Origin of the sequence: Pectinatus brassicae (genome assembly GCF_014201835.1) — a bacterium.
Classification (GTDB): Bacteria; Bacillota; Negativicutes; order Selenomonadales; family Selenomonadaceae; genus Pectinatus; species Pectinatus brassicae.
This window is the reverse complement of record NZ_JACHFH010000006.1, coordinates 57,672-100,539: the sequence shown is the minus strand read 5'-3', so window position 1 is coordinate 100,539 and position 42,868 is coordinate 57,672. Positions and strand designations below refer to the sequence as shown.

The window sequence follows — 42,868 nt, the reverse complement described above, 5'->3', positions numbered from 1 at the left end:
AGCCTTCAAATTTAGGATATATCCCAACAAAATACAGGAAATACTGATACAAAAAACATTTGGCTGTGTAAGATATGTCTTTAACCACTATCTCGACATGCGAATTAAAGCATATAAAGAAAATAACACAACACTTACCTATGCTAAATGTTCCAGTGATTTAACGCAGTTAAAAAAAGAGAACATCTGGCTGAGAGAGCCGGATAAATGTTCCTTACAAAACTCGTTAAAAGATCTCGATACGGCCTATCAGAATTTCTTTAAGCGTAAAAATGTTGGCTTTCCTAAATTCAAGTCAAAAAAGAACAGGCATAAATCCTACAAGACAAACTTTACCAATGGCAATATTGAATTTTTGGGAACAAGGATAAAACTTCCCAAGCTGGGTAAAGTAAAAATAAGAGACAAACAAATACCACAGGGCAGAATATTAAACGCTGTAATCTCACAAACGCCTGATGGTAAATACTTTGTATCTCTATGCTGCACCGAAGTAGAAAAACCTGTTTTTAAGCGAACTGACAACTATGTCGGTATCGACCTTGGCTTAAAAGAATTTGCAATTACCTCCGATGGCGACAAACATCCCCATCATAAATACCTCAAACAGTCACTACGAAAACTTGCTAAACTGCAAAGATGCTTGTCCCGAAAAACAAAGGGCAGTATAAACAGAAATAAAGCAAGAATCAAAGTGGCCAGACTACAGGCACGTATTGCAAATCAGCGAAAAGATATGCTGCATAAACTCTCGCTCAAACTTATAGAAAACTATGATGTTATCTGCTTAGAAGACTTACAAGTAAATAACATGCTGAAAAACCACAAACTTGCCCAAAGCATTATAGATGCCAGCTGGTCAGAATTTACCCGCCAGCTAAAATATAAAGCTCAGTGGTATGGCAAAGAAATAATGCAAATAGATAAATTCTATCCATCAAGTCAGCTTTGTCATAATTGTGGTTATCAAAACAAAGAAATAAAAGACCTTACTATAAGACAATGGGAATGTCCTGAATGCAAATCGCATCACGATAGAGACATAAATGCCGCCATAAACATTCGCAATGAAGGATTAAGAATTTTAAACACAGCAGTGTAATAACATATATAAGAACCGTAGGAACTACGGGGATAGCCTGTGGAGATAATGTAAGACGTGTTTTTTGCGCAACTATCTATGAAGCAGGAACCCCGCGACTTTAGTCGTGGGAGGTTCAGACGATAAGGCAGGTTTTCAGCCAGACGAGGGAAGCAAAAATACGCGGTTACAAGCCGGGACGATTTAGCTTTAATGTAAAAGGCGGCCGGTGTGAAGCTTGTCATGGTGATGGTATCATTAAGATTGAGATGCATTTTTTGCCGGATGTTTATGTGCCGTGTGAGGTTTGTAAAGGTGCCCGCTATAATAGGGAAACATTAGAAGTAAAATATAAAGGTAAAACAATATCAGATGTTTTGCATATGATTGTTGATGAGGCGGTGGAGTTTTTCCAAAATATTCCGCGTTTAGCCCGTCAACTGCAGACTTTGCAGGATGTTGGACTTGGTTATATGCAGCTGGGACAATCAGCTACTACCTTATCAGGTGGTGAGGCACAGCGTATAAAGCTGGCCACAGAGTTGTCCAAGCGTAGTACTGGTAAAACGCTGTATATATTGGACGAACCAACTACTGGTCTTCATACAGCTGATATCCATAAACTGATGGATGTTTTGCAACGACTGGTTGATAATGGGGATACGGTCGTAGTTATCGAGCATAATCTTGATGTAATAAAGACAGCCGATCATATTATTGACTTGGGACCGGAAGGCGGCGACAAAGGTGGTACGATTGTAGCGCAGGGAACACCTGAAGAAATCGTGAAAGTTAAAAAATCATATACAGGACAATTTTTGGCACCGGTTTTATTGGAAGGAACGGAACTTACTAAGAATAATAAAGAGTAAACGATAAAATAGCTGTTATCAAATAATATTGATAATGGCTATTTTTATTATTATAGAACAAAAAGAAAAAAGCATAGTAAAAATAAATATCTTTAACAATTGTTCTATATTCATAATATTGAAAATATAGTGAATATAACATATAATTATTATCAGAAAAATAAAATTAATACAAAAATATAAAATAATTAATCTCTTTGGCGGCGATTGAAATACTTCTAAGAAGTATTTTTATTTATAGTTATTATAATATTTATAGAAAAGAGGATTATTATGGAAATTATTGCAGCATTGGCAAATGGTTTTATTGAGTTGTTTAAGGCAGGGGCAGCAACTTTTGTAGCTTGGGTAACTGGTATTATTCCTTTAGTTATAGTCTTAATGACGGCAGTCAGCTCGGTTATTAAAATAATTGGGGAAGACAGAGTATATAGTTTAGCTCAAACGGCAACGAAATATACATTGACACGTTATACAATTGTTCCAATATTGGCTGTAATATTTTTAGTTAATCCGATGTGTTATACATTCGGCAGATTTGTCGAAGAAAAATATAAACCGGCGTTTTATGATGCGGCAGTAAGCTTTGTTCATCCGGTAACAGGGTTATTTCCTCATGCTAATGGCGGTGAATTGTTTGTATATATGGGGATTGCTGCCGGAATAAATCAACTGGGTTTGCCTTTAGGAGAATTAGCAATAAGATATTTTGCAGTAGGGATAATAGTGATACTAATGCGTGGTATAGTAACGGAAAAAATATATGCAATGATGAAAAAATAATTTGCTTTTTCTAAATAAGGGGGACTACATAAATGTATAAATCTATTTTAATAACTAAAGGCAAATCAGGCTGGGGCGGCCCGCTTACAATAACACCTACGGAAAAATGCCATAAAATACTATGTGTTACAGGTGGAGGGATTCATCCTGTAGCCCAAAAAATAGCAGAAATGACTGGCGGTGAGGCTGTTGATGGTTTCAGTACCGGAGCACCGGATGATGAAGTAATGGTAGCTGTTGTCGACTGTGGCGGTACAGCACGCTGTGGCGTATATCCGAAAAAAGGAATTTTTACAGTTAATTTGACACCGGTAGGAAAATCAGGACCTTTAGCCAATTTTATTACTGAAGATATTTATGTATCTGATGTTAAGGAAAGTTGTATCCAGTTTGCTGATGAAAGTGCAATCAATGCTAATCCCGCTCCAACGAAAAAAAGTCCTAGTGATACAGCTAAAACTAAAGCACAGGCCAGAGCCGAACTTGCAGCTATGAATAATGGCAGAAAGAAAAATATTGTCACGCGTCTTGGCATAGGTGTAGGCAGTGTTGTAAATAAATTTTATCAGGCAGGCCGTGAAACGATTGAAATGGTAATGAAAAATATCTTACCATTTATGGCATTTGTTAGTATGATTTTAGGTATTATCAGTGCATCAGGCATTGGTAATGTAATTGCTCATACTTTATCACCACTTGCCAGTACATTACCTGGTATGATTGGTATATCCATTGTCTGCGCCCTGCCATTTATTTCACCTGTTCTTGGGCCTGGTGCAGTAATTGCACAGGTTGTTGGCAGTTTGCTGGGGGTAGAAATTGGCCTTGGACATATTCCCCCGCAATATGCACTTCCGGCATTATTTGCTATAAATGCGCAGGTTGGTGCAGATTTTGTACCAGTAGGACTAAGCTTAGGTGAAGCTGAACCAGAAACTATTGAACTTGGCGTTCCAGCGGTGCTTTATTCCCGTCTTATTACGGGACCTGCTGCTGTAATTATTGCCTATTTATTTAGTATGGGATTATATTCTTAATAATGATAAAAAGAGGTTGACGCAGATTTTTAGCGTCAGCCTCTTTTGTTATGGGTAGGTTTTTATTTTTTTTCATTTTGCAGTTCAAAGATAACATCACGCAGTTCGGCGGCTTTTTCAAATTCCAGAGCCTTTGATGCTGTCTGCATTTCTTTAGTCAGTGTGGCAATGAGTTTTTGCTTTTCTTTAGCAGTCATTTTTAGTTTTTTCTTACCTGCTTTATATGCTGTTTTGTTTTCGGCAACCATAGTTGTTTCAATGAGATTTTTAACTTTTTTCTCAATGGTCTTAGGGGTGATGCCATGTTTTTTATTATAGTCATTTTGTATGATGCGGCGGCGTTCGGTTTCATCCATAGCACGCCGCATGGAATCGGTTATACGATCAGCATAAAGTATTACCGTACCATTGGCATTGCGGGCAGCACGACCAATGGTTTGAATGAGTGATGTTTCTGAGCGTAAAAAACCTTCTTTATCGGCATCAAGGATAGCGACGAGGGATACTTCCGGCATATCAAGACCTTCGCGCAATAGATTAATGCCAACAAGTACATCAAATACGCCCAAGCGCAGGTCCCTGATTATTTCAGCTCGTTCCATGGTGGCGATATCTGAATGGAGATATCGGACTTTTATGCCCATTTCAGTAAGGTAATCAGTCAGATTTTCAGCCATTTTTTTAGTAAGGGTGGTAACTAAAACACGTTCTTTTTTTGTCATGCGAATTTTGATTTCACTTAATAAATCATCCATTTGACCTGTAAGGGGACGGACTTCAATTTGTGGGTCAAGCAGACCGGTAGGACGTATTATCTGTTCAACAACCTGATTGGCTTGAGCAAGTTCATAAGCGGCAGGTGTTGCTGATACATAGATGATTTGATTGATGCGTTCAACAAATTCTTCAAAACGCAGGGGACGGTTGTCAAAGGCTGAGGGCAGACGAAAACCATTGTCAACTAATGATTCTTTGCGTGAACGGTCACCGGCATACATGGCGCGTACCTGAGGCATGGTAACATGTGATTCATCAATAACTATAAGAAAATCTTCGGGGAAATAATCCAAAAGAGTATAAGGAGAATCGCCTTTGTTGCGTCCGGTCAGATGGCGGGAATAGTTTTCAATGCCAGAGCAATAGCCCATTTCCTGCATTATTTCAAGGTCGTAATTAGTGCGCTGTTTAATGCGCTGAGCTTCGACCAGTTTATTATTATCCTCGAAATATTTTACCTGTTCATTTAATTCTTCTTCAATGGTTTTTACGGCACGCTCCATATTGTCAGGTGAGGTTACATAATGGGATGCCGGAAAAATAGTGATGCTTTTTCGTTCGCCTAATATTTCACCGGTTAATGGGTCGAATTCACTGATACGGTCAATTTCATCACCGAATAGTTCAATACGAACAGCTCGATCTTGATAGCCGGCTGGATATATTTCCACAATATCGCCATGGACACGAAATTTACCGCGGATAAAATTGATATCATTGCGTTCGTATTGGATTTGTACTAATTTATGCAAAATATTATCACGGGGATATTCCTCGCCACGGCGCACCGATAATACCAGTTCATAATAATCTTCTGGTGAGCCTAAGCCATATATACATGATACACTGGCTACAATAATTACATCGCGTCTTTCAAATAAAGAGCAGGTAGCAGAATGACGCAGCTTGTCTATTTCATCATTTATTGCTGAATCTTTGGCAATGTATGTATCTGTTTGCGCAATATAGGCCTCGGGTTGGTAATAATCATAATAACTGACAAAATACTCCACAGCATTATTAGGGAAAAATTCCTTAAATTCACTGGCTAGTTGAGCAGCCAATGTTTTATTATGGGCAATTACCAGAGTTGGTTTTTGAACTTTTTCTATCATCTTGGCAATAGTAAATGTTTTGCCGGTACCAGTAGCACCAAGTAGTACCTGTGCTGTTTGACCATTTTCTATTCCGGCAGCTAAATCCTTGATGGCCTCTTCCTGGTCACCCATTGGTTCAAATGGCGCAACTACTTTAAAGGGTGTTTTATCGACTAAGTGAAGTGTATTTAATTTTGGCACAGTAGCCATAATATCATCTCCTAAAAAAAACCTACTATTTAAGTATAACTTAATAGCAGGTTTTTTTGAATAAGTTTAATTATGGTTTTCGATTATTTTACTGCTGATTTTTTCCGGTACCTCTTCATAATGGGAAAATTCCAAGGTATAACTGCCGCGTCCCTGTGTCTGTGAACGCAGTTCAGTAGCATATTTTATCAGCTCAGCGTCGGGAACTTGTGCTTCTATAATGCTGGTGCTGTGTGATGGACTTAAGGTGTTGATAATTCGACCGCGATGAGTATTAAGACTGCCAATTACAGTTCCCATATAGTATTCAGGTACGGTTATTTTTATCAGGGAATATGGTTCCAGCACAACAGGCACGGCATCGGGAACAGCTTTCTTTAAGGCCATTCCTGCGGCTGTTTTGAAAGCCATTTCAGAAGAATCAACAGTATGGTAAGAACCGTCAGACAGGTTTACCTTTATATCTGTCATGGGAAAGCCGGCAATGAGACCTTTTTGCAATGTTTCAATAACGCCTTTTTCTACTGCGGGAATATATTGGCGCGGTACAGCGCCGCCAAATATTGTTTCAGTGAATTCTACACCGTTATCTCGTTCATTGGGAGCGATTTCCAGCCATACATCGCCATATTGACCATGACCGCCGCTTTGTTTTTTATATTTGCCTTCAGCTTTGGCATTTTTTTTGATTGTTTCCCTATAGGCAATAGCAGGTTCACTCAAAGCTGCCTGCACACCAAATTTTCGCTGGAGTTTTTCCAGTGCGATTTCTAAATGGGTTTCACCGATGCCGCTGATACATAAATCACCGGTGCTTTTATCTTTGTAAATTTCAATGACGGGATCTTCTTCCAATAAACGGCTGAGACCTGAACTCATTTTATCTTCATCGGCCTTGTTTACAGCAGTTATTGCCAGTTTATACATGGGCTGTGGATATTCAGGACATTCATAGATGATTGGTGTTTGCTCATAACATAAGGTATCATTTGTCTTGCTTAGAGCCAGTTTGTTTACAATGACAATATCACCGGCAGCGATACGTTTAACAGCCGTTTGCTTTTTGCCGCAGGCTGAATATAAAGAACCGATACGCTCAGTTTTTTGGGCGGAAGAATTATAAAGCATACTGTTTTCACGCATCGTGCCTGATACTGTTTTTATGTAGCTGGTTTTGCCGATAAATTGGTCAACCACTGTTTTAAAGATAAAAGCAGAAAAAGCGTCTTCGGATTGACGTTCTTCCATTTCATCAGTAAGCGGGTTTATGCCGAGTGATTTGCGAAAATATGGAGTGGGAAAATATTCAATAATGCTGTTTAGCAGTTGGCGGAAACCAATGCAATTTTCGGCTGAACCGCATAATACAGGAAATATTTTGGCGTTTACAATACCCTCAATCAAAGCAGCAGCAGCTTCGGTCTGGGTTATTTCTTTATCTTCAAGATATTTATCCATAAGCTCATCATTGAATTCGGCAATTGATTCGATAAGCATATGGCGTGCTTCTTTTATAGCAGCATTCATATAAGGCGGTATATCGTAAATCTGGGTTTTGTTTTTAATAAGGACTTGTGTATTCATGGTGATAAGGTCGGCAACGCCATGAAAACTATCAGCTTCGCCGATAGGCAGCTGAATGGGAACGACACCTTTGCCAAAGTGAGCCCGCAATTCATCAATAGTTTTATTGAAATCGACGTGTTCCCTATCTAGTTTATTTATAAAAATTGCACGTGGCAGGGAAAGCTTTTCAGCATAATGCCAAACTTTATCTGTTTCTACTTCTACGCCGGAAGCGGCAGAAACAACAATTAAGGCAGCTTCAGCAGCATTCATTGACGAGATAACTTCACTGGTAAAATCAGGATAGCCGGGAGTATCAAGAAAGTTAATTTTATAATTTTGCCATTCACAGGCAGCTAGCGTGGTATTAATTGTCATTTGGCGGTTTATTTCTTCTGGCGTATAATCGAGTACTGAAGTGCTATCGCTGGTTTTGCCAAGACGGTCGGTTTGTCCCGCTTTATATAAGCAGGCTTCAATAATGGATGTTTTACCGCATTTACTGTGTCCGGCAACCACTACATTTCTTAATTGTGTACTGTTATAATCTGTCATGAAAACTCCTCCTGTCAATATAGTATATAATAAAAGTTCTCTGAAAATTTGTAAATACCTGTCAATTTATTTGGGAAATTATAAATTATACACTAAGCTGGAAAATTTTATTATAGTAATATTTTTACTTTGGAAGTTTTATGTTGAAACAGTATAAAATGGGTATTTATAAATAGTATTAGGAATATAATCCCATACTAAATAAATAGGCAATAATTACAGCGGCAGGACCAGTAATAAGACGGGAATAAAGCACAGCAGGAATACCAAGCTCAATGGTTTCCGGTTCAGCTTCACCCAAGCTTAAACCTACCGGGACAAAATCAGCACCAACCTGGGCATTTATGGCAATGGAATGAATATCATAGCGATTTTTATCGATACCGCCCATTGTTGGAACAAAAGTACATTTTAATGGTTCTACCTGACATTTGTTTTTTATGAGATTTCGCAGTGTGCGTCCCATGCCAATACCAACATAGTCGTTCTCATTTAATATACGGGAGAGAAATTTAAAAACTTCATTTGCCATCGTTTCGTCAACATCATCGATTAAATTGGAATTTGTTGCCGGGGTAACAATGACCTCTTCTAAATTAAACTTTTTTTCTAAGGCTCTTTCTAAATTGCCAAAGAGAAGATTATTTGGATTAATGACTTCTATTTTGACAATCCCTTGCTGGTGACCATTTTTTATCATGCGGGCTACCGTGGGGCGGGAAATTTGTAATATATCCGATATTTCTTGTTGGCTGAGCCCATCTTGATAATAAAGGCTGCAGCATTTAAATATAAGTCTTATATCATCAATTATTTTTTTCATAATAATACCCTATAATTTACTTATTTATGACTTTTCGTCCTTTTCTGATAATTATAATACACTAAAAAGATTACTTTTACAATAATCATATAGTAGAACAATTGTAAAAATATAAAAGTGAAAAATAATACTTTAACATTTGTTCTGATAAATAAAAAATGTAAAAGTTTACTATAAATAAAAAGAAGAATGTCAATTGCTGGCATTCTTCTTTTTAGAAATTATTTATTTATTTTTTTGTTTAATGTATCAATAGCTGTTTCTAATTGATTATCAGTCTGACCATTTAAATTAAGTTCTACAGGCACATCAGGGGTGATACCGATACCATCTATCGAACGTCCGCTGGGCGTATAATATTTAGCAATGGTTATTTTTAAAGCACGTCCATCATCTAAGGGGATTATCTGCTGTACGGAGCCCTTGCCGTAGGACTGGGTGCCGACAAGCGTAGCTGCTTTTGTATCCTGCAGAGCACCTGATAATATTTCGGAGGCACTGGCACTGTTTTTGTTTATTAAAACAACTATAGGGTATTTTTCCTGAGCTAAGTCTGATTTAAAAACTTCTTTATTGTTATTGCGGTCAACTGTAGAAACAATAACACCTTTAGGAACAAGCTGCTTGGCAATTTCAACACAGCTTGTTAAGATCCCACCGGGATTAGAACGTAAATCAATGATCAGTCCCTTAATGTTTTTCTTTTGTAAATCGTTATAGGCATCGGTAAATTCCTTGCCGGTATTTTCCGAGAACATGCCAATACGGATATAACCAATATTATCTTTTAAGACCTCATGACTAACAGTGGCTGTTTTGATGGTAGCACGAGTAAGCTCGACATTATTGCTGCCGGAATTATTTTTAATGGTTAGGGTTACTTTACTGCCAATGGGGCCGCGGATATGAGAAGCGATCTGCTCAAAAGAATAATTATTGGTAGAGGCTCCATCTATAGCAGTTATTTGGTCACCTGGTTTAAGCCCGGATTTCGCACCTGGTGTATCTTTTAAAACAGAGATAATATTAACAGTCTTGTTTTCTTTATTGTACTGCATTACAACACCAATACCGCCAAAGGAACCTTCAGTTTGCTCTAATAAGCGTTTATAAAGTTTTTGGTCCAGATAAATAGAATGAGGATCGTCCAGTGAATTGACCATTCCGTTTATGGCCCCATCAATTAGTTTGCCTTCATTAACATCTTTAACATAGTAGGTCTGTACTAATCGTAAGGCGGTAAAAAAGCGAGCTGTATCGGTAAACTTATACTTGTTGAATCCGAATAAGAAGTACAAGCCGGTAATAGTCAGCAGTGATGATACAATAAAAACAACGATAATTATGGCTGCCAGAATTTTTTTATTTAATTTCATCGTGCTCACTCCAATAGTTTTTGTGTATTTGCTGATTATAGATAATTTAATGGATTTACTGGTTCGCCGTTTTTACGGACTTCAAAATGGCAATGCGGACCAGTGGAGTTACCAGTAGAGCCACAGTAGGAAATGACTTGCCCCTGACTGACATGCTGCCCTTCGCTGACATTAAGTGATTGGTTATGTCCATATAAAGTTTGCAAACCGCCGCCATGGCTGATAATAACAGCATTGCCATAGCCGGATATCCAGCCAGCATAAATTACTACACCGCTGGCTGCTGCCCTTATTGGCAGACCATAGTCACCACCAATATCAATACCACTGTGGAAGATACGGCGCCCATATATTGGATGGGTACGCCAACCAAATGGTGAAGTTATTGGACCGGATAAAGGCCAAATGAAGGTGCCGTTGCCAGCAGGAATATTGTCACTGTGGCTGCTGGTATAATTCATTATCATTTGTTCTACCTGACGGGATGCGGCCATTAATTCATCATAAGCCTGTTCCGCTGTTTTGCGGTCGTTTTGTACCTTGTACAATAAAGCTTGCTGTTGATGTTTTTTATCTTCAAGAATATTAGCTTTTTCTTTAGCAGCCTGGGCTAATTTTGAAATCTGCTGTTTATCTTTTTCTAATTCGGCTTTTGTCGCATCTATGGTTGCTTTTTCTTTTAATATATCATTTATAAGATTATAGTCATAACGGATAATGCGCTTAACTAATGAGAGCCTAGTCAAAAAATCAGAAAAATCATTAGCACCAACTAATACATCTATGTAACTTATTTGTCCATGAATATAAATATCACGGATACGTTTATAAAGTATTTTATGACGTTTTTCCAATGATTTTTCGGTTTTTGTTAAAAGAGCCTGATTAGCATCTATTTTTGCCTGGGTAGCATCTAAATCTTTTTTTATTTTATTGTATTCAGCGGTAGCGGTATCAACCTGGATGGAAATTTGATGCAGCTGTTCAGATACTGTTGTTTCTTTTTGTTTGGCGGAATTTATTTGTTCTTTTTTTACATCAGCCTGCTGCTTAAGATTGCTTAATTTATCCTGTAATGATTGGGCATATATGGGGGCAGATAATGCTGAAAAAAATGTTATCAGCATTAAAACAGCAGTCAATCGTTTATAGAAAATCATAAATAATTCTCCTAGACTTCCAAAAATCTTTTAATTGAGATAGTGCTGCCTAAAGCACCAATAAAAATTCCACTGCATATTATTATGATGCTGATATAGGTAAGAAATGGATGAATTGGTATTAATGGGAAAAATGCCATCATATCATATATTTTTGCGGTTAAAGTGGTATAGGCAAAACGCAAAAATATCGCAGACAAGGCACCGCCGATAAAGCCAAGAACAATACCTTCCAATAGGAAGGGCCAACGTATGAACCAATCAGTTGCTCCTACATATTTCATAATAGCTATTTCTTTGCGGCGGGCAAATACAGTCAGTCGTATTGTATTGGAAATAATAAAAATTGTAGCACCGGCAAGAAATATTATTATGGCAAGGCCGATATAACGAACCAGCTTAGTTAGTTCAAATAAATGTTCGACAACATCTTGGGCATATACGGCACTATCGACCCCTTTGAATTTTTCAATTGTTTTTGAGGCAGTTTTTACAATGTTGGGGTTTGATACGGTGACCTCAAAAGCATCGGGCAGAGGATTGGTATTATCAAGCGCAGTGAGAAGATATTCCTGATCACCCAGACGGGATTTAAAGCGTTTTATTGCTTCATCTTTGGAAACATATTTTACGGCTTCAACACCAGATAATTTTTTTAGGTCTTCTTCGATAGTCGTGCGTTGCTGCTTAGTTATATTATCTTGTAAATAAACACTGATTTGAACCTGCGATTCTAAGCTTGAAGCCATACGGTTAAGGTTGGCAACAATAATTATAAACAAGCCAAGAATAAATAGGGAAATGGTAACAGTGCCAATTGAGGCTAATGACATCCAATTATTACGTTTTAAGGATATAGCTACCTCTTTTATAAAATATTCGGAAGTTCTAAATTTCATAGCCGTAGCCTCCAATTGATTCGTCGCGGACAATATGACCATTTTCAATCGCAATAACACGTTTTTGCATGGTGTCAACGATGGTTTTATCATGGGTTGCCATTACAATAGTGGTTCCAGCAGCATTGATACGCTGGAATATATCCATGATTTCCCAGGAGGTTTCAGGATCAAGGTTGCCGGTAGGTTCATCGGCTATTACTATAGCTGGATTATTTACTATAGCACGGGCAATAGCTACGCGCTGCTGTTCACCACCGGATAATTGATTAGGAAAGCATTTATATTTTTCACGCAGGCCAACAACATCGAGAACACTATTAACACTGCGTAAAATAAGCCGCCTTGGTGATTCAATAACGCGCATGGCAAAAGCAACATTTTCGTAAACGGTTTTGTTGGGTAATAAGCGGTAATCTTGAAAGATAACACCTAAGCTGCGACGCAAATAGGGAATGTCGTGGTTATCCATGTTTTTAATATTATAGCCATTTATTGTTACTGTGCCGGCAGTAGGGGTGATTTCCCGCAGTAGTAGTTTTATAAATGATGATTTTCCTGCACCGCTGGTACCTACGATAAAAACAAATTCGCCGCGTTTAATGCTGATATTAATATTATCAAGAGCAACTGCGCCATTGTCATATACTTTAGAAACGTCTTTCATTTTTATGACATTTATTTCATGAGGTGAATTCATTAAAAATGTTCTCCTTAATTAAGATAAAGTAATCTTTATCTATTTTAGCACAAATACAGTTTGAGACGTTAGTATTTTAGAAAAGATAAAGCAAGAACTTTAGAAAAAGTCTTGCTTTACAATAACAATATATTTTTTACAAAAATCAATAAGCCAATATTTCTACGCCAGTTTCGGTGATTAGTATAGTTTTTTCCCATTGCGCGGAGAGTTTACTATCGCGTGTATATACTGTCCAGCCATCTTTTTCATCGGTATATACATCATAAGTGCCTTCATTTATCATTGGTTCGACGGTAAGAACCATACCAGGGACAAGCAGCATACCGGTATTTTTTTCACCAGAATGGTTTACAAATGGTTCTTCATGAAATTTTTTGCCGACGCCATGTCCGCCAAGTGCGGTAACTACAGAGTAATTATTGTTATGGGCATGTTTTTTTATTACATCACCAATATCACCAACAAAATGCCAAGGTTTGGCAGCCAAAATACCGAGCTCCATGCATTCTTTGGTAACTTCTACAAGTTTTTTGGCTTCAGGGCTGACTTCTCCAATCATGAACATGCGCGAGGCATCAGCAAAATAACCATCAAGAATTGTGGTAATATCAACATTGACAATATCACCGTCTTTTAGGATAGTTTTTTTTGAGGGAATGCCGTGACAGACAACATTGTTTATTGAAATACAGATGCTTTTAGGATAGCCGGCATAATCAAGACAAGCGGGAATACCACCATTATCAACGATGAATTTATGTGCCATATCATTGAGGGTAAGTGTATCCATCCCAGGTTTAATGTTGTCAGCAATTAAATCAAGGGCAGCATTGTTTATCAGACCGCTTTTACGAATCCCTTCAATATCTTTGTCATTTTTTATTATCTCATGCGGCGGTTTTATCTGACCTCTTTTAGGATTAAATTTCATAGCGGCAATGCGTTCATCAAAGTCAAGATGACAGCGTTTATATTTGAGACCGCTGCCGCACCAGCAAGGATCATTTCTATGCAAGGTTTATTCCTCCATTAATTATTGATTTGGGTATATATATATAGTATATTAAAATTGTTGTTTATACAACCGTGTTTTAATTTATAGAAGTTGAAAAGCTATTTCTAATTTGATGTGAAGTTTGGGAGATATTGTTTTAGCTAGTTGAATTTTAGATGTCTGAAAGGCTCCCCTTGAGGGGAGCTGGCAGCAAAGCTGCCTGAGGGGTTAACCCTTCCGACTTGACTTTGTCAAGCCACCTTCCCTACAGGGAAGGCTTAAAACCATACTATTTTGTTAACTAGCATAATGTGGAATAATTAAAAATTCAACTATAGGATAGGATTAATAATGAATGAAATAATAGAACAAAAATTACAGCAATTACCGGATAATCCCGGTGTATATATAATGAAGGATGCCCAGAAAAAGATTATTTATGTAGGTAAAGCAGTAGTATTAAAAAACAGGGTGCGGCAGTATTTTCAAAGCAATAAAAATCATTCGGCTAAAGTCATTGCCATGGTTAAAAAAATTGCTGATTTTGAGACGATAATTACCGGCTCGGAAATTGAAGCATTGATATTGGAATGCAATCTGATAAAGAAACATCAGCCGCGTTATAATATAAGTCTGCGTGATGATAAAACGTATCCTTATTTAAAAGTTACATTAGCGGATGACTTTCCACGGGTTCTTATTACCAGGCGGATACTAAAGGATGGCGCTCGTTACTTTGGACCATATACAAATGTGGGGGCAGTCAGGGAAAGTCTGCGATTGCTGCGGAAATCTTTTCCTCTGCGCACCTGCCGCAATATGAATGTTGACCGACCTTGTCTTGAATATCATATAAAAAGATGTTTGGCACCATGTGCAGGCAAAATTGGCAAACAGGCATATGGGGAAATGGTTAAGGCAATAATTTTATTTTTGGACGGGAAAAGTGATATTTTAGAAAAGAATTTGCAGCAGCGCATGGAAAAGGCAGCAGAAAATCTCCAATTTGAACTGGCAGCATCATTACGTGACCAATTGACTGCTGTACGCAAGACAACGGAAAAACAAAAAATAATGACTGATGGCGGTGACCAAGATGCTGTTGGGATGGCTCGCTCGTCATTTGGTGTTTGTATGCAGGTTTTTTATATACGTGGTGGCAAAATGACCGGACGCAGTCATTTTATCCTTAAAAACAGCGATGATGAAACTGATGCAGCGTTACTTAAAGCCTTTTTGCAGCAGTACTATAATCAGGCTTCATCAGTTCCCAAAGAAGTGTTATTGCCGCAAATGCCAGAAGAACAAGATTTGCTGGAAAACTGGCTGGCAGAGGTAAAGGGGAATAAAGTAGATATTATTGTGCCACAGCGCGGAATGAAAAAGGATCTTATAAAAATGGCTGAGGAAAATGCTGAAAAATTTCTTAAAGATGAAGAAGAAAGAAGTGTAAAAAAAGCTGCCCAAACCAGCGGAGCTGTTGCAGAATTGGGAAAATACCTAAAGCTTTCCCATTTGCCGCGCCGTATGGAGTGCTTTGATATTTCACATATACAAGGCTCTGAAACAGTGGCATCAATGGTAGTATTTGAAGATGGTGCTCCCAAAAAATCTGATTACCGTCGCTTTAAAATAAAATCAACAGAGGGTAAGCCGGATGATTTCCTATCAATGCGGGAAGTTACTAAAAGACGTTATGGAAAAATTGATTCAGCAGATATGCCGGACCTTATAATTATTGATGGTGGTAAAGGACAGCTAAGTTCAGCGTTAGAGATAATACGAGGTGCTGGACATTTAACTGTGCCGGTAGTAGGACTTGCTAAGCAGTTTGAATATATATTTATTGAAGGAGAAAGTGAGCCTGTTATTTTACCGCGTCATGGTGAAGCTTTATATATGGTGCAGAGAATTCGAGATGAGGCCCATCGTTTTGCCATTACTTATCATAGAAAATTACGCAGCAAACGTAATATGGTTTCCATATTGGACCATATTGATGGTATTGGTCCTAAAAGAAGAAAAATTTTGTGGGATCATTTTGCTAAATTAGATAATATAAAAAAAGCGACAGTTGATGAAATGGCAGCTGTTAAAGGTATGAATAAACCAGCAGCGCAGGCGGTATTTAATTTTTTTGCAGCGCAGGACTCATTTGTAAACAAAAAGGAATAAGCAGCATAGGTTGTTTTTAAATAAACTATGCTTTACAATGAAGATATATTTAACAAAGGCGGGATAAAATGAAATGTATTGACTTACACGTTCACTCTACTATGTCTGATGGCAGTTTTTCACCCAAACAGATAGTTGCATTGGCTAAGGAACGTGATTTAGCAGCGATTACTCTTACAGACCATGACACAATAGATGGTCTAAATATAGCGGCTCAGGCAGCACAAAAAGAACATATAGATTTTATAAATGGTATGGAAATATCAGTTGATTATGAAGATCGTAAATTGCACATTGTAGCGTTGGGGTTTGATCCAGAGCATTCAGAGTTTAAAAAGTTATATCAAAAAATAAGATATAATAAAGAAAACAAAATGGAAAAGGTAATTGATATTATTCAGGCCAGAGGTGTAGATATCAGCCTGGAAAAAGTTAAACCGTTTATAAAAGCCGGAAATTTAGAGCGATATGCAATTATGCGTTATCTTGTATCAATAAAGCTATATGATAATATTCAGGATATTTGGGATAATTACTTAAACCCGGCGGTTGATGAGCTGGGTCTTAATAAAAATGTCAATATGGCAGAGGTTGCGTCGGCAATTACCGCTGCCGGCGGCGTAACATCACTGGCCCATTTTCATAAATTAATAGGGCTTAAAGGTAAGTCTCGTCAGGAACAGGAAGATACTATTGCTAAATTGCATAAAATGGGTCTTGACGGTATGGAAAAATATTATACTAATTACAGTGACGATGATAAAAAATTTGCTGCAGCTATGATAGAAAAATATAATTTATTATCTACCGGCGGCAGTGATTTCCATGGGGGAAATCGTGTAGGAGTAGAACTGGGAACAGGCTGTAAAAATAATTTACAGATACCATATGCTTTTTATGAAGATATAATAAACAAGAATTAATAAAATAGTCAGTGTGGAAGTTTAATAAATGTAATTTTGGGGTAGATATATAATGGCTAAGGAAAGTTTACTGCAGCAGATTCAACCGATAGTACAAAAGACAGCGCAGGCGATAGCTGAGGTTATTGGACTTGAGGTTGAGGTGGCTGATAATAATTTTATTCGCATTGCCGGGACGGGAAAATATAGTGAAAATTGTGGTGAAATAATGAATGCCGGTTTTGTTTATAATCATGTTATGCAGACCGGCAAAATGATTATGATTGAACATCCAGGCTACCATATTTTGTGTAAGCCTTGTCCGAATTATAAAAACTGTCCGGAATACACAGAATTGGCAGCACCTATCATTTTTCGCAATGAGGTTGTCGGGGTTATTGGACTCGTAAGTTTTAATGAAGAACAAACCAACCGTTTTATGGAAAATAAGGAGTGGATGGTGCAGTTTATTGGTAAAATGGCAGAGTTAATAGTAAGCAACATAGAAGAAATTGCTGAAGAAGAGGAAAATGAGGATGGAAATTATACAGAGCTAAACCTTGTGGATTTAGAACGACGCACAATAAAAAGAGCTTTAGATGAAGTCGAGGGAGAAGTACGCAAAGCAGAAAAAGCTGCTAAAATGTTGGGAATAAGCAGGGCTACCCTATATCGAAAAATACAGGAATATAATTTGACCGAGAATAGTTGATAGTAAGCTGCAATTATATATTGACAATCATTTCAAAATGAGATAATATAATCTCATAACGAGATAACGATACACTGACGGCAAAGGCGCCTGGAAAAATTAAATATTTTCCGGGCGTTTTTGTTTGCCGTGTGTAGGGAGGAAATTTTAATAATGCAGCTTATATCATTTGCACAGGACAAAAAAAACATAAATAATATTGAATTTTTAAATTCAGAGCATGCTGAAAAGGTATTGAATTTTCATAAGTCATTTCCAATGTACGAAAAAACCCCATTGCGGGAATTAAAGAATTTGGCATCGCATTTAGGGGTGAAAAACTTTTTTGTTAAAGATGAATCATATCGGTTTGCTTTAAATGCTTTTAAGGTATTAGGCGGCAGCTTTGCTATAGGCAGTTATATAGCAAAAAAATTAAATATGGATATTTCAGAATTGCCATTTGAGAAAATGGTTTCTGATGAGATAAAGGAAAAGCTTGGTAATATTACTTTTGTTACAGCAACTGACGGCAATCATGGCCGCGGCGTAGCATGGACAGCTAAACAACTGGGGCAAAAGGCCATTGTATATATGCCTAAAGGCAGCAGCCTGGAACGGTTTAATAATATAAAAGCTGAAGGCGCTGAGGTTACAATTACTGATTTAAATTATGATGATGCCGTGCGCATGGCTAGCGAAAATGCTGAAAAATATGGCTGGGTTATGGTACAGGATACTTCCTGGGAAGGTTATCAGGACATTCCCCGCTGGATCATACAAGGGTATGGAACAATGGCATTAGAAGCTTATCAGCAGCTGTCGGAACAGCCAACACATATTTTTATCCAAGCCGGAGTAGGTGCACTGGCAGGAGCTGTTACGGGATTTTTTGCTAATGCCTATAAAGGAGAAGAAAAACCTAAAATTACCATAGTTGAACCGAATGCCGCTGATTGTATTTTCCGTACGGCTAAAGCGGCTGACGGCAGACTGCATTTTGTCGGCGGCGAAATGAATACAATGATGGCAGGACTTGCCTGTGGTGAACCATGCGATATTGGCTGGCGGGTACTGGAAAGTTATGCTGATTATGCAATATCCTGTGATGATAATATATCGGCAAAGGGAATGCGTGTTTTAGGCGCACCGATTGATAGTGATGAACGCATAATTTCAGGGGAAAGCGGTGCAGCACCAGTCGGTGCTGCTATTGAGATATTGGCAAATAATAAATACAAAGAACTGCGTGCAAAACTGGGACTTGATGAAAATTCAGTAGTATTGTGCTTTAGTACAGAAGGTGCAACTGATATAGAAAATTATCGGGCGATTACCTGGGATGGTAAAGAATGCAGCTGTGAAAATGCTTAAATAAATATTAAAGAAGGAATATATATGCTTAATGAACAACGTTCCCATGAAGTTATTGCTTTATGCCAGAAGCTTATACAAAATAAAAGCTATTCCGGTCAGGAAAATGAAGCAGCCGCTACTTTGGAAAGCTATATGAAGGAAAATGGTTTTGATGATGTAAAAATAGATGAATATGGCAATATCATAGGGCATATACAAGGAAGTCAAAAAGGCCCTAAAATATTATTTGACGGTCATATTGATACGGTTCCTGTGGAAGATGCAGGTAAATGGCAGTATCCGCCATTTGCGGCTGAGATTCATGATGGTAAAATCTATGGACGGGGTACTTCTGACATGAAGGGTGCCGTAGCAGCTATGGTCAGTGCGGCAGCTTTTTTCAGTAAAGATTTAAAGAAAAATTTTGCCGGGGATATTTATCTTGCCGGGGTAGTTCATGAAGAATGTTTTGAAGGTGTGGCAGCACGCTCTATAAGTGAATTAGTTAAGCCGGATTATGTAGTAATTGGTGAAGCCTCAAATCTTAACCTGAAAATAGGACAAAGAGGACGGGCTGAAATTGTATTGGAATCATTTGGTAAATCATGTCATTCTGCTAATCCGGATAAGGGGATAAATGCTGTTTACAAAATATGCCAGGCTGTTGAAAAAATAAAAAATATACAACCACCGCATCATGATGTATTAGGGGACGGGATTTTAGAATTGACGGATATAAAATCATCACCATATCCAGGAGCTTCAGTTGTGCCGGATTATTGTCGGGCAACATACGACAGACGGTTATTAACAGGAGAGACCAAAGATTCTGTTTTAGAACCAATACAAAATGTTATTGATGATATAATGAAAACTGATAATGATGCCAGCTATAAGGTATCCTATGCAGTTGGTAAAGAAAAATGTTATACCGGTAATATAATTGAAGGCGAAAGATTTTTTCCCGGCTGGCTGTACAAAAAAGATGATGATTTTGTCGAAAACATTATGGATGAATTAAATAAGGCAGGGTTTTCACCGGAGATTACCCAATATAATTTTTGTACTAATGGCAGCCATTATGCCGGTGAAGCTAATATAAAAACTATTGGTATGGGCCCATCAAAAGAAAATATTGCCCATACAGTTGATGAATATATTGAAATAGACCAATTAACAAAAGTTACACAGTGTTATATGGCAATAATGAAAGCTCTTTTAAAATAATTAATTGATCCGCTTTTAATTTCTTGGTAAAAAGAAAATTAAGAGCGGATTATTGTATATGTTGATAATAAAATTTTAGTTGGTGATTTTTGTGAAGATGATTATTAAAAATGGTACGATTGTAACGGCAAATGATAGTTATAAAGCCGATATTTTAATAGAAAATAGACAAATAAAGGCTATAGGAACAGATTTTGATACTGCGGATGCTCAGGTCATTAATGCTGCTGATAAATATGTAATGCCGGGAGCTGTTGATGTTCATACGCATATAGACTTGCAGGCTGGGCAATTTCATACCAGTGATGATTTTTTTACAGGAACAAGGGCAGCTGTTTGCGGTGGCACGACAAGTGTCATTGAGCATTTGGCATTTGGTCCGAAAAATTGCTCACTTCGTTATCAAATTGACAAATATAAAAAAAATGCTAATGAAAAAACAGTAATTGATTATGGACTGCATGGCGTAATACAGTATGTTGATGATAATGTGCTGAAAGAGATGGAACAGTTAACTGCAGAAGGTATCAGCAGTTTTAAAATATATATGACCTATAATTTTGCGCTTGATGATGCATCTATATTGCGTGTATTAAAAAAAGCACAAGAACTTAATGCAGTTATTGCAGTACATTGTGAAAATGATACCATGATAAATTATCTGCGGCAAAAATATGTCAGAGAGGGAAATATATCGCCATATTATCATGCGTTAAGTCGCTCTGATGACAGTGAAGCAGAGGCAGTGGAAAGAGTGCTTCATCTAGCCCATATAGCAGATGATGCTCCCATATATATTGTGCATCTGTCTACTAAAAAAGGACTTGATGTTATTCGGCAGGCACGCAGTAACGGTCAAAAAAATATTTATGCAGAAACATGTCCGCAATATTTAGTTTGTGATGCAGCATGCTATAAAAGGGCAGATGGATTGAAGTATGTTATGTCACCACCCCTGCGAAAAAAAGAAGATATAACAGCCTTATGGCGGGGATTGGCTGATGGCAGTATTGACGTCATAGCAACTGATCATTGTCCGTTTTACTGGAAAAGTGATAAACAGGCTGGGATAAATGATTTCACCAAATGTCCTAATGGCGCACCGGGAATAGAAGAACGTGCGATTATAATGTTTTCGGAAGGCGTTATGAAAGATAGAATCACACTTAATAAGTATGTAGAACTTTTATGTACAAAGCCAGCATGTATTTATGGTATGTATCCGCAAAAAGGGACATTACTGCCGGGAAGTGATGCCGATATTATGATAATTGATCCCAGTGAAAATCAAAAAATGAATATAAATAATTTACATGGAACTGTTGATTACACTTTATATGAAGGATTAAATGTAAAAGGGAAAATAATAAATGTTATAAGAGCCGGTGAAATTGTTTATGATGGCAATTTTACAGCTGATGCTGGGACGGGCAGTTTTATAGAAAGAAGAGTGCTGAAATGACAGTTTTACTAAAAAATTTGCAGATATTTACCGGAAGTGGAGAAGAGCCATTTAAAGGCAATATTCTTATAGAAAATGACCGCATAAAAAAAATTGGCAGTTTTATGATCAAGGCGGATGAAATTATTGATGGGCAGGGGCTTTGCGCTGCACCGGGATTTATAGATACACATAGCCATAGTGATTTAAATGTATTGATTAAGCCAGAACTTTTGCCTAAGGTAATGCAGGGGATTACAACAGAAGTTTTAGGGCAGGATGGTGTATCAATGGCACCGTTGCCGGAAAAATATATTATCCCCTGGCGTAAAAATCTAGCGGGTCTCGATGGTGATAGTGATGAGATAGACTGGCATTATAAAACCACGGAAAATTATTTAAAAATGATTGAAGATGCGAAGCCATCTATAAATGAATGTTATTTAGTGCCGCATGGCAATGTACGTATGGAAGCGATGGGCTTATCTGATAAGCAGCCAGACAGCTTTGAGCTGGAAAGAATGAAGAAAATATTGCAGCGGGAAATGCAAGCTGGAGCGTATGGTTTATCAACAGGGCTTATTTATATGCCGTGTGCTTATTCAGCAACTGAAGAAATCATCGAATTATGCAAAATAGTAGCTCAGTATGACGGTGTTTTTGTTATTCATCAGCGCAGTGAAGCTGATACTATTATAGATTCTATGCAGGAAGTTATAAGAATTGGACAGGAATCAGGCGTTAAAATCCATTATTCGCATTTTAAGGTTTGCGGCAAGAAAAATTGGAAATATATAGAAGATATGATAAATCTTTTGGATAAAGCACAGGCTCAGGGAATAAGGGTATCGTTTGACCAATATCCCTACGTTGCCGGCAGTACCATGCTGGGGGTGATTTTGCCGCCATGGGTACATGATGGTGGTACAGATAAAGTTTTAGAAAGATTGCACAATGAAAATGACCGTAAAAAAATGATCTATGATATAGAAAATGGTATTGATGGGTGGGATAATTTTATTGACTTTGCCGGGATGGATAATATTTATATAACTAGCGTTAAGACTGATAAAAATAAGGATGCTATTGGATTGTCATTAACTGAACTGGCCAAAAAATGTGAGAAAAATGCTTATGACGCGGTATTTGACTTATTATATGAAGAGGAAAATGCCGTAGGCATGGTTGATTTTTATGGAACGGAAGATCATGTGAAGTTATTTATGCAAAGACCGGAAATGAATGTGTGCACTGACGGTCTTTTGGGCGGAAAACCACATCCACGGGCGTTTGGGGCTTTCCCACGTGTACTGGGCAAATATGTGCGCGAAGAAAAAGTTTTAAGTTTGCAGCAGGCTGTATATAAAATGACGAAGAAACCGGCAGAAACATTGGGGATAAAAGAACGCGGGCAGTTAAAAGAAGGCTTTTTTGCGGATATTGTTGTTTTTGATGCTGAAAATGTAATTGATAAAGGAACATTTATTGAACCAATGCAATATCCAGCAGGAATAGAATATGTTTTTGTAAATGGACAAAAAACATTAGAAAAAGGAAAATATATTGCAAATAAAAACCGTTGTGGTAAAGTATTATATAAATAGACTTTAAAAATTTAAATATAGTAGGTAATATTATGGAATATCGTAAATATGTAGAGAAGGGATTAATGCCATCACGTCAGGCAATGAAAAAATTACTGCGTGATAGAGTGAGTTTTAAGTTTCAGGTCGAAGAAGTAGAACTTATGGAAGCATTAAACAGGATTGCAGCTGAGGATATTGCAACAAGACGAATGCTGCCTAATCTGCCCGTAGGTAAAATGGATGGAATCGGGGTACGGGCAAAAGATTTTGAAACAGGAATGCCTGATACATATTTATGGGAGAACGGCAGGGAATATGTATTTGTCAATACAGGCTGCAGTATTACAGCACCTTATGATACTTTGATATTAATTGAAGACATTGACTTTATAGAAGGTCATTTAGTAATAAAAAAAACACCTGAACCAGGACAACTGGTAGATCCGCCAGGCAGCAGTATAAATGATGCTGAAATAATATTACATAAATATCAGCAGATAACACCAGCAGCCATGGGAATATTAGCAGCTGGCGGAGTTAAACGTGTTGCTGTAATTAAAAAACCGAAAGTAGTTTTTATTCCTACTGGCGATGAACTGGCACAATGGTCAATCGATAATTTACCAGCAGGAACAAATATAGAATCGAATGGCATGATGATATATGCTTTTTTAAAACAGTATCAGGCTGATCCTGTAATTTTTCCGATAGTGCGTGATAATAAAGAAGCTTTATATGATGCTTTGCAGCAAGCTGCACAGCAGGCTGATCTGATATTAATTAATGCCGGATCCTCTAAAGGAACCAAGGATTATACTTTGGATATTTTGGAAAATAAAGGTCAGGTTGTAGTCTATGAATTAGGCTGCAGGCCGGGAAAACACTCCAGTTTTTCTTTTTTTGCGGGAAAGCCGGTATTAGGAATGGCAGGACCGCCCAATGGAGCGGAATTAGCAGCCAGATTTTATGTCAAAACATTGCTGGATAATTATTATCACCAGGCTGAACAGGAGGCAATTATAGTTGAGGCAGTGGCTGAGTTTTCTTTTAAGGCACCCGATAATTATGATTTTTGTATTCAGGCACATGTTTATTGCAAGGAAAATAGCTACTATGTACAACGAATAAATCCCAAAGCAGTGACACGTCCGCAATTATTGGAAAAATGCAATGCCTACATTTATTTGCCAGTGAGCAAAGAAGTACATTTGGGCGATAAATTAACAGCAGAACTAATAGTAGGAAAAGAAGTACTAGGGACAGAGTAATATATTAAAGGATGTTTTTTATGTTAGACAAATTGGGACGCAGTATAGATTATTTGCGTATATCCCTGACAAACGAATGTAATATGCGATGTATTTATTGTCGTCCAGATAAAGGTGCCTGTGAAGAAAAAATGATAATGCCCTATGAAGAGATAGTGCTTTTACTGGGGCTTTTTCTACAAAATGGGATAAAAAAAATCAGGCTGACTGGCGGCGAACCGTTGTTATATCCTAGGATAATTGAGTTGGTGGAAGCTATTAAGGATAATTTTTCAATTGAGAAATTGGTAATGACAACGAATGGGATTTTATTATCAGATAAGGCGGCACAATTGCTGGAAAATGGTTTAGATGGGGTTAATATAAGCATAGATGCATTAACACCAAAAGTTTTTAGACAAATTACACGAGGCAGCGATATACATAAAGTATTATTGGGAATAGAAGCTGTTCGTAAAAAAATACCAGTTAAGATAAATACTGTTATTATGAAGGGAATTAATGAACAGGAGATTATTCCGCTGGCTGAATTTTCCCGACAATATGATATTCCGGTGCGCTTTATTGAAATGATGCCTTTTTCCCAGACTAAAAATTATGAGGGGATAAAAGAAAATCAGATAAAGGATATAATTTCATCTAAGTATGGCAGTTTAATCGCCGATACGACTGCTACTGGTGTAGCTTCATATTATGATTTTGACGATAAATGTGGCAAAATAGGATTTATATCGGCACTCAGCCATAATTTTTGCCATGAATGCAATCGTATCAGATTAATGTCAAATGGTATTTTAAAGCCATGTTTGTATTCGGAAGAAGAATATGATTTAAAACAATTACTGTTGCAAAAGGCATCGGCAGAAGAAATAAAAAGTATCATCAATAAAGTGATTTATAATAAGCCAGCCCGGCATAAGATGCAGGAACGTGTTTTTTTTAATAATAAGCATAAATTTATGTCGGAAATTGGTGGATAGCAATTTATTGATTGACAACTGTCTCAAAATGAGCTATTATAGTCTCATAATAAAATAAAAAAGGCAAAGAAGCCTGTTGATAACTCGGGGAGAGTTGTCAACAGGCTCTTTTTTTAGTTTTGCTGGGGAAAATATTATGGAGGGAATATTATGAGAAAAGATATACATCCGGTTGATGAAAGACTGCCGTTGGGGCAAACATTTTTATATGGGTTACAGCATGTGTTGGCTATGTATGCCGGGGCGGTGGCTGTGCCGCTGATTTTAGCCAATGCTTTAGGCTTGGATACAAAACAACTTATCTATTTAATAAATGCTGATTTGTTTACTTGCGGAATTGCAACATTGATTCAGACTATGGGACCTTGTAAAATTGGCAGCAAACTGCCGATTATTCAAGGCGTAACTTTTGCAGCGGTAACGCCAATGATTATGATTGGCAAAAACGGCGGCTTAACTGATATTTATGGTGCTGTAATCGCAGCTGGGCTGGTAGTATTTTTAATAGCGCCATATTTCAGCAGATTGATTCGATTTTTTCCACCAGTTGTTACAGGCTCAGTTATTACAATAATCGGCATATCACTTTTACCGGTGGCTGTAAGATGGGCTGGCGGCGGCAATCCGGCAGCTAAGGATTTTGGTGATGTATCATCTTTGTTATTGGCATTATTAGTTTTAGCAATAGTAATTCTTTTTTATCGTTGTTTTACAGGATTTTTACGCAATATTTCTGTATTACTGGGATTAATCGTCGGAACAATAATTGCTGCGGCGTTAGGAGAAACAAATTTTTCTGCTATAGGTAATGCTGCATGGGTAGGTGTTACTACACCGTTTTCTTTTGGGTTTCCTACATTTAATGTATCAGCAGTAGCAGCAATGATATTAGTAATGTTGGTAGTTATGACTGAAACGACAGGAGATTTTATTGCTGTTGGTGAAATTGTAGATAAAGAGATTGATAAAGAAACATTGACACGCGGTCTCAGAGCTGATGGTTTTTCTACTTTTTTAGGCGGAATATTTAATGCTTTTCCGTATACGGCATTTGCACAAAATATAGGCTTGATAAGTCTGACCAATGTAAAAAGTCGCTTTGTGGTAGCTGCATCAGGATGTATATTAGTTGCCTTGGGGCTTTTTCCAAAATTGGCAGCACTTATTGCATCAATACCGGCACCGGTATTAGGTGGTGCCGGGCTGGCCATGTTTGGTATGGTAGCGGCAAACGGGATTAAAACTTTAAGTAAGGTTGATTTTAATGGTAATTATAATGTGCTTGTTGTAGGCATAAGTTTGGCAATGGGATTGATTCCGACAGCAATGCCAAATTTTTATTCTCATCTTACTGGAGCATTACAGGTTATTTTTGATAGTGGTATTACCGTGGGAAGTCTTACCGCAATAATATTAAATGCAATTTTAAATAACAATGCGGTAACGGAAAAAAAAGCTGATGTTAATGGTCAGCCACTGCCTACTAAGTAAATAGGAAATTTATCCACAGCAATAAAGTATATTTTGTGACAGTGGATAAATTAGATAGGGGTATATATGTTTATAATTGGTAATGGAACAATAGTAACACACGATGAAAATAATACGGTGTTAACTGACGGCGCGGTCGTAACATCGGGGAATAGAATCATTGACTATGGCCCATACAGTCAGATGAAAAGGATATATAATAAGGCCTCCTTTATTAATGCTAAAGGAGGCTTGATTCTACCTGGATTTATTGACGCGCATGAACATATATATAGTATGATGGCACGCGGAATGGCAGTTTCATTGCCGCAAAAAGCAGATTTAGTGCAGATACTGCAAAATTTGTGGTGGAAACTTGATAGTAAATTAACTAATGATATGACTTATAAAAGTGCAAGGATGGCATATCTGGAGTTAGTAAAAAATGGAGTGACAACGGTTTTTGACCATCATGCCAGCTATGGTGAAATAAGTAACAGTTTATCGGTGATTGCGCAGGCAGCAGAAGAATTTTCAGTGAAATCATGTCTTTGTTTTGAAGTATCTGATCGTGCCGGCAAAGATAAAATGAGGGAAGCCGTTCTAGAAAATGAACGTTTTATGAAAGACACAGCCAAATCACAAGTATTAACAGGAATAATGGGACTGCATGCATCGTTTACATTGTCTGATGAAACTTTGGAATATTGCCGGCAGCACAGCAATGGCAGTTATCATGTACATGTTGCTGAAGGTGTGATTGACCAAGCTGATTGCATCAGAAACTATCGTATGCGTGTAATGGAACGATTTAATAAATTTGGCATTTTAGGACCTGATACAATGGCGGCTCATTGTATTGATATAAGTGAAAATGAAATGGAAATTATAAGAAATACAGGAACAGCAGTAATACATAATCCACAGTCCAACATGAATAATGCAGCCGGCTGTGCACCAATATTACAGATGATACATAAAGGAATATTGGTAGGATTGGGAACGGACGGCTATACCCATGATATGCTGGAGTCTTATAAAACAGCAGGATTATTGCAGAAACATAATTTACAGGATGCAGCTGCCGGTTTTGCAGAAATAAATGAAGCTATGTTTGCAAATAATCGGCAGTTGGTTACCCGCCATTTTGGCATGAAAACAGGCATTATAAAGAACGGCTGTACTGCTGATATAATAATTGCTGATTATAATCCGCCAACACCGCTTACGGCAGCTAATATAAATGAACATATTTTATTTGGAATTAACGGAAATAATATAACGTTTACCATGGCGCAGGGGAATATAATTATGAAAGACAGAGAATTATTAAATATTGACGAAGAAAAAATAATAAAAGACTGCAGACAAGGAGCTAATAAGCTTTGGCAGAAGCTTATTTAAAAAAATATGAGTGATAAGATGATACCGACAGGATTTGCTGTATTATTGAAAAATATAATAGAAGAATATAAAGAAAACAGAACGGTTTATGAGGTACCAGTATATATAGCAGACAAAAGCAGTTCATATAAAAATGAATATATGAATATAGAAATGCCTTTTGGCCCTGCGGCAGGACCGCATACGCAGCTGGCACAAAATATTGCCGCCGGCTATGCAGCGGGAGCACGATTTTTTGAATTAAAAACGGTGCAGATAATTGACGGTGAGGCGATGCAGATAAATAAGCCCTGCATCGCTGTACCTGATGAATGCTATAACATTGAATGGTCAACAGAACTGAATATAGAACAAGCTTTGGCTGAATATGTAAAAGCTTATTTTTTATTAAAATTTATGGCGGTGGAATTTGGTTTAGGACGAAGTGACGGGTTTAGTTTTAATATGAGCGTTGGCTATGATTTGCAAGGTATAACAAGTACTAAGGTGGATTCTTTTATCAATGCGATGATAGATGCCGGACAAATGGAAATTTATCAGGAATGTTATGATGTGCTTGTCAATAATTTAGATACTTTTGATAATTTTTCACAGGATGATTTATTGCAGATAAAAACACAAATAGCGGATTCGATAACTGTATCAACTATGCATGGCTGCCCGGCAGAAGAAATTGAAAATATAGCACAATATCTTATAGTTGAAAAGAAAATACCTGTTTATATAAAATTAAATCCAACATTAAATGGCTGGACTCAGACTAAATCTATATTGAAAAGTAAAGGCTATGCTTATATTAACCTGATAAAAGAACAGTTTGATAATGATTTACAGCGGCCAGCAGCATTATTAATGCTTAAAAATTTATTACATATAGCTAAAAGTAATAATATTTTTTTTGGTGTAAAGCTTACGAACACATTACCGGTAATGGTTACGGATAATCAATTGCCGGATAAGCAAATGTATCTTTCCGGCAAGCCGTTGTTTTTATTGGCAATAGCAGTAGCTGAAAAGTTAGCAAATAATTTTGGAAGAGCATTGCCGATATCTTTTTCCGGTGGCATTGACAGTTATAATATAAAAGCTGTAAACAATGCCGGTATTTTTCCGATAACTATGGCCACAATATTACTGAAGGGGAAAGGTTATCGCTATTTAAGTGATTATGCAGATATTTTTAAAAACACTAAAGAAAATAGCTGTCGTCCGCAAAGTGAAGATTTAACAGCACTGCTGCAGGTTTCACTGCAGGATAGTTATTACAATAAAAAAACTGCAGCAAGGACTAAATATAAGGAAAAGCTGCCATTATTCAACTGCAAAAACTGTGGATTATGCATAAATGTTTGTCCTAATCGGGCTAATATTATGGTCAAGGCTGGAGAAAAAATACAAATTGTGCATATTGATGATTATTGCAATGAATGTGGTAATTGCGCAACTTTTTGTCCCTATGACGGAGCACCATATCGTGATAAATTTACTGTTTTTTATTCGTGTGACGAATATAAAAATAGTACCAACAAGGGATTATTAAAAACAATACAAGCAGTAGAAGTACGGATGAATGAGACTGAAAAAATTTGCTTGGAATATGAAGCGCTAATGACAGCAATACAAACAGATATGCGTTTAAATAGATAAAGAAGGTAATAATTGTGCTATATTCAGATATTGGAAAACCAATAAAAAAAGTTGATAATGATATAAAATTATCAGGTAAGGCAAAGTATGCTGCTGATTACAATATTTCTGAAATGCTGTATGCCAGAACAGTAAGGTCAAGCTGTTCGCGGGGACGTATAAAATCTATAAAAATTCCTGCTTTGCCAGAGGAATATTTTGTAATTACAGCCGCTGATGTTCCTGGTAAGAATCGCATAAAATTTTTGACTGATGACTGGCCGTTTTTGGCAGAAGATAAAATAAATTATTATGGTGAAGCAATATTACTATTAGTTGGAGCAGATAGAGCATTACTGAAAAAATTGGCTGATGAAGTAAAAATAGTATATGAAGAAATTCCTGCAATATTTACAATAGAAGAAGCATTAAATAATGTAAAGAAACCTATATATGGCACAGATAATAAATTTGCTGATTATAAATATGAAAAAGGTGACGTAAAAACAGCTTTTGCCAAAGCGGCAACAATTGTTGAAGAAAAATATTCTACTGGTTACCAAAAACAAGCTTATTTAGAAAATCAATCAATGATAGCTGTGCCCGGTAAAGCGGGAAAAATTACTATATATGGTTCAATGCAGTGTCCTTATTATGTAAAGAATGCTTTAATACAGGCAATCGGAATAGACAGTAGTAAAATTCAGGTAGTACAGACTGTTACAGGCGGAGCTTTTGGCGGTAAGGAGGATTATCCGTCCTTACTGGCTGGACATGCTGCTTTTGCTGCCTTAAAAACACAAAAACCAGTAGCAATTTTTTATGATCGCGAGGAAGATACTGCTTATACACCAAGACGTCATCCGGCAGAAATAATTTTTAAAACAGCATTGGATGGGGAAAATAATATTTTGGGAGTAAAGGCTGATGTAAAACTTGATGGCGGCGCTTATGCGGGAATTTCTGAAGTTGTTTTACAACGCAGTATATATAATATTTGCGGGGTATATAGTATTGCCAATTTACAGATAACAGGAGCTGTGATAGCGACAAATACCGTTCCTAATGGTGCTTTTCGCGGTTTTGGCGCACCGCAGTCCATTTTTGCCATTGAAATGCATATGGAAAGTTTGGCTCGCAAGGCAGGCGTATCTGCTATTGATTATAAAATGCGTTATATGGCAAAACAAGGAGATACAACTGCTACAGATGGGGTGTTTTATGATGAGATAAAGTTGCCGGAAATGCTAGCAAAGGTTGACCAGATTTCAGATTACAGCAAAAAGAAAAAAATGTATGGTGAGCAGCCGCAATTCCATAAAGGAATAGGAATATCCCTTTTTCTGCATGGCTGCGGTTTTACTGGCAGCGGAGAACAGGATATTATCAAGGCTAAATTAAAATTATGCAAGAAAAAAAATTCGCAGCGGGTAGAAATTTTTGCAGCTAATGTTGATATGGGGCAGGGGCTTCAGACCACTTTTAGAAAAATAGCGGCAAAAGCACTGGCTATTCCGCTGGAAAATATAGATTTTCCTTATCCAGATACAGATAAAGTTCCCGATTCTGGTCCTACAGTAGCATCACGCTCAATTATGATAGTAGGACGATTATTGCAAAAAGCAGCAGAAAAATTAAAACAAAGATGGCATGAAGACAATGACATAGAAATAATTCAGGATTATGAAGCACCAGCGAGAATAAAATGGGATGGCGGCAAATCATTAGGTGATGCTTATCCGGCTTATGCCTGGGGAGTAAATGTTGTAGAAACAAAAGTTGATCCGCTGACTTATGAAGTTACAGTAACTGGTATATGGACAGTGTTTGATGTAGGCCAGCCTATTGATGAACGGATAATTGAAGGGCAGATTCAAGGTGGTGTTGTTCAGGGGTTGGGTTATGCTGGAATGGAGGTTATGACTAACGATAGTAAAGGTCATTCCAGGCAAAATAATTTAACTAATTATACAATACCAACAGCAATGGATTTTGCGTCAATAAAAAATTGTTTAGTGGAATCGTCGTATGAAGATGGACCATATGGCGCCAAGGGAGCCGGTGAACTAACATTATTGGGAGCGGCTCCTGCCTATGCAGCGGCAGTTGGGCAGGCAATGCGGATTCATATAGATAGACTGCCGATAACCGCGGAATATATTTTAGATGAGGTAATTAAACATGGCTGATATTTCATTTATATTAAATGGGAAAAATGTGACAATAGATGCGGATGCGACCAAAAGACTGCTGGATGTTTTGCGGGAAGATATGGGATTTACCGGTCCTAAAGAAGGCTGTGGTGAAGGTGAATGCGGGGCCTGTTCAGTACTGATGGATCACGAGCTGGTAAGCAGCTGCCTGGTACCCGTGGGAAATGCTGCCGGGCATGAGATAATAACTATTGAGGGATTTTCAGAAGAGAAACGTTATGAAAAATTAGCGAATGCCTTTGCTGAGGCTGGTGCGGTACAGTGCGGCTTTTGTACCCCAGGCATGATTTTAGCCGCGGAAGCACTGCTGAATAAAATTCCTCATCCGACAGAAATGCAGATACGACAGGCAATATCAGGAAATCTTTGCCGCTGTACGGGCTATAATATGATTATTGAAGCTATACAGATGGCAGCTGATACGGGTGACGGGCTATGGTAAAATCATTTATGCCGAAAACGTTGGCTGAGGCTTTAAAAATTTGTGACGAACATGATGTTTGTCCAATTGCCGGGGGGACGGATTTAATGGTTCGTAATCATCAGTCAGCAGGAATACTGCCGACATTTACTAAGGATATGCTGTTTATAAAAAATATTGATGAATTAACAGTATTAGAAAAAAAAGATATGCATTTAATCATTGGAGCGAATATAACTTTAAACAGGCTGTTAAACTGGGAGAATACACCGCAAATACTGCACCTGGCATTGCAGGAAATGGCCGCACCAGCAATACGCAATATGGGGACAATTGCCGGGAATATCTGCAACGCATCACCTGCAGGTGATACTTTGCCGCCGTTATATGCTCTGGATGCGATAGTTTGCCTAAAATCAATTGCAGGAGAACGGGAACTACCTATCAGAGAATTTATTTTAGGACCGGGAAAAACGGCCTTGAAAGAAAATGAACTATTAACAGCTATAAAGATACCAATAGGTGATAATAATATAAATTTTTATAAAAAAGCAGCGATGCGCAAGGCTGCTGCAATTTCCAAGGTATCAATAGCGATGACTGCCAAAAAGGAAAAAGATAAAATTGTAAATATAGCAATAGCTATAGGGGCAGTAGGACCAACAGTTGTTCGACTCGCAGAAGCAGAAGATATGTTTATAAAAAATAATGAAAATACAGGAAAAGTCTTGCCGGATATTTATGATGTGTATGACAGACAGATAAAGCCAATCGATGATATAAGATCAACAGCAAAATACCGCAAACAGGTAGCGATGAATTTGCTGCACTATGTATATGAAAAATGTATTAAATAGGATGACCGAAGGAGTTTATGATGTTTTCTTTAAAAGTAAATGGCAGAGATGTCTCAGTGGCAGCAGATAAAAAATTAATCGATTTTTTGCGTGATGACTTACAGATAACTTCTGTGAAAAGTGGCTGTGATACAGGTGTATGCGGTACATGTACTATTTTATTAAATGGCAATAAAGTAAAATCATGTGTATTGAAATTATCTCAGCTAAAAAATGCTGAAATAATAACAGTAGAAGGGCTCAGTACGAGGGAAAAGGATGTTTATGCATATTGTTTTGCCCAGGCAGGGGCAGTGCAATGTGGCTTTTGTATCCCGGGCATGGTAATATCGGCTAAAAGTCTGCTCGATAAAAATTTAAATCCGACCACTACGGAAGTAAAAAAGGCAATTAACGGTAATATATGCAGATGCACAGGTTATATAAAAATTGAAAAAGCAATTTTAATGGCAGCACAGTATTTTCGGGAAAATAAAAGTATACCAGCAGATAATACAGAAGCATTTTTGAATACAGATTTTCAGCGGCCTGATGCTAAGGAAAAAGTTTTAGGTAAAGGTAAATTTACCGATGATGTAACAGTACCGGGGATGGTTTATGCTAAGGCGCTGCGTTCTAAATATCCACGGGCAGTTGTAAATAAAATAGATATATCCAAGGCACTTCAGCATAAAGACTGTATAAAAATTCTTACAGCAAAGGATGTGCCCAATAATAAGATTGGGCATTTAGTGCAGGACTGGGATGTTATGATCGCACAGGGCAATATTACCAGATATGTCGGAGATGTTTTGGCATTAGCAGCAGCTAATTCCAAAGAAGCACTTGATGAGATACTAGCTCTGATTGAAGTGGATTATACAGTACTGGAACCGGTTACGACGCCACAGGATGCATTACGGGCAGATGCACCTTTAATTCATTCTACTGGCAATATAATGAGTCGTGAACATTTAAAGCGTGGAGATGTAAATAAGGCTATAAAAGAGTCAAAATATGTAATAACCCATAAATATCATACGCCGTTTAATGATCATGCTTTCATGGAGCCGGAATGTGCTATTGCAATGCCGGAAGGTGAAGGTGGATTGTTATTGTATACTGGCGGGCAGTCAGTATACGATGAGCAAAGAGAAATTTCTAATATGCTTAATATTGCGCCGGAAAAAGTGCATTGCCATTCCATGTTGGTGGGCGGCGGCTTTGGCGGCAAGGAAGATATGAGTGTACAGCATCTTGCAGCATTGATGGCCTGGTATATAAAAACGCCGGTAAAAGTTAAATTTTCCCGCCAGGAAAGTCTTGATTATCATACAAAGCGTCATGCCATGGATATGGAATTTACTTTGGCTTGTGATGAAAATGGCAAATTTACGGCAATGAGGGCTTTTATAATTGCAGATACCGGAGCATATGCCTCTTTGGGGGGGCCAGTGTTACAGCGTGCCTGTACTCATGCTGGCGGGCCATATAATTATCAAAATATTGATATACTGGGGATGTCTGTTTATACCAATAATGTTGTAGGCGGAGCTTATCGCGGTTTTGGGGTTACACAGAGTTGTTTTGCCATAGAAAATAATATTAATCTTCTGGCAGAAAAAGTAGGTATATCAGCATGGGAAATACGCTGGCGCAATGCGATAAAAGCAGGTGAAGTTTTGCCGAATGGGCAGATAGCCGATGAAAACTGTGCTATGCGTGAAAGTTTAGCAGCTGTTAAAGAAATTTATGAAAAAAATCCTTATGCGGGCATTGCCTGTGCCTTTAAAAACAGCGGAACAGGAGTAGGATTAAAAGATATTGGCCGCTGCATATTGTCAGTTAAAGATAATAAGGTGTATATTCGTACTTCAGCTGCCTGTATGGGGCAGGGGATTGCGACAATGTGCGTTCAGATGGTTTATGAAACTACAGGTATTGCGCCGTCTTTATTGATACATGAAGATCCTGATACAGTACGCACACCAAATTCGGGAACGAGCACGGCTTCACGCCAGACTGTAGTTACTGGCGAAGCCGTACGGCGGGCAGCCGAAAAATTAAAAATTGAACTTGATAATGGTAAAATATTGAGAGACTTGGAAGGGCAGGACTTTTATGGTGAGTTTTCTGCCAAGACCGATCCAATGGGGTCTAAAAAAGAATTCCCAGTAAGCCATGTTAGCTATAGCTATGGTACGCAGGTAATAGTTTTAGACGAAGATGGGAAGTTAAAACAGGTTGAGGCGGCTTACGATGTAGGAACACCTGTCAATATACCTTCAGTTGAAGGCCAAATTGAAGGTGGAATCGTTATGGGACTGGGGTTTGCCTTAACGGAGGATTTTATAGTAGAAGGTGGTTATCCTAAGATGAAAATGGCATCATTAAATTTGATGCGGGCAACGATGGTTCCACCCATTACAATAAAACTTGTTCAGTCCAAAGGGGAAAAATCACCATATGCTTACGGGGCAAAAGGAGTAGGTGAACTTTGTCTGATACCAACTTCGCCGGCTTGTTCGCATGCCTATTACCGTCTCGATAAAAAATTTCGTACATCACTGCCGCTTAGACAGACATATTATAAGAAATAGGTGATATTATGTTGGGAGCAGTTGTGGCGGCAGCAGGATTGTCAAGCCGTATGGGAGATTTTAAGCCGTTGCTGCCATATAAAAAAAAGACAATATTGGCAGCAACTATTGATAAGCTTTCTACCAGTGGTGTTGAAGAAATAATCATAGTTGTCGGATATCGTCATAAGGATATTGAGCAGTATTTTTCTTCATATAGTAATGTGAAATTTATTTACAATCCTTATTATCGAGAAAAGGATATGCTATACTCCTTACAATGCGGTCTGAAAACAATAAACAATGTTGAGGCAGTATTGTTGTTGCCAGCAGATATGCCAGCAATTTCTCAGCAAACTTTTGTGGGATTAATTGATTGCTGGAAAAAGAGTAAATCAGGTATTGTTTTACCTGTACAAAATGGTCGGCAAAAACATCCGGCACTTATTAGTAATAAATATTTTGCCGATATATTGGCTTTTAGTGGTGATGGCGGTTTACGGAGCATATTGCAAGGGCTGGCAGCAGAAACATTTTATTTGGCAATAGCTGATGATGGACTTAATTTTGATGTTGATACACCAGCTGAGTATCAGCAATTATTAGGATTGACCACAAAAGATGATTAATATATTCAGATGGATAAATATAAAATTAGTGGTGCAGTAATGGAAAAAATATATGAAAATATTTTAAAATTGTATAATAAAAAGCAGACATTTTATACAAAAACGCTGCTTAATGGCAATATTGGAGAAAAGACTATCATTGCAGCAAATGATCTGAAAGAAATTGGTATTGATATAAGCAAAGAAAAATTACCGCAAATAGTTAAAGATCAAGATAATAGTTATTTTATTGAAAGTATTAATGATATTCCAACTGTTGTTATTGTGGGCGGTGGTCATGTAGCAGTGGCAATAGCAAAGTTAGCAGAATTTCTGGAATTTAATACCGTAGTAATTGATGATAGAGCAGAATTTGTGAGTTTGGAGAGATTTCCTTATTCACAACGGATTGCCGAAAGAGTAGATAGAGCGTTACAACAGGATTTTGGTGATAATGCTTATTATGTTATAGTGACCAGAGGACATAAAGATGATTTTAGGGCAGTTCTGGCGGTGCTGCAGAAAAAATATTATCGTTATTTGGGAATGATAGGCAGTAAGCAAAAAGTTGGCATTATCAGGCAGAAATTACATGATAAAGGCTATGAAAATACACAGATAGATAATATACATGCGCCTATTGGCTTGCCGATTGGAGCAATAACGGTGGAAGAAATTGCTGTAAGTATTTTGGCTGAGATTATTGCAATAAAAAGTGCTTTTGTGGGAGATAGAACGCAAAATAATGTATTTGCCGCATTAGAAGAGATTGTGGTCGGAAAAATACAAGAAAAAGCGGTTGTTGCAACAATTATTGAAAAACATGGTTCATCACCGCGTGGTGTTGGCAGTAAAATGCTGGTAACGCAAAGCGGTAAGATTTTTGGAACAATTGGCGGCGGTGCCGTCGAGTATGCAGCACAAAAGAGAGCCGTGCAAATTATAGCTGAAAAAACAGCAGTAATAGAAGAATATGATCTAAGTCCGCAGGATGCCAGCAAATTGGGAATGATTTGCGGCGGACGCGTTAAGGTCTTATTTGAGCTGGTAAATTAAATAAATACAATGAAAGGACCATACTCAATAATAAAAGTATGGTCCTTTTTCATAAATAAATATGGGAGGAGTGTTTAAATACGGGCACATTCATCGGTGTTGCCGAGCATTATCTTCAATCCATGGTCAAGGGTTGGCAGAATATAGGTAAGACATTCATTCACAGCCTTGGGACTGCCAGGCAGATTGATAATAAGAGTCTGGTTTTTTATACCAGCAACGGCACGACTCAGCATAGCACGTGGTGTTATTTTTAAACTGTAGGCGCGCATTGCCTCAGGAATGCCAGGGACTTCTTTATCAATTACCTGACACGTAGCTTCGGGCATATTATCACGCGGAGAAAATCCCGTGCCGCCAGTTGTAAGAATGAGTGCAATATCGGTAGAACATAGTTTGTTGAGATGATTAATTAAAATATCTTTATCATCAGATAAAATAGTATAATTACTAATTTTGTACTGAGTATTGGACAGTATTTCTTTAATCATTTTACCGCTTAAATCTTCTCTAAGACCCTGGGAAGCTTTATCACTGGCAGTTAAAATAGCTGTTTTAAACATAATATCAAATTCCTTATTAATTAACTTATAATATTAATATTGTCGTTTGCTTTTATTATGCCGCCATGTAAAACTTTAGCGAATACACCCTCATGGGGCATAATACATTTACCTGTTAATTCCTGGATTTCACAGCCGGAATGACATTTTTTGCCGATTTGGGTTATTTCCAGTAAAATACCATTTGTACATTGTAGTTTTGTACCAATAGGCAGTTGTTTTAAATCAATACCGCGAATAAGCAGGTTTTCACCGAAAACACCGGGAGTAAGCTGTAAATTATATTCCTGCGAAAATTTTTCTACAGCTTCTATTGGCAGCAGACTGATCTGTCTATGCCAGTCACCAGCATGGGCATCGTTTTCCAAGCCAAAATTGGTTATTATTGTTCCTTGGGGAATGGGATTTTTTACTGTACCACGTTTTTTGCTGATACAGATTGCTGTTATTTCTGCCATTTATTTATCTCCTATATTGTATGTGCCGCTCTTGCCGCCTGTTTTATGAATCAATCGAATATCACTTATTTTCATAGTGTGGTCTATTGCCTTACACATATCATAAATAGTTAATAGTACTGCTGTCACGGCATGTAAAGCTTCCATCTCAATGCCGGTTTGTCCGGTTGTTTTAGTTTCAGCACTGGTATATACGGAACACGTTTTAGATTCTAACTTGAAGGAAATGGAAATTTTGCTGATAAAAATAGGATGGCATAAGGGAATTATTTCACTGGTCTTTTTTGCCGCCATGATGCCAGCAAGGCGTGCTGTTCCCAATATATCACCTTTTTTAGATGTGCCTTTTTCTATAGCAGCAAATATTTCCTGATTTACATAGATACGTCCTTCAGCGATAGCAGTGCGGGCGGTAAGAGGTTTATTACTGACATCGACCATAATGGCTTGTCCATTTTCGTCAAAATGTGAAAGTTTATTCATAGAAATCACCAATTAATATAGATTGCAAATTAATAAAAATATTAATTTGAGACACAAACTGTCTCATTTATGATATCATTTTTTGGCAGTAATGTAAATTTGTAAAAAGATGAATAAGGAAGAAATTGCTGTAAGAAAAAAAATTAGCTATAATAAGATTTAATAAGAGGTGAATAAATGTTAAATATAGGTAATCATATATCGTCAGCTGGAGGCTTTGCAGCGATGGGAGAGGAAGCTATCAGCCTAAATGCTAATGTATTTGCTTTTTTTACACGTAATCCCCGCGGTGGCAAGGCGAAAGATATCGATATTGAAGATATTGAAAAATTTAAGAAGATATGTCAGGAAAATAATATTGGCAAACTTGTAGCTCATGCACCATATACTTTAAATGCAGCCTCAGATAAAGAAAATGTACGTCAATTCGCTAAAGAGGCCATGGCAGATGATTTGCAGCGCATGGAATATCTGCCAGGAAATTATTATAACTTTCATCCAGGCAGTCATGTGGGACAAGGAGCAGAAAAAGGTATAGAGCTTATAGCTGACTGTCTTAATACGGCATTGAATGTAAAACAAAATACAATAGTCTTATTGGAAACAATGGCAGGTAAAGGAACAGAGATTGGTCGTACTTTTGAAGAATTAGAGGCAATTATCCAAAAGGTGGAACTTAAAGATAAAATTGGTGTATGTCTTGATACTTGCCATATATTCGATGGCGGGTACGATATAATTAATAATCTTGATGACGTGCTTAAAGAATTTAATAATATAATTGGAATTGACAGGTTAAAAGCAGTTCATTTAAATGATAGCAAGAATGTTTTTGGCTCACATAAGGACAGACATGAAAAAATTGGGCAGGGAAATATTGGGCTTACAGCTTTGGTCAATGTGATAAATCATCCGCAATTACGTGATTTGCCGTTTATATTAGAAACGCCAAACGAACATGATGGATATTTTGAAGAAATAAAACTTATGCGAAATAATTATAAATATTAAAAATAGGGAACTGATAAAATTTCCTGGATATGGTAATATTATATAAAGAATAATTTTTAAGAAAGTAGGTATTAGAATGATTAGAGATTTTGGTGGAGTAAATCCAGTCATAGATAAAAAAGCTTATGTATTTGAAGAAGCCTGTGTTGTCGGCGATGTGGAAATAGGCGAATACAGCAGTGTATGGTTTAATGCTACAGTGCGAGGCGATGTGGCTCCAGTAAAAATTGGCAAATATACTAACATACAGGATAATGCAGTATTGCATGTAGCTGATAATTTACCATGTGTCTTAGGTGATTACGTTACTGTAGGGCATAGTGCAGTTCTTCATGCCTGTACTGTTGAGGAGCATTGTCTTATTGGCATGAGTGCAACAGTGCTTGATGGTGCAGTTATTGGTAAGGGCTCAATTGTTGGAGCAGGCGCACTTGTTACTAAAAATACAGTTATTCCACCTAATTCATTAGTTTTGGGGTCTCCAGCAAAAGTGGTGAAAACACTGGATGATAAATCATTGGAAAGTATTCATTCACAGGCAATAAAATATAAAGCTGAATGGACTCTGGGATATAAAATAATGCCGGATGCTGATGGTGAACAGTATCATGGTGGGAAAATAGTTTAAAAAAATGAGGCTGGCGCATATCATAACATGCGTCAGCCTCATTTTTTAGTGAATGCCGGTATCTAATAATGACACGGGGTCAAAATGAAGTTGTTCGATTAAAAATAATATTTCATTGTCATCAAGGACTGATTCAATGTAGCAGCTGGAATTTTTGGCTAAATCAACTAATAATGGATTTGATAACAATTGGTGATGTTTGTCCGTAAAGATAAATATAATTGGGTTTGTTACCTGTCCCTGCAGTGATTCTTTGACGATAGCTGCACCTAAATTTGTTTTAACAATAGTGCCGTTAGGGTAAAGAGCAACATAGGCAAAGAATTTTTTCAATATGTTTACATCGAACTGCCCTTCTGAATGGAACATCATTATAGTATAGGCAATATGGGGCTTATAGGCTTTTTTATAAGGACGAATACTGGTAAGAGCATCATAAACATCAGCAATAGCAACAATTTTAGCAAAAAAACTAATATCATTACTGGCTAAATTATTAGGGTAGCCTTTGCCGTCAATGCGTTCATGATGCTGGGCGGCAATTTCAATTATACTTTGGCTGAATGAACTGGCATCACGTAATTTTTGCATAGAATAGACAGGATGTTTTTTTATATTATCAAATTCATCATCGGATAAAGTGGAGGGTTTGTTTAAAATATCAAGCGGAATAAATATTTTTCCAATATCATGCAGCAAGGCACCTAATGTAAGTTCCTCTAAATCTTTAGGAGATAAATTGTATATAACTCCAATTAGTGATGATAAAACAGCAACATTGACCGAATGAACTAATGTGTAATTATCATAGGTGCTGATATCATTAATTTGAACTAAATTAGACTTATTGCGCATAAGATCCTTGATAATAGAAATAATACAGCTTTGTATTTTATCTATTATAAGAACACCCTTTTCTTCAAGAATATCAAAGGTAGTAGATAAACTTTGTATAGTTTTAGAACGAGTCGTTTCAAAAACAACATCGTTTGGTAATTCAATGTTTTTGTAAATATTGGTTGATAAGACAGTGATTTCTTTTATGTCTGCTTCAATAATTTTTCTTATATAAAATGATGTGAGTTTTGTACCGCGGCGCAGCAAGAAAAGACCGCTGCTGTCATAAATACTCTGGCATGTTATCATACCAGGTTTTAACTTGTCTGTAGAAATTGTAATCATAAATACACCCTTGTTAATGTCAACTGTTTGCAGGAAAATTGATTTTTCCCACAAGAAGATATTTTATAGATTATAGGCAGGTTTTGTGAAAATGATTTGCTAGCTATGAGGAGTAATTTATAAAAATACTGTTAATAAGACTGGTAGTTGTTAGTAAAAAAGGTGAAACCAGCGCAAAATAAATTATTTCATAGGAAATCTCTTTATACCAAATCGCGTCAAATACTTTAATGATTTTGGCGGACTTAGTACTTCAGCGTAGGTAATAGCCTGTAAAACTGCCTGACGATGGATATCAATAGAAAGATTTTGCTGCTTTGCTGCTGTAGAAATAGTTTCTGTTAAAGTGTCAGCAGGTGAAGCGAGTGTTGAAGAATTAAATGATACAGATGTGGAAAGGGCCATAGGCGTTTTTGCATCTGTATTTTTGGTAGTGAAGACTCGTGAAGATTCTGTTGATTTTTCTTCTGTAATGATATCAGGAATTTTTTTAGTTTTTGGAGCGGAATTTTTATTAAGCATATAATCATAAGTCTTTTTGTGGTTGGAAGTACTTTGTGGTGCAGGATTTTTAATGGGGGGCAGACGTTTTTTTGAGGACTGATTTTTTTTGCTGTTACCTAGCGAACTGATAATAAATAAGGCTAGAGCAGCAATAATTATAAATGTATCCATATTATTTTACCGTTTTTGGTGGAGTATTACTTTCACCAGTTGAACCAATGGTTTCACGCATTTTGGTGTCAGCGTTGATGTTATTTAGGTTATAAT

At 37.3% G+C, this 42,868-nt stretch carries 37 protein-coding genes and 1 pseudogene (1 of these 38 running past the window's edge); 24 read left to right on the top strand and 14 right to left on the bottom strand.

Features of this window, described 5'->3' with window-relative positions; all coding sequences use genetic code 11:
• The 4 genes and pseudogenes from tnpB to srlE form a co-directional block, all read left to right on the top strand.
• The coding region (gene tnpB / locus HNR32_RS03655) for an IS200/IS605 family element RNA-guided endonuclease TnpB (protein ID WP_183859766.1) at positions 1-1,102 on the top strand (1,102 nt) is incomplete at its 5' end.
• 122 nt (positions 1,103-1,224) lie between these two features.
• Positions 1,225-1,953: pseudogene (locus HNR32_RS03650) on the top strand (ATP-binding cassette domain-containing protein); the annotation flags it as partial.
• Between the two features lie 273 nt (positions 1,954-2,226).
• A complete protein-coding gene (gene srlA, locus HNR32_RS03645; protein WP_183859763.1) occupies positions 2,227-2,736 on the top strand; it encodes a PTS glucitol/sorbitol transporter subunit IIC in 510 nt (169 codons plus the stop codon).
• Between the two features lie 32 nt (positions 2,737-2,768).
• Positions 2,769-3,773, top strand: coding sequence for a PTS glucitol/sorbitol transporter subunit IIB (srlE, locus tag HNR32_RS03640; protein ID WP_183859761.1), 1,005 nt, complete (start codon positions 2,769-2,771; stop codon positions 3,771-3,773).
• A gap of 62 nt (positions 3,774-3,835) precedes the next feature.
• Here srlE and uvrB read toward each other — a convergent pair whose 3' ends face one another.
• From uvrB to map, 8 genes are all read right to left on the bottom strand, one after another.
• On the bottom strand, positions 3,836-5,857 hold the full coding sequence (gene uvrB / locus HNR32_RS03635; protein WP_183859759.1) for an excinuclease ABC subunit UvrB: 2,022 nt from the start codon (positions 5,855-5,857) through the stop codon (positions 3,836-3,838).
• Positions 5,858-5,923: 66 nt separating this feature from the next.
• On the bottom strand, positions 5,924-7,978 hold the full coding sequence (gene fusA, locus HNR32_RS03630) for an elongation factor G (protein WP_183859757.1): 2,055 nt from the start codon (positions 7,976-7,978) through the stop codon (positions 5,924-5,926).
• A 178-nt stretch (positions 7,979-8,156) separates the two neighbouring features.
• Positions 8,157-8,678: a sugar-binding domain-containing protein gene (locus HNR32_RS03625; protein WP_260162435.1), complete on the bottom strand. Its 522-nt coding sequence runs from the start codon at positions 8,676-8,678 to the stop codon at positions 8,157-8,159.
• Positions 8,679-9,022: 344 nt separating this feature from the next.
• The gene (locus HNR32_RS03620; protein WP_183859753.1) at positions 9,023-10,177 is read right to left on the bottom strand and encodes a S41 family peptidase; all 1,155 of its coding nucleotides are present in this window, start codon (positions 10,175-10,177) and stop codon (positions 9,023-9,025) included.
• Between the two features lie 35 nt (positions 10,178-10,212).
• Complete coding sequence (locus HNR32_RS03615) at positions 10,213-11,337, bottom strand: murein hydrolase activator EnvC family protein (RefSeq protein ID WP_183859751.1); 1,125 nt, start codon at positions 11,335-11,337, stop codon at positions 10,213-10,215.
• Positions 11,338-11,348: 11 nt separating this feature from the next.
• Complete coding sequence (gene ftsX, locus HNR32_RS03610; RefSeq protein ID WP_183859749.1) at positions 11,349-12,236, bottom strand: permease-like cell division protein FtsX; 888 nt, start codon at positions 12,234-12,236, stop codon at positions 11,349-11,351.
• Positions 12,226-12,936: a cell division ATP-binding protein FtsE gene (ftsE, locus tag HNR32_RS03605; protein WP_196611017.1), complete on the bottom strand. Its 711-nt coding sequence runs from the start codon at positions 12,934-12,936 to the stop codon at positions 12,226-12,228. The genes ftsX and ftsE overlap by 11 nt, the downstream gene beginning before the upstream one ends.
• Before the next feature lie 145 nt (positions 12,937-13,081).
• Positions 13,082-13,954, bottom strand: a complete 873-nt coding sequence (gene map, locus HNR32_RS03600) for a type I methionyl aminopeptidase (protein WP_183859747.1) — start codon at positions 13,952-13,954, stop codon at positions 13,082-13,084.
• Positions 13,955-14,284: 330 nt separating this feature from the next.
• Here map and uvrC point away from each other — a divergent pair, with 330 nt between their 5' ends.
• The 18 genes from uvrC to HNR32_RS03510 all read left to right on the top strand — a co-directional run bounded on the left by uvrC (position 14,285) and on the right by HNR32_RS03510 (position 37,772).
• On the top strand, positions 14,285-16,108 hold the full coding sequence (uvrC, locus tag HNR32_RS03595; protein WP_183859745.1) for an excinuclease ABC subunit UvrC: 1,824 nt from the start codon (positions 14,285-14,287) through the stop codon (positions 16,106-16,108).
• Positions 16,109-16,176: 68 nt separating this feature from the next.
• Complete coding sequence (locus tag HNR32_RS03590; RefSeq protein WP_183859743.1) at positions 16,177-17,031, top strand: PHP domain-containing protein; 855 nt, start codon at positions 16,177-16,179, stop codon at positions 17,029-17,031.
• A gap of 52 nt (positions 17,032-17,083) precedes the next feature.
• Positions 17,084-17,722 (top strand): helix-turn-helix domain-containing protein, encoded by a 639-nt coding sequence (locus HNR32_RS03585; protein ID WP_183859741.1) that lies wholly within the window; start codon positions 17,084-17,086, stop codon positions 17,720-17,722.
• Between the two features lie 153 nt (positions 17,723-17,875).
• A complete protein-coding gene (dpaL, locus tag HNR32_RS03580) occupies positions 17,876-19,075 on the top strand; it encodes a diaminopropionate ammonia-lyase (RefSeq protein ID WP_183859739.1) in 1,200 nt (399 codons plus the stop codon).
• 24 nt (positions 19,076-19,099) lie between these two features.
• Positions 19,100-20,284 (top strand): YgeY family selenium metabolism-linked hydrolase, encoded by a 1,185-nt coding sequence (locus HNR32_RS03575; RefSeq protein ID WP_183859737.1) that lies wholly within the window; start codon positions 19,100-19,102, stop codon positions 20,282-20,284.
• Positions 20,285-20,381: 97 nt separating this feature from the next.
• Complete coding sequence (gene hydA, locus HNR32_RS03570; protein ID WP_183859772.1) at positions 20,382-21,746, top strand: dihydropyrimidinase; 1,365 nt, start codon at positions 20,382-20,384, stop codon at positions 21,744-21,746.
• Positions 21,743-23,329 carry an N-acyl-D-amino-acid deacylase family protein gene (locus HNR32_RS03565; RefSeq protein WP_183859736.1) on the top strand — a complete coding sequence of 529 codons (1,587 nt, stop codon included), beginning with the start codon at positions 21,743-21,745 and terminating at the stop codon, positions 23,327-23,329. The genes hydA and HNR32_RS03565 overlap by 4 nt, the downstream gene beginning before the upstream one ends.
• Before the next feature lie 32 nt (positions 23,330-23,361).
• Positions 23,362-24,579: a molybdopterin-binding protein gene (locus HNR32_RS03560; RefSeq protein WP_183859733.1), complete on the top strand. Its 1,218-nt coding sequence runs from the start codon at positions 23,362-23,364 to the stop codon at positions 24,577-24,579.
• Between the two features lie 20 nt (positions 24,580-24,599).
• Entirely contained in the window at positions 24,600-25,559 is a 960-nt protein-coding gene (gene moaA / locus HNR32_RS03555) for a GTP 3',8-cyclase MoaA (protein ID WP_183859731.1), read from the top strand.
• Between the two features lie 150 nt (positions 25,560-25,709).
• Positions 25,710-27,050 carry a nucleobase:cation symporter-2 family protein gene (locus HNR32_RS03550; RefSeq protein WP_183859729.1) on the top strand — a complete coding sequence of 447 codons (1,341 nt, stop codon included), beginning with the start codon at positions 25,710-25,712 and terminating at the stop codon, positions 27,048-27,050.
• A 66-nt stretch (positions 27,051-27,116) separates the two neighbouring features.
• Complete coding sequence (ssnA, locus tag HNR32_RS03545) at positions 27,117-28,433, top strand: putative aminohydrolase SsnA (protein WP_183859727.1); 1,317 nt, start codon at positions 27,117-27,119, stop codon at positions 28,431-28,433.
• A 6-nt stretch (positions 28,434-28,439) separates the two neighbouring features.
• On the top strand, positions 28,440-30,080 hold the full coding sequence (locus tag HNR32_RS03540; RefSeq protein WP_183859725.1) for a 4Fe-4S dicluster domain-containing protein: 1,641 nt from the start codon (positions 28,440-28,442) through the stop codon (positions 30,078-30,080).
• Positions 30,081-30,094: 14 nt separating this feature from the next.
• Positions 30,095-32,248: a xanthine dehydrogenase family protein molybdopterin-binding subunit gene (locus HNR32_RS03535; protein ID WP_183859723.1), complete on the top strand. Its 2,154-nt coding sequence runs from the start codon at positions 30,095-30,097 to the stop codon at positions 32,246-32,248.
• On the top strand, positions 32,241-32,714 hold the full coding sequence (locus tag HNR32_RS03530) for a (2Fe-2S)-binding protein (protein ID WP_183859721.1): 474 nt from the start codon (positions 32,241-32,243) through the stop codon (positions 32,712-32,714). Before HNR32_RS03535 ends, HNR32_RS03530 begins: the two co-directional genes overlap by 8 nt.
• Entirely contained in the window at positions 32,708-33,550 is an 843-nt protein-coding gene (locus HNR32_RS03525) for an FAD binding domain-containing protein (RefSeq protein WP_183859719.1), read from the top strand. The genes HNR32_RS03530 and HNR32_RS03525 overlap by 7 nt, the downstream gene beginning before the upstream one ends.
• A 20-nt stretch (positions 33,551-33,570) precedes the next feature.
• On the top strand, positions 33,571-36,129 hold the full coding sequence (gene xdh / locus HNR32_RS03520; RefSeq protein WP_183859717.1) for a selenium-dependent xanthine dehydrogenase: 2,559 nt from the start codon (positions 33,571-33,573) through the stop codon (positions 36,127-36,129).
• A gap of 8 nt (positions 36,130-36,137) precedes the next feature.
• Positions 36,138-36,737 (top strand): nucleotidyltransferase family protein, encoded by a 600-nt coding sequence (locus HNR32_RS03515; RefSeq protein ID WP_183859715.1) that lies wholly within the window; start codon positions 36,138-36,140, stop codon positions 36,735-36,737.
• Positions 36,738-36,776: 39 nt separating this feature from the next.
• Positions 36,777-37,772 carry an XdhC/CoxI family protein gene (locus HNR32_RS03510; protein WP_183859713.1) on the top strand — a complete coding sequence of 332 codons (996 nt, stop codon included), beginning with the start codon at positions 36,777-36,779 and terminating at the stop codon, positions 37,770-37,772.
• A 74-nt stretch (positions 37,773-37,846) separates the two neighbouring features.
• Here HNR32_RS03510 and HNR32_RS03505 read toward each other — a convergent pair whose 3' ends face one another.
• The 3 genes from HNR32_RS03505 to moaC are packed head-to-tail and all read right to left on the bottom strand — an operon-like array spanning position 37,847 to position 39,276.
• Positions 37,847-38,335: a MogA/MoaB family molybdenum cofactor biosynthesis protein gene (locus tag HNR32_RS03505; RefSeq protein WP_183859711.1), complete on the bottom strand. Its 489-nt coding sequence runs from the start codon at positions 38,333-38,335 to the stop codon at positions 37,847-37,849.
• 20 nt (positions 38,336-38,355) lie between these two features.
• Positions 38,356-38,793, bottom strand: a complete 438-nt coding sequence (locus tag HNR32_RS03500) for an MOSC domain-containing protein (RefSeq protein WP_183859709.1) — start codon at positions 38,791-38,793, stop codon at positions 38,356-38,358.
• Positions 38,794-39,276, bottom strand: coding sequence for a cyclic pyranopterin monophosphate synthase MoaC (moaC, locus tag HNR32_RS03495; protein WP_183859707.1), 483 nt, complete (start codon positions 39,274-39,276; stop codon positions 38,794-38,796).
• 177 nt (positions 39,277-39,453) lie between these two features.
• Between moaC and HNR32_RS03490 the strand changes: the two genes are divergently transcribed.
• Both HNR32_RS03490 and HNR32_RS03485 read left to right on the top strand, forming a co-directional pair.
• A complete protein-coding gene (locus HNR32_RS03490) occupies positions 39,454-40,287 on the top strand; it encodes a deoxyribonuclease IV (RefSeq protein ID WP_183859705.1) in 834 nt (277 codons plus the stop codon).
• Between the two features lie 76 nt (positions 40,288-40,363).
• Positions 40,364-40,915 (top strand): gamma carbonic anhydrase family protein, encoded by a 552-nt coding sequence (locus HNR32_RS03485; RefSeq protein ID WP_183859703.1) that lies wholly within the window; start codon positions 40,364-40,366, stop codon positions 40,913-40,915.
• Between the two features lie 45 nt (positions 40,916-40,960).
• On the opposite strand, the gene HNR32_RS03480 is transcribed toward HNR32_RS03485, so the two are convergent.
• The 3 genes from HNR32_RS03480 to floA form a co-directional block, all read right to left on the bottom strand.
• Positions 40,961-42,097 carry an HD-GYP domain-containing protein gene (locus HNR32_RS03480; protein WP_183859701.1) on the bottom strand — a complete coding sequence of 379 codons (1,137 nt, stop codon included), beginning with the start codon at positions 42,095-42,097 and terminating at the stop codon, positions 40,961-40,963.
• Between the two features lie 183 nt (positions 42,098-42,280).
• A complete protein-coding gene (locus tag HNR32_RS03475; RefSeq protein ID WP_183859699.1) occupies positions 42,281-42,772 on the bottom strand; it encodes a YqfB family membrane protein in 492 nt (163 codons plus the stop codon).
• Between the two features lies 1 nt (position 42,773).
• Positions 42,774-42,868: the 3' end of a flotillin-like protein FloA gene (gene floA, locus HNR32_RS03470; protein ID WP_183859697.1), read on the bottom strand. 898 nt of this gene lie beyond the right edge of the window; only the last 95 of its 993 coding nucleotides appear in the window; its start codon lies off the right edge, out of view; its stop codon occupies positions 42,774-42,776.

What these genes read in the sequence shown, in the direction of transcription:
- uvrB (WP_183859759.1), bottom strand. Translation starts at nt 5,857, where the DNA reads ATGGCTACTGTGCCAAAATTAAATACACTTCACTTAGTCGATAAAACA.
- ftsX (WP_183859749.1), bottom strand. Translation starts at nt 12,236, where the DNA reads ATGAAATTTAGAACTTCCGAATATTTTATAAAAGAGGTAGCTATATCC.
- ssnA (WP_183859727.1), top strand. Translation starts at nt 27,117, where the DNA reads ATGTTTATAATTGGTAATGGAACAATAGTAACACACGATGAAAATAAT.
- HNR32_RS03485 (WP_183859703.1), top strand. Translation starts at nt 40,364, where the DNA reads ATGATTAGAGATTTTGGTGGAGTAAATCCAGTCATAGATAAAAAAGCT.
- HNR32_RS03475 (WP_183859699.1), bottom strand. Translation starts at nt 42,772, where the DNA reads ATGGATACATTTATAATTATTGCTGCTCTAGCCTTATTTATTATCAGT.
- HNR32_RS03515 (WP_183859715.1), top strand. Translation starts at nt 36,138, where the DNA reads ATGTTGGGAGCAGTTGTGGCGGCAGCAGGATTGTCAAGCCGTATGGGA.
- fusA (WP_183859757.1), bottom strand. Translation starts at nt 7,978, where the DNA reads ATGACAGATTATAACAGTACACAATTAAGAAATGTAGTGGTTGCCGGA.
- HNR32_RS03530 (WP_183859721.1), top strand. Translation starts at nt 32,241, where the DNA reads ATGGCTGATATTTCATTTATATTAAATGGGAAAAATGTGACAATAGAT.
- HNR32_RS03505 (WP_183859711.1), bottom strand. Translation starts at nt 38,335, where the DNA reads ATGTTTAAAACAGCTATTTTAACTGCCAGTGATAAAGCTTCCCAGGGT.
- HNR32_RS03500 (WP_183859709.1), bottom strand. Translation starts at nt 38,793, where the DNA reads ATGGCAGAAATAACAGCAATCTGTATCAGCAAAAAACGTGGTACAGTA.
- HNR32_RS03590 (WP_183859743.1), top strand. Translation starts at nt 16,177, where the DNA reads ATGAAATGTATTGACTTACACGTTCACTCTACTATGTCTGATGGCAGT.
- HNR32_RS03510 (WP_183859713.1), top strand. Translation starts at nt 36,777, where the DNA reads ATGGAAAAAATATATGAAAATATTTTAAAATTGTATAATAAAAAGCAG.
- moaA (WP_183859731.1), top strand. Translation starts at nt 24,600, where the DNA reads ATGTTAGACAAATTGGGACGCAGTATAGATTATTTGCGTATATCCCTG.
- HNR32_RS03480 (WP_183859701.1), bottom strand. Translation starts at nt 42,097, where the DNA reads ATGATTACAATTTCTACAGACAAGTTAAAACCTGGTATGATAACATGC.
- HNR32_RS03575 (WP_183859737.1), top strand. Translation starts at nt 19,100, where the DNA reads ATGCTTAATGAACAACGTTCCCATGAAGTTATTGCTTTATGCCAGAAG.
- ftsE (WP_196611017.1), bottom strand. Translation starts at nt 12,936, where the DNA reads ATGAATTCACCTCATGAAATAAATGTCATAAAAATGAAAGACGTTTCT.
- uvrC (WP_183859745.1), top strand. Translation starts at nt 14,285, where the DNA reads ATGAATGAAATAATAGAACAAAAATTACAGCAATTACCGGATAATCCC.
- hydA (WP_183859772.1), top strand. Translation starts at nt 20,382, where the DNA reads ATGATTATTAAAAATGGTACGATTGTAACGGCAAATGATAGTTATAAA.
- moaC (WP_183859707.1), bottom strand. Translation starts at nt 39,276, where the DNA reads ATGAATAAACTTTCACATTTTGACGAAAATGGACAAGCCATTATGGTC.
- HNR32_RS03565 (WP_183859736.1), top strand. Translation starts at nt 21,743, where the DNA reads ATGACAGTTTTACTAAAAAATTTGCAGATATTTACCGGAAGTGGAGAA.
- HNR32_RS03625 (WP_260162435.1), bottom strand. Translation starts at nt 8,678, where the DNA reads ATGATAAAAAATGGTCACCAGCAAGGGATTGTCAAAATAGAAGTCATT.
- HNR32_RS03620 (WP_183859753.1), bottom strand. Translation starts at nt 10,177, where the DNA reads ATGAAATTAAATAAAAAAATTCTGGCAGCCATAATTATCGTTGTTTTT.
- HNR32_RS03560 (WP_183859733.1), top strand. Translation starts at nt 23,362, where the DNA reads ATGGAATATCGTAAATATGTAGAGAAGGGATTAATGCCATCACGTCAG.
- srlE (WP_183859761.1), top strand. Translation starts at nt 2,769, where the DNA reads ATGTATAAATCTATTTTAATAACTAAAGGCAAATCAGGCTGGGGCGGC.
- srlA (WP_183859763.1), top strand. Translation starts at nt 2,227, where the DNA reads ATGGAAATTATTGCAGCATTGGCAAATGGTTTTATTGAGTTGTTTAAG.
- HNR32_RS03540 (WP_183859725.1), top strand. Translation starts at nt 28,440, where the DNA reads ATGAGTGATAAGATGATACCGACAGGATTTGCTGTATTATTGAAAAAT.
- HNR32_RS03585 (WP_183859741.1), top strand. Translation starts at nt 17,084, where the DNA reads ATGGCTAAGGAAAGTTTACTGCAGCAGATTCAACCGATAGTACAAAAG.
- HNR32_RS03550 (WP_183859729.1), top strand. Translation starts at nt 25,710, where the DNA reads ATGAGAAAAGATATACATCCGGTTGATGAAAGACTGCCGTTGGGGCAA.
- xdh (WP_183859717.1), top strand. Translation starts at nt 33,571, where the DNA reads ATGTTTTCTTTAAAAGTAAATGGCAGAGATGTCTCAGTGGCAGCAGAT.
- dpaL (WP_183859739.1), top strand. Translation starts at nt 17,876, where the DNA reads ATGCAGCTTATATCATTTGCACAGGACAAAAAAAACATAAATAATATT.
- HNR32_RS03615 (WP_183859751.1), bottom strand. Translation starts at nt 11,337, where the DNA reads ATGATTTTCTATAAACGATTGACTGCTGTTTTAATGCTGATAACATTT.
- HNR32_RS03525 (WP_183859719.1), top strand. Translation starts at nt 32,708, where the DNA reads ATGGTAAAATCATTTATGCCGAAAACGTTGGCTGAGGCTTTAAAAATT.
- HNR32_RS03490 (WP_183859705.1), top strand. Translation starts at nt 39,454, where the DNA reads ATGTTAAATATAGGTAATCATATATCGTCAGCTGGAGGCTTTGCAGCG.